Annotated in this window: 50 protein-coding genes and 1 pseudogene (2 of these 51 only partly in view); 19 read left to right on the top strand and 32 right to left on the bottom strand. The window is 59.2% G+C overall.

The genetic code is table 11. The annotated features are described in order from the left end of the window. Positions 1–358 carry the 5' end (the start) of a nucleotide sugar dehydrogenase gene (locus tag ACZIRK_RS28745; RefSeq protein ID WP_474418654.1) on the bottom strand. 926 nt of this gene lie to the left of the window's left edge, so 358 of the gene's 1,284 nt are visible here — the first part of the coding sequence; the start codon lies at positions 356–358; its stop codon lies beyond the left edge, outside the window. Between the two features lie 611 nt (positions 359–969). Between ACZIRK_RS28745 and ACZIRK_RS28740 the strand changes: the two genes are divergently transcribed. After that, complete coding sequence (locus ACZIRK_RS28740; RefSeq protein ID WP_474418653.1) at positions 970–1,785, top strand: class I SAM-dependent methyltransferase; 816 nt, start codon at positions 970–972, stop codon at positions 1,783–1,785. A 267-nt stretch (positions 1,786–2,052) separates the two neighbouring features. Continuing rightward, entirely contained in the window at positions 2,053–4,521 is a 2,469-nt protein-coding gene (locus ACZIRK_RS28735; RefSeq protein ID WP_474418652.1) for a hypothetical protein, read from the top strand. Between the two features lie 227 nt (positions 4,522–4,748). Here the strand turns inward: ACZIRK_RS28735 and ACZIRK_RS28730 are convergent, their stop codons facing one another. After that, positions 4,749–5,591, bottom strand: a complete 843-nt coding sequence (locus ACZIRK_RS28730; RefSeq protein WP_474418651.1) for an FkbM family methyltransferase — start codon at positions 5,589–5,591, stop codon at positions 4,749–4,751. 116 nt (positions 5,592–5,707) lie between these two features. On the opposite strand from ACZIRK_RS28730, the gene ACZIRK_RS28725 reads away from it, so the two are divergent. Both ACZIRK_RS28725 and asnB (ACZIRK_RS28720) read left to right on the top strand, forming a co-directional pair. Continuing rightward, positions 5,708–6,505, top strand: coding sequence for an FkbM family methyltransferase (locus ACZIRK_RS28725; RefSeq protein WP_474418650.1), 798 nt, complete (start codon positions 5,708–5,710; stop codon positions 6,503–6,505). 264 nt (positions 6,506–6,769) lie between these two features. Beyond that, positions 6,770–8,704: an asparagine synthase (glutamine-hydrolyzing) gene (gene asnB, locus ACZIRK_RS28720; RefSeq protein WP_474418649.1), complete on the top strand. Its 1,935-nt coding sequence runs from the start codon at positions 6,770–6,772 to the stop codon at positions 8,702–8,704. A gap of 12 nt (positions 8,705–8,716) precedes the next feature. Here asnB (ACZIRK_RS28720) and ACZIRK_RS28715 read toward each other — a convergent pair whose 3' ends face one another. Further along, positions 8,717–9,907 (bottom strand): glycosyltransferase, encoded by a 1,191-nt coding sequence (locus ACZIRK_RS28715; RefSeq protein WP_474418648.1) that lies wholly within the window; start codon positions 9,905–9,907, stop codon positions 8,717–8,719. A 501-nt stretch (positions 9,908–10,408) separates the two neighbouring features. On the opposite strand from ACZIRK_RS28715, the gene ACZIRK_RS28710 reads away from it, so the two are divergent. Continuing rightward, complete coding sequence (locus tag ACZIRK_RS28710) at positions 10,409–11,239, top strand: CmcI family methyltransferase (protein WP_474418647.1); 831 nt, start codon at positions 10,409–10,411, stop codon at positions 11,237–11,239. Positions 11,240–11,317: 78 nt separating this feature from the next. Here the strand turns inward: ACZIRK_RS28710 and ACZIRK_RS28705 are convergent, their stop codons facing one another. From ACZIRK_RS28705 to ACZIRK_RS28675, 7 genes are read right to left on the bottom strand one after another with little or no spacing between them, the layout of a single operon-like run. Continuing rightward, complete coding sequence (locus ACZIRK_RS28705) at positions 11,318–12,568, bottom strand: ABC transporter ATP-binding protein (RefSeq protein WP_474418646.1); 1,251 nt, start codon at positions 12,566–12,568, stop codon at positions 11,318–11,320. After that, the gene (locus ACZIRK_RS28700) at positions 12,565–13,395 is read right to left on the bottom strand and encodes an ABC transporter permease (RefSeq protein WP_474418661.1); all 831 of its coding nucleotides are present in this window, start codon (positions 13,393–13,395) and stop codon (positions 12,565–12,567) included. The genes ACZIRK_RS28705 and ACZIRK_RS28700 overlap by 4 nt, the downstream gene beginning before the upstream one ends. 2 nt (positions 13,396–13,397) lie before the next feature. Further along, positions 13,398–14,354, bottom strand: coding sequence for a class I SAM-dependent methyltransferase (locus ACZIRK_RS28695; protein WP_474418645.1), 957 nt, complete (start codon positions 14,352–14,354; stop codon positions 13,398–13,400). After that, on the bottom strand, positions 14,351–15,430 hold the full coding sequence (locus ACZIRK_RS28690) for a TylF/MycF/NovP-related O-methyltransferase (RefSeq protein ID WP_474418644.1): 1,080 nt from the start codon (positions 15,428–15,430) through the stop codon (positions 14,351–14,353). The genes ACZIRK_RS28695 and ACZIRK_RS28690 overlap by 4 nt, the downstream gene beginning before the upstream one ends. 3 nt (positions 15,431–15,433) lie before the next feature. Beyond that, positions 15,434–17,365 carry an asparagine synthase (glutamine-hydrolyzing) gene (gene asnB, locus ACZIRK_RS28685; RefSeq protein ID WP_474418643.1) on the bottom strand — a complete coding sequence of 644 codons (1,932 nt, stop codon included), beginning with the start codon at positions 17,363–17,365 and terminating at the stop codon, positions 15,434–15,436. Positions 17,366–17,377: 12 nt separating this feature from the next. Beyond that, positions 17,378–18,214: a class I SAM-dependent methyltransferase gene (locus ACZIRK_RS28680; RefSeq protein ID WP_474418642.1), complete on the bottom strand. Its 837-nt coding sequence runs from the start codon at positions 18,212–18,214 to the stop codon at positions 17,378–17,380. Further along, positions 18,211–19,623 carry a glycosyltransferase gene (locus ACZIRK_RS28675; protein ID WP_474418641.1) on the bottom strand — a complete coding sequence of 471 codons (1,413 nt, stop codon included), beginning with the start codon at positions 19,621–19,623 and terminating at the stop codon, positions 18,211–18,213. The genes ACZIRK_RS28680 and ACZIRK_RS28675 overlap by 4 nt, the downstream gene beginning before the upstream one ends. A gap of 241 nt (positions 19,624–19,864) precedes the next feature. On the opposite strand from ACZIRK_RS28675, the gene ACZIRK_RS28670 reads away from it, so the two are divergent. Next, a complete protein-coding gene (locus tag ACZIRK_RS28670; RefSeq protein ID WP_474418640.1) occupies positions 19,865–21,112 on the top strand; it encodes a glycosyltransferase in 1,248 nt (415 codons plus the stop codon). Between the two features lie 97 nt (positions 21,113–21,209). Here ACZIRK_RS28670 and ACZIRK_RS28665 read toward each other — a convergent pair whose 3' ends face one another. Then, the gene (locus ACZIRK_RS28665) at positions 21,210–22,673 is read right to left on the bottom strand and encodes a glycosyltransferase (protein WP_474418639.1); all 1,464 of its coding nucleotides are present in this window, start codon (positions 22,671–22,673) and stop codon (positions 21,210–21,212) included. Positions 22,674–23,248: 575 nt separating this feature from the next. Here ACZIRK_RS28665 and ACZIRK_RS28660 point away from each other — a divergent pair. The 7 genes from ACZIRK_RS28660 (at position 23,249) to ACZIRK_RS28630 (ending at position 30,702) form a co-directional block, all read left to right on the top strand. Further along, complete coding sequence (locus ACZIRK_RS28660; protein WP_474418638.1) at positions 23,249–24,394, top strand: glycosyltransferase family 4 protein; 1,146 nt, start codon at positions 23,249–23,251, stop codon at positions 24,392–24,394. 107 nt (positions 24,395–24,501) lie between these two features. Beyond that, positions 24,502–25,830, top strand: coding sequence for a hypothetical protein (locus ACZIRK_RS28655; protein WP_474418637.1), 1,329 nt, complete (start codon positions 24,502–24,504; stop codon positions 25,828–25,830). Between the two features lie 27 nt (positions 25,831–25,857). Next, positions 25,858–27,036 (top strand): CgeB family protein, encoded by a 1,179-nt coding sequence (locus tag ACZIRK_RS28650; protein WP_474418636.1) that lies wholly within the window; start codon positions 25,858–25,860, stop codon positions 27,034–27,036. Between the two features lie 117 nt (positions 27,037–27,153). Beyond that, complete coding sequence (locus ACZIRK_RS28645; protein WP_130223574.1) at positions 27,154–27,600, top strand: cupin domain-containing protein; 447 nt, start codon at positions 27,154–27,156, stop codon at positions 27,598–27,600. Then, positions 27,597–28,718, top strand: coding sequence for a DegT/DnrJ/EryC1/StrS family aminotransferase (locus ACZIRK_RS28640; protein WP_474418635.1), 1,122 nt, complete (start codon positions 27,597–27,599; stop codon positions 28,716–28,718). The genes ACZIRK_RS28645 and ACZIRK_RS28640 overlap by 4 nt, the downstream gene beginning before the upstream one ends. After that, entirely contained in the window at positions 28,715–29,488 is a 774-nt protein-coding gene (locus tag ACZIRK_RS28635) for a class I SAM-dependent DNA methyltransferase (protein ID WP_028164919.1), read from the top strand. Before ACZIRK_RS28640 ends, ACZIRK_RS28635 begins: the two co-directional genes overlap by 4 nt. Next, entirely contained in the window at positions 29,407–30,702 is a 1,296-nt protein-coding gene (locus ACZIRK_RS28630; RefSeq protein ID WP_474418634.1) for a glycosyltransferase, read from the top strand. The genes ACZIRK_RS28635 and ACZIRK_RS28630 overlap by 82 nt, the downstream gene beginning before the upstream one ends. 15 nt (positions 30,703–30,717) lie before the next feature. Here ACZIRK_RS28630 and ACZIRK_RS28625 read toward each other — a convergent pair whose 3' ends face one another. Further along, entirely contained in the window at positions 30,718–32,283 is a 1,566-nt protein-coding gene (locus ACZIRK_RS28625) for an MATE family efflux transporter (RefSeq protein WP_474418633.1), read from the bottom strand. A 323-nt stretch (positions 32,284–32,606) separates the two neighbouring features. On the opposite strand from ACZIRK_RS28625, the gene ACZIRK_RS28620 reads away from it, so the two are divergent. Continuing rightward, positions 32,607–33,800: a CaiB/BaiF CoA transferase family protein gene (locus tag ACZIRK_RS28620; protein WP_474418632.1), complete on the top strand. Its 1,194-nt coding sequence runs from the start codon at positions 32,607–32,609 to the stop codon at positions 33,798–33,800. Between the two features lie 4 nt (positions 33,801–33,804). Here the strand turns inward: ACZIRK_RS28620 and ACZIRK_RS28615 are convergent, their stop codons facing one another. From ACZIRK_RS28615 to ACZIRK_RS28600, 4 genes are all read right to left on the bottom strand, one after another. Next, entirely contained in the window at positions 33,805–35,316 is a 1,512-nt protein-coding gene (locus ACZIRK_RS28615; protein ID WP_474418631.1) for a tripartite tricarboxylate transporter permease, read from the bottom strand. Between the two features lie 22 nt (positions 35,317–35,338). Next, a complete protein-coding gene (locus tag ACZIRK_RS28610; protein WP_474418630.1) occupies positions 35,339–35,881 on the bottom strand; it encodes a tripartite tricarboxylate transporter TctB family protein in 543 nt (180 codons plus the stop codon). A gap of 69 nt (positions 35,882–35,950) precedes the next feature. After that, on the bottom strand, positions 35,951–37,048 hold the full coding sequence (gene mtnA, locus ACZIRK_RS28605; protein WP_474418629.1) for an S-methyl-5-thioribose-1-phosphate isomerase: 1,098 nt from the start codon (positions 37,046–37,048) through the stop codon (positions 35,951–35,953). Next, the gene (locus tag ACZIRK_RS28600) at positions 37,045–37,920 is read right to left on the bottom strand and encodes an S-methyl-5'-thioadenosine phosphorylase (RefSeq protein ID WP_474418628.1); all 876 of its coding nucleotides are present in this window, start codon (positions 37,918–37,920) and stop codon (positions 37,045–37,047) included. Before ACZIRK_RS28600 ends, mtnA begins: the two co-directional genes overlap by 4 nt. A 100-nt stretch (positions 37,921–38,020) precedes the next feature. On the opposite strand from ACZIRK_RS28600, the gene ACZIRK_RS28595 reads away from it, so the two are divergent. Next, a complete protein-coding gene (locus tag ACZIRK_RS28595; RefSeq protein WP_130223592.1) occupies positions 38,021–38,662 on the top strand; it encodes a class II aldolase/adducin family protein in 642 nt (213 codons plus the stop codon). A 30-nt stretch (positions 38,663–38,692) separates the two neighbouring features. Here ACZIRK_RS28595 and ACZIRK_RS28590 read toward each other — a convergent pair whose 3' ends face one another. The 3 genes from ACZIRK_RS28590 to ACZIRK_RS28580 all read right to left on the bottom strand — a co-directional run bounded on the left by ACZIRK_RS28590 (position 38,693) and on the right by ACZIRK_RS28580 (position 41,939). Continuing rightward, positions 38,693–39,634, bottom strand: a complete 942-nt coding sequence (locus ACZIRK_RS28590; RefSeq protein WP_051396823.1) for a Bug family tripartite tricarboxylate transporter substrate binding protein — start codon at positions 39,632–39,634, stop codon at positions 38,693–38,695. Positions 39,635–39,910: 276 nt separating this feature from the next. Further along, entirely contained in the window at positions 39,911–40,708 is a 798-nt protein-coding gene (locus tag ACZIRK_RS28585) for an enoyl-CoA hydratase/isomerase family protein (RefSeq protein ID WP_130223594.1), read from the bottom strand. 31 nt (positions 40,709–40,739) lie between these two features. Beyond that, positions 40,740–41,939 (bottom strand): pyridoxal-phosphate-dependent aminotransferase family protein, encoded by a 1,200-nt coding sequence (locus ACZIRK_RS28580; RefSeq protein ID WP_474418627.1) that lies wholly within the window; start codon positions 41,937–41,939, stop codon positions 40,740–40,742. A gap of 178 nt (positions 41,940–42,117) precedes the next feature. On the opposite strand from ACZIRK_RS28580, the gene ACZIRK_RS28575 reads away from it, so the two are divergent. Together ACZIRK_RS28575 and ACZIRK_RS28570 are read left to right on the top strand one after the other, a co-directional pair. Beyond that, positions 42,118–45,117, top strand: a complete 3,000-nt coding sequence (locus ACZIRK_RS28575; protein ID WP_474418626.1) for an FAD-binding and (Fe-S)-binding domain-containing protein — start codon at positions 42,118–42,120, stop codon at positions 45,115–45,117. Further along, positions 45,110–45,538 (top strand): GlcG/HbpS family heme-binding protein, encoded by a 429-nt coding sequence (locus ACZIRK_RS28570; RefSeq protein WP_474418625.1) that lies wholly within the window; start codon positions 45,110–45,112, stop codon positions 45,536–45,538. Before ACZIRK_RS28575 ends, ACZIRK_RS28570 begins: the two co-directional genes overlap by 8 nt. Before the next feature lie 45 nt (positions 45,539–45,583). Here ACZIRK_RS28570 and ACZIRK_RS28565 read toward each other — a convergent pair whose 3' ends face one another. The 10 genes and pseudogenes from ACZIRK_RS28565 to ACZIRK_RS28520 form a co-directional block, all read right to left on the bottom strand. Beyond that, positions 45,584–46,366, bottom strand: a complete 783-nt coding sequence (locus ACZIRK_RS28565) for an enoyl-CoA hydratase/isomerase family protein (RefSeq protein ID WP_474418624.1) — start codon at positions 46,364–46,366, stop codon at positions 45,584–45,586. Between the two features lie 68 nt (positions 46,367–46,434). Next, positions 46,435–48,531, bottom strand: a complete 2,097-nt coding sequence (locus tag ACZIRK_RS28560) for a molybdopterin oxidoreductase family protein (protein WP_474418623.1) — start codon at positions 48,529–48,531, stop codon at positions 46,435–46,437. Between the two features lie 98 nt (positions 48,532–48,629). Next, positions 48,630–48,899: a hypothetical protein gene (locus tag ACZIRK_RS28555; RefSeq protein ID WP_474418622.1), complete on the bottom strand. Its 270-nt coding sequence runs from the start codon at positions 48,897–48,899 to the stop codon at positions 48,630–48,632. 117 nt (positions 48,900–49,016) lie between these two features. Then, positions 49,017–49,751: a Crp/Fnr family transcriptional regulator gene (locus ACZIRK_RS28550; protein ID WP_027582438.1), complete on the bottom strand. Its 735-nt coding sequence runs from the start codon at positions 49,749–49,751 to the stop codon at positions 49,017–49,019. A 326-nt stretch (positions 49,752–50,077) separates the two neighbouring features. Continuing rightward, positions 50,078–50,626: a flavin reductase family protein gene (locus ACZIRK_RS28545; protein WP_474418621.1), complete on the bottom strand. Its 549-nt coding sequence runs from the start codon at positions 50,624–50,626 to the stop codon at positions 50,078–50,080. Between the two features lie 10 nt (positions 50,627–50,636). Next, positions 50,637–51,863 (bottom strand): acyl-CoA dehydrogenase family protein, encoded by a 1,227-nt coding sequence (locus ACZIRK_RS28540; protein ID WP_474418620.1) that lies wholly within the window; start codon positions 51,861–51,863, stop codon positions 50,637–50,639. Positions 51,864–52,100: 237 nt separating this feature from the next. After that, on the bottom strand, positions 52,101–52,529 hold the full coding sequence (locus ACZIRK_RS28535; protein WP_474418619.1) for a GNAT family N-acetyltransferase: 429 nt from the start codon (positions 52,527–52,529) through the stop codon (positions 52,101–52,103). Between the two features lie 430 nt (positions 52,530–52,959). Beyond that, positions 52,960–53,520, bottom strand: a pseudogene (locus ACZIRK_RS28530) (phage terminase large subunit); the annotation flags it as partial. Next, positions 53,483–53,737 carry a hypothetical protein gene (locus tag ACZIRK_RS28525; RefSeq protein WP_474418618.1) on the bottom strand — a complete coding sequence of 85 codons (255 nt, stop codon included), beginning with the start codon at positions 53,735–53,737 and terminating at the stop codon, positions 53,483–53,485. The gene ACZIRK_RS28525 and the pseudogene ACZIRK_RS28530, both read right to left, overlap by 38 nt. 650 nt (positions 53,738–54,387) lie before the next feature. Further along, complete coding sequence (locus ACZIRK_RS28520; protein WP_474418617.1) at positions 54,388–54,663, bottom strand: hypothetical protein; 276 nt, start codon at positions 54,661–54,663, stop codon at positions 54,388–54,390. Positions 54,664–54,856: 193 nt separating this feature from the next. Between ACZIRK_RS28520 and ACZIRK_RS28515 the strand changes: the two genes are divergently transcribed. Further along, entirely contained in the window at positions 54,857–55,117 is a 261-nt protein-coding gene (locus ACZIRK_RS28515) for a hypothetical protein (protein WP_130223614.1), read from the top strand. A gap of 165 nt (positions 55,118–55,282) precedes the next feature. Continuing rightward, the gene (locus ACZIRK_RS28510) at positions 55,283–55,468 is read left to right on the top strand and encodes a hypothetical protein (protein WP_028164894.1); all 186 of its coding nucleotides are present in this window, start codon (positions 55,283–55,285) and stop codon (positions 55,466–55,468) included. A gap of 8 nt (positions 55,469–55,476) precedes the next feature. Here ACZIRK_RS28510 and ACZIRK_RS28505 read toward each other — a convergent pair whose 3' ends face one another. The 3 genes from ACZIRK_RS28505 to ACZIRK_RS28495 form a co-directional block, all read right to left on the bottom strand. Further along, positions 55,477–55,701, bottom strand: a complete 225-nt coding sequence (locus ACZIRK_RS28505) for a hypothetical protein (protein WP_245474541.1) — start codon at positions 55,699–55,701, stop codon at positions 55,477–55,479. A gap of 203 nt (positions 55,702–55,904) precedes the next feature. Then, complete coding sequence (locus ACZIRK_RS28500) at positions 55,905–57,038, bottom strand: alpha-hydroxy acid oxidase (protein WP_474418616.1); 1,134 nt, start codon at positions 57,036–57,038, stop codon at positions 55,905–55,907. 146 nt (positions 57,039–57,184) lie between these two features. Next, positions 57,185–57,374, bottom strand: partial view of a GlxA family transcriptional regulator gene (locus ACZIRK_RS28495; RefSeq protein WP_474418615.1) — the 3' portion only. The gene runs 776 nt beyond the window's last position; the window shows 190 of its 966 coding nt (coding positions 777–966); the start codon falls outside the window, past its right edge; the stop codon is at positions 57,185–57,187.

Here is a 57,374-nt window from a genome sequence, read left to right as displayed (position 1 = left end):
CGGTCGATTCGTAGACCACAATGTCGCCCCTCTTCAGTGCCGCGCCCACTAGGCGCGAAGCCTCGAAAATGGCATGCAAATCGGGCCTGCGAGCGCCGTCAATCGGGGTTGGAACCGTTACGATGAAAAAATCAGCAGAGCGCAGCGGGGCGACGTCGGCCGTAATATTCAGCGACTCCAGCTTGAGTGCGGAAGCGTCGACCTCACGGGTCCAGTCCCGCCCTGCCTGCAGGTCCCTGATACGGGTCGCATCGATGTCAAAGCCGATCACCGGCCTGCCGCTTCGGGCGAATGCCGCGGCAACAGGTAGCCCGACATAACCGAGTCCAATGACAGCGATCTTTCGGCCGCATGACATAAATGATTTTCCAGGCTCTAGGATTGTTGACGCTGTTCCGCCCACTGTTTAGCCAGCGGATGATGGAGACTGCAAGGGGTTGCATATGTCCCATGAAACAGACAGGGCTTACCCCGCAAGGCCTTCTAGAGACACCTCAAATCGGCAATTTGTGCCAGGGCGCTGGCCCTGGAACAGAGCTTCTCCTCTTGAGCCTTGGCGCTCCGTCACTCCTCGCCCTCAAGACTCGAGGCGCTCTGCCTAGGAAAATGGTTGAGAGACCTTCGCGCCGAGCATCTGATTTCCGGGGCTGCTCTGCGCAACCCAAGGTTGGGGCCAACGACTCTCAACGCGCCACTGCAAAGAGCCTGTACGCGTTCTAAAATGTGAAAGTGGTGACTGCGCGGCTCCGGCTTGCTGTGCACTTAAGTTTGGAGCGAGGGATTTTTCGGTGACGAAAGCCTTGGGAGCGACGACTAGCTCTAGCGTCACGGTCCGCGTGTTCGTCGGTTCCATAGCACAACTTAACGGTCAGGAAAGTTGACTTAGGCCGTAACCAACGTACAAGGTTTCCATAATCAGCGTGTCGGGCTACCGTGCCCAGTTCCTCGGCTATTAACAGTGTGGGTGTTATGAGTTTGACTGACCGCGAATCGCATTTCGAGTTCGGGGAAAACTGGAGAAGCTATTCGAAGACGATTGACCAGAAGCGTGTCGACTCAGCTATCGAGGGCGTTAGAAAGCTTTTTCCTGGCGGGCTGGCCGGAAGGACATTTCTGGACATCGGCTGCGGCTCGGGTCTGCACTCGCTTGCTGCATTGTCGCTCGGCGCAGCATCCGTTCTAGCGATCGATATCGACGAGAATTCGGTCAGCACCACACGCGCGCTGCTTGGCAGCCGAGCGCCAAACGCGAAGTGGGACACAAAAATTGCTTCTATTTTTGATGCATCTGCCGACGAGCTTGGCCAATTTGACGTGGTCTACTCTTGGGGCGTCCTACATCACACAGGCGATATGTGGCGTGCGATTGATTGCGCCACCAAGTTTGTGAGTCCAGACGCGCAGTTCGCGCTTGCGATTTATTCTGCAACCGCTTGTGACAACATCTGGAAGACCGAAAAGAAGTTTTACGCACACGCACCTCGCTCCATTCAGTGGGCGATAAGGCAAGCGTATATAGGGGCCTTTCTGGCCGCAAGAACCCTCCGATCATGGGAGAGCCCCATCGCGTACGTGCGAAATTACCCCAAGATGCGGGGCATGAATTTTTCGCACGATGTCCATGACTGGCTCGGCGGCCACCCCTATGAAACAGCAACAGCGACCGAGATCCGCGACCGCGTCTGCCGTATGGGCTTTGCTGAGGAGCGTTCGTTCCCACTTCCCACCACCATCGGCTTGTTTGGATCGGGATGTCACGAGTTCGTTTTCAGAAGAATGCGGTGATGTCACAACGCAGAGCCGGCGAAGACGTAACGAAACACTAGCGGGATACGGCCGCGCGCCCGGAGCAAGGTCTCTCCTCGATAAATCTCGGGGCAATGGTGGCGTTGCCCTCTCAGCGACCAAATCCGCATCGTTTAACGTGCTGCGGCGGCGGGAAGGCGCAGTGGTTCGTCAGGCTCAAGCTGGCGACGAAGCCAACCATCAGCTAACATTCAATCCGGATCACTTCGTGGAGTGCCCGGTCCCTTGATATCATCAAGAAATACTATGTGGGCTCGGATCTTCGCGGCCTTTTTGATCCTTAGCCTCGCTTCATCTCTCCTGCTTATCGAAGCGGGGTTGGTGAGGCGCGAGCTCGTTGTCCCGGGGCCATTTACCGGCGCCGAGAGCCCGACGAAGATGTTCAGCATCCCTATCCCACAGGCGGCTCCCTTTCTTGTTGCCCGTGATGATTCGGTGGGTGACGGAAACCGCTCGAGGCTTCGATTATGGGCGAACGGTACCGAACTTACGAAGGCCCATGCGCTGCACGATGACATTCGCTCGGGCGCTTCGGACGCCTTCAGTCACTGGGGAGGGTCGGTCTACTTCTTGCTTCCACCAGGAACCGACAACGCGCCTGGCACGAGTGTCAAGCTCAACTACCCCATACAACTCGCTTCGCCGTGGTTGACACTAATTCTGCTTGCCCTGCTTGGTGCGATTTGGTTTGCGGTCGCGAGACCTTTGTTCACGCGCGACAGGATCGCTAGGTTCGCGACGGTCGGATGGATGACGCTGCTCGTCGCGAGTTGGGTTTTCGCAGCCGCGTCGGCGATCTACAGCGCAACAATAATATACGGCCTCCTGTCTGGTTACGCCCTACCGACGACAGCTATCTTCTTTCTCTCATCGAGCGCCTCCAGCCTGCATCGCGCCTGGCTTTTTTTACCTTGGAGCCTTCTGGGTATTGCGACAACAGGAGCGGCGATTTCTTGGGTGGCGGCGAGACTTCCGTCCGATCATTGGCAAACGGGAGAACAAAGGCTTACTAATTTTTGGAATCACGCGGCGATACCAATAATTTTCTTGACTTTCCTGTTCGATATGAGCGGCGGAGGCTGGAGCGGGCACCATCTGAGGACAGACCTCAATTATATGAGTAATGCTGGGCTAACACCCTCCTCGGACGCGGTAGCCTATTATTCTTCAGCATTCGAAATCGGCTACTGGGGGCATTGGAATTGGATCGCCTCGCAACGCCCTTTTGCGGCAGCACTACGCAGTCTGACTGTATTCCTCGGGGGTGAGACCTATCAAGGGACGTTAGTCGTTCAAACCGCCCTTGTAACACTTGGCATCGCATTTGCTCTCAGAAGCGTCGTAGCTTGGCGAGGATTCTGGGTTGGGCTGGCCTTTTTCGCGCTGGTCTACGGGCTCATCCGACCATTCCTTCCAACCATGCTGACCGAGAACCTCGGCTTCCTGTGGGCAATGATCTCGATCGGCTTTTTTGCTGAATCCCTTCGGCGTCAATCGCTTCCCATGGGGCTCCTCGGATTCGCCACTTTAACCGGTGCGCTGATGACGCGAATGGGAAGCATGTTCAGTATCCCCGCGTTAATGGCGTGGCTTCCCTTTGCGTTTGCTCGACAGTGGCGTCCTCGGCTGACGGTACTTGTCGGAGCGGTCGGAATTGCCGTCGGTGTGGTGGCAGCCAACGGGTTGCTCGGCTGGCTTTACGGGGCGCCAGGCAGTGAGTCCGGCGGCAATTTTTCGTCGGTCCTGTGCGGGCTTGCGCACGGCTCGAATTGGGGGGCCTGCTACAACCTGCTCTCGACCCAAATTGGGTCGGCGCAGTCGATAAGCGCTACGAACCACATGTTTTACGCTGAAGCGATGCGCGCCTTTCGACAAGATCCTTTCATAGCTCTTCATGGGCTTTGGAGAAATGGCTCTTCCTTCGCCTATGACCTCCCAGCGATGCTTGTCGAGCAATATTTGCGCATCGATCACCTAGACCGCAGCTACCTCAACATCGGCGTGCTGTTGTTAGTACCAGGGTGGACATACTTGCTTGCGAAACCGGGAAGATCTCGACTGGTTTGCTTCGCACTCCTACTAGGCATCAGTTCCATTTTTTCCGCGGCCGTCATTTTCGCGGACGACGGGACCCGAACGATGATTGTCGCCTATGTCTTCGCGGCGTTCCTTGTGTCGCTTGGTCTCTCAACGCCAGGCAGCTTCGTTGCGGCGAAAATGCCCCCCTTGTCTTGGCAGCGTTCTACGTGCGTGTTGGTAGCGACCCTTTTTGTGCTGTTAGTCATTCCGCCCATACAAGGAGCGGCAGTCCGATGGGCGTCTAAATTCCCTCCTCCGATCTCACCCGGCAGAACCGATACCAGCACCATTCCTGGAAGGCCCATCATGACCGGATTTATAGTAGTGCCAGATGGATCGAAGCGAAGAGATGACATTCCGTCTCTCGATCTGTCCCAATACACTGCAATGTACCGCGCGATCTATGCAACAGAGCTTGGGCCAGCAGCACTCAGTTATTTGCCTCAAGCACCTTTCGCCGTCGTATTTGCTGTACCGCAGGACTTACAACTGGGATTCTCTTACTTTGTTGGCCCGCCAGAGCTGATGACCAATAGAACACCTAGTCATTGGCGTCTGGAGTTCGATTACGCTCGGAGCCCGCCGCGTGGGCAGCCTTTTCTTTTGGTCAGTAAAGCGACGCCGGCCGAGTACTAGCCAAAGTCTCATCCAACAACACGCCGATGCGACCACAGCTTTGCAGATATTCCAGCGTCGCAAAAGTGAGGCGCTGGCAGCCGCATATAGTAGAACACCAGCTTCATCAACATACCCTGCATAGCGGGCGATTGGCACGGTGTTAGCCAGCCGTGTGTCAGCAACGAGACACAATATGGAACGACCGCATCTTGACTCTTGGATCAAGGCAGCAGAGCGCCTGAGTGTTAATCTACCCGTGCTATGGCATTAATGCCGGCACCGTCTGCAATCATCCGCTGCAACTCCCGCGCGGTCGAGGGCAACGGCTTAAAGGTTCTCTCATCGTAAAAGCGATATCCGTTCGGAATGAAGTGAGAGAGTAGCTGATCCAAGGAGGTGCCGCGCTCCTCGAGTACATAAGGCGAGAGTTCCATAACAAAAATGGGACGTACCTCCCGGAGCAAGGCTCTGGCCCCGCTCAAAACATCGCACTCAAAGCCGTCAACATCGAGCTTAACTAATTGCACTTTCCGGTCCGCGAGTTCGGCGAGCGCACTGTCCAGGCTCCGAGCTTGCGCGGCTTCCGTCCGCATTTCGCGGCCGAGATGCTTGGCATGAAGTCCAGCCTCGCGTGCAAGCGGCCAACTGGAATATACAGCTGCCGGGACCCGATCACCATCATGCGAAGCCAGAAAACAATGGCAGGGGGTGACCCGGGCGTTGAGTCCCGGGTTGAGTTCCAGATTTCGGCAAAGCTTGCGGAAAGCGAAATCGGTCGGCTCAAAGGCGAGCACGCGTCCGTTCAGGCCGACCAGCTGCGCAAGATGGAGGGTGTGCGCGCCGATGTTGGCGCCAATATCCACGACCAGAGACGAAGGGGAGACCAGACGCCGCAACGCCGTCTTCGTCTGGCGCTCATAAACATTTCCCAGATAGATCGCAAAATCGATCCCTTGGGAGAGGTCAAGCTCGTAGGTGATGCCGTCCCTCACGACAATCTCGCGATCAGTCCGCCCCAGAATAGTGCGCCCCACGCGAACGACGCGATAGATCGCACGAGCACCGGCAATCTTGTGCACGGTTTTCATCGAGAAATTCCGATTTTCAAATCAGGGTCGAGAGGCACTTTTAGCCGAGTGACGTTACGGTGTAAACTCTCCCAGCCGCGCCGTTTCGTGGTGCGCCTCCAATTGCCGGAGTCCAGATGTTTGCAAATCTCATAACACAATCCGCGGTTCGTCTTTTCGGATTGGCTACGAAGCTCGGTGCCGATCGCCTGCCAGCCTTCGACCGGCTCTTTCTGGCGCTCTACACCGGCTACAAGCGGCATTTTGAAGCCGGTCCGGTCGAACGACTTCGCGAATTCGTCCCGGAGGGATCCGTCGCTATCGATGTCGGTGCAAATATCGGCTTCTTCGCACGTCGTTTCGCACATTGGGTGGGCACTGGTGAGGTCATTGCGATCGAGCCGGAAGAGCGCAACTATCAAATCCTGTTATCGACGCTTAAGAACGAAGGCCTGCTTGCCAGAGTACGTACCCTTAAAGCCGTGGCCGCTGCGACTGCCGGGACGATGTACCTTGAAGTCAACCGTCTTCACCCTGCAGATCACAAGCTTATTTTCGACGGTACGGGCGTGGCAGTGACTGCCGTGAGGCTGGACGACCTCATCTCGGATAAGGGCGTCTTGAGACCAAGCCTGGTCAAGATCGACGTTCAAGGGGCGGAGATGTTGGTTCTGCAGGGGGCATCCGAGATCCTAAGGCAATCCGGTCCAGCCCTCTTTATCGAGCTGTCGGAGGAAGGATTGAACAAGTTCGGAAGCTCCGTGACCGCGATCCTCGATCATCTCACGCAGCATGGCTATACGGCGTATTGGTTGATGCGAAAAGGTCCGCACCAGAAGGCAACCCAGGAGGAGATCCACGCAAGGGTCGCGAGGCACAGCTACGTCGACGTCTTGTTTTTGAGGCCGTCCGACGCACCAGTGCAGGCTGGCTAAACACGTCGCCCCTCAAGAGGCGCATGTTCCTGATGCGGAATCAGCGAGAGGCTAATGGTTAGCGAAGGCGATGCCATTGACGCCACTCAAACGATTGTTTAGCCACCCTACCAGTAAGACCGCAAGGGTGGAAGTGAAGTCGGACGCTCAGCGATCGTCGAAGCTGACGGTTGACAGACGGGGGCTCATTATCTGCTATTCCGAATGCGCGCCTTTTGAACCGGGCGCGATGATCGGGCCATTTGGATTTGAGATGATCTGAGAATGTGTGGCATCGCCGGTTTCGTAGCCAGCCCTCCACGTCAACAATCCCTCGCTCAACTCGAGACAATTGCGCGGGCGATGGATTCATCTCTTGCGCATCGTGGCCCTGATGGTAACGGCATCTGGATCGATCCAGAAGCTGGCGCAGCGCTCGTGCACCGCCGGTTGGCGGTCGTGGATCTCTCTCCGGCCGGCCATCAACCGATGATGTCCGCTAATCGCCGCTTCGTCATCACTTACAATGGCGAAGTCTATAGCCATCTTGAGATTCGGGCTGAGCTCGAGGCCAGCGGCGTTCGATTTCGTGGCCACTCGGATACCGAGGTCATCCTGGAATCCATCGCTCGACATGGTGTCAAGGCAACCGCTAACCGACTGATCGGCATGTTTGCGATCGCGGTTTGGGATAGACAGCAGCGAACCCTAACTCTGGTGCGAGACCGCGTCGGCATCAAGCCAGTCTATTGGGCGAAGATCAATGGGCTCTTCATCTTCGGCTCCGAACTAAAGGCGCTACGCGAACATCCAGGCTGGTCACCGCGCATCAAGCCCGATGCCGTCGCGGCTTTCATGCGACACAACTATATCCCCGCACCTCAAACCATTTACGAGGAGGTATACAAGCTTGAACCCGGAACAATTCTGACGCTTCCTTTCGGCGGTGAGCCACTTCTTGAGAAGTTTTGGGATGCGCGAAGTGTTGCGATTGACGGCCTTCGGAATCCGTTCAGGGAAGACGATACGACGCTTATCGACCGTGTAGAGGCATTGCTGACGGATGCCGTCGGCAGGAGGATGATGGCCGATGTGCCACTCGGTGCTTTTCTTTCAGGAGGCGTCGATTCATCACTGGTCGTTGCCCTGATGAAGGCGTCAAATTCTGCTCTCGTGAAGACGTTCTCGATCGGCTTTGAGAACGCGGATTTCAACGAGGCGCCATACGCATCCGCCATTGCAAAGCATCTCGGCACCGACCATACGGAACTGACCGTGACAGCACGTGACGCATTGAACGTAGTTCCGCGTCTTGCGGAGCTGTATGATGAACCCTTCGCGGACTCCTCGCAAATCCCGACCTATCTCATCTCGGCGATGACGCGAAAACACGTTACGGTTGCATTGTCCGGCGATGGCGGAGACGAGATTTTTGCAGGCTACAATCGTTACCAAATCGCTAAACGTTTCCACCGCGCACTTTCCGCAATCCCACGACCGATGCGAGGCATAATGGCTTCGGGCATTCGTTCGCTCCGTACAGAGCATTGGGACATGCTGGCGCGTATGTTGCCAGCGCCTCTGCCGCCGCTGGTTGGAGACAAACTTCACAAGGTAGCCCAGATCCTGGAACTATCAGATGGCGACGCCATCTATCGTCGCATCGTAAGCCATTGGGAACCTTCGGAAATTATCCCTAGCGCGAGAGAACCTCGAGGGCTTTTATGGGATAACTCGGTTCGTGCTGACTTTCCGTCCTCGCTCGACAGAATGCAGTTCCTTGATCTCGTCACCTATTTGCCGGACGACATCCTGGTCAAAGTGGATCGCGCGAGCATGGCTGTTGCTCTTGAAGCGCGAGTACCGTTGCTGGATCATCGCGTGATCGAGCTTGCATGGCGGCTGCCTCAATCACTCAAGATGCGGGGCGGTGTCACGAAATGGGTATTGCGTCAGGTGCTGTATCGACATGTTCCGCCCAAACTGATCGAGCGGCCCAAGATGGGCTTCGGGGTACCGCTTGGAGAGTGGCTCAGGGGTCCGCTGCGTGAATGGGCCAGCAGCCTGATCTTCGCGAAACAACTCGATCATGGCGGCTTGCTCGATGCACAGCTTGTTCGCCAGCGTTGGCAAGAGCACTTGGCAGGACACCGCAACTGGCAATACCTGCTGTGGGACGTGCTGATGCTCGAAGCGTGGCGCGAGCGGTGGGGCTGCTAGCCGCAGCGCCTCTTAGTAACGGATTTCCTCAATCTCTCTTGGCGATTTACCGGCCAGCAGGCCAAGATAAGTCGCCTCGTAGGCCGCGATGCAGCTGTCCAGCGTAAAGTATTGCTCCACGCGACGGCGTCCTTTGTCACCATAGTCGCGACGAAGCTGTGGATCGGACGCCAATTGCAGGATCGCATTGGCGAGTGCGGACGGATCGCGTGGAGGAACGACGAGCCCGGTCTCACCATCAATCACGGCCTCTGCATTGCCGCCGACGTCAGTGACAATCATCGGAAGGCTAGCCTGCATGCCTTCGATGATCGCGTTTGAGAATCCCTCCTCGTGCGAGGACAAGAGGCCGATGTCACTAGCGCTCAGCAGGTCCGGCACGTCGTTTCGCGGCCCCAGAAATGAAATCTTATCGGCAATACCGAACGACGTGGTCAAAGCTTTGGCCGCCGGCGCGACGCCGTCATCTCTCCCCACGACCAGAAGCCGCCAGTCTGCCGGAAGCTGGTCGGCCACCCGGCCGAATGCCTCAATGAGATCGAGATGTCCTTTGTAAGGGATCAGGTTTGCAACAATGACAAAAACCAAGGTGGCGTCATTGACGCCGAGCGCATCGCGGACCCCGTCGCGGCGGGCTCGCGGACGCATTTCCCTGTCCAATCCATTGTAGATCAACCCCAGCCGCTCCGCTCTTACGCCTTCCAATTCAAGCTGCCTGGCCACGCTGTGAGAGTTCGCCAGAATGGCGGTCATGAAGGAATGCCAGCGGCGTTCAAGGAAGCCTGCCACGCGATACTTGTCTTGATACACGTTCAAGCTGCGTCGGCTCATAATGCGCAACTTGATCCCCGCCAATAGCGCGAGCGGTGCGCCGATCAAATAGGCTTCTGGCAGAAAAAAGTGAACGATCGTGAAGCGCCCTTTGATCAGTATGCTCAGCAGATCCAGCGCCATCAGCGGCAAACGAAAGATGCGCCCAATCGTGGAGATGCCGCACAAAGGTGACGTCGGTATTACCCTCACCCCACCGACGCGGAAATCCTTGGCCAAGGGACCTTCGCCGCCGGTGCTGTAGACCGCGACATTCCAGCCACGTGATCGCAGCGCTCGGGATATCGAAAGAAGATGCCTCTCCGTGCCACCGACGCTCAGTGAACTGACGACGAACAGAATATTGGCCGGGGATCGATCAGTCTGTTGCATCGAACTGTCAAAGAAATATCTCTATTCCCAACCTATCTCGGCAGGAATGACACCCCCTTTTGAGGGTACCAATCGTTCGCCAAGTTTGACATGCTTTTGCGCATGAACTGGACACAAATTCGAAGGCATTATTGGAGCCCCCTCAGCGTATCTCGCGCACGCTGCTTCATTGTACTACACGGAAGTGCCTGTTGTCGCGTGATCGCGTGCCGGCCGGTTCATACGGATTCCGCGATGGCTGGATAGATCCGAGGCGACAGTTCCAGTCTCGTCCGTCCCGTGCATCCGTCACAGCCCGCGTTAAGGCGGCTCACGGGCGTTGCTCTGACAGAAAACGCAACAACTGCCTAGCTAGACTACCTTTGCTGTTGTGGGTTATGTAAGCTGATTGCGCGTTAAGCTGGGTACGCTTCGATGAACGGAAAACTCCTACCGATTACGGACTTTGTGCATCGATCTGGATTTTGCTTTACAGCCCGTCTCCCGCAATTCGGAGACGCTATGGATGCCCCCTCGTCCTCGCAAACTCGACTTTTCGAAGACGGGTCAGAGATAGGCCCAGCACACTCACTTCATAAAGATATCGAAGAGCTAGGCTGCGGGCGCTACTCGCACTGGGGTCATGATTTCTATTTCTCGTCGAGCGACGGATCATCCCCGCAAAAGAACGGACGCCGCTATCATGCACTGCTTGAAGAGTCGGCGGAAAAACGGACGGTGCTGGACAAGACCACATTTCTCGCCATTCAGGCCGGGGTTCTCAAATACCCTTATAAAGGCATCTGGTGCTGCAAGAACCCGATCGACATGGCACTTTACCAGATGCTGATCTGGCGCGAGCGACCGCGGACCATCCTGGAACTCGGCACATTAAATGGCGGTAGTGCAATATGGTTCGCTGACATCCTCATGAACTTCGGCATCGATGGGCACGTTCATTCTCTGGATATAGCTCCCGTGCCCGACATAAAAAACCCGATGATCACCTTTTATCAAGGTGACATTCTAAATCTAATGGCGACGTGGCCCGCTGATTGGATTGCATCACTTCCGCGCCCTCTCTTGCTTATCGATGATGCCGGCCATCAGTACGAGATGTCCAAGGCCGCCCTTGAGTATGGCGCTCGCGTTCTTAGGAAAGGTGAATACTTGGTGGTCGAGGATGGTATAGCTACCCCGATGGATGCAGATAGACAGTTCAACGGTGGGCCACTTCGCGCTATCGATGAGTTTATATCATCGCGAACCGAATTCACTATCGATCGCGACATTTGCGACTTCTTTGGCAGGAACGTGACGTGGAACATCGACGGCTTCCTGCGTCGTGCGTGAGAGCGCTCATAGGCCAAACATCGGAACTCGCCGATCCGCTGCCCATTCGCGCCACGCCCGTAAGCTGCTCTGCCTAGATTATGGAACAATCGTCTCCGCGGTACGCACCAACTGCATATCCATGGCGACGAGGGAATTGGAGTAAAGCCTGCGCGCCCCAGCCACCACTTCGACCATCAAGCAGTCGAAGCGCATGTCGATTTTGGTCCCGTCGCTCTTTCCCATAGAAGCGGTTAGAAAGAACCGACCGGGCGCAAGACGATTGGTGAAGGCAACATCCAAGCAATAGCGATGGCCAGCGCGCAGAATGTTGGGAAAACCCTGCGGAGCCCAGAGACCTGTGTCCGTTCCGAAAACCTCAACCCCCTTCGGCGTCCGGATCAATAAACCTAGGACATAGTCGTCAATGTCTTCCCGTGCTTCGATTTCCCATCGGATGAGATACGTTCCGCCGACTTCCAAGTGCTGGCTTGGGCGGCCATCTTGGTCGAGAAGGCAAACGTCGGTGATCATGGCGCGATGATCGCCGTAGCGATGCTCACGCGGCATTTCTTCCTGGACAACAGCGCCTACGGAGCCCGCAACTGTTGGACGGGGCCCGGAAGCGAATAGGAGCTCGTGATAGAGCTTTCCAACGGCGTTTGGTTCACCATCGGCGAGGACCTTCCCACGGTCGAGGAGTATGGCTCGATCGCATACCGAAGTTAGTGAATTCAATTCGTGGCTGACAAGCAAGATCGTCTTTCCACGCTCGCGAAACGAGCGCATGCGATCAAAGGATTTGAGCTGAAACTTTGCATCTCCGACTGAAAGCGCCTCATCGACGATGAGAACATCGGCGTCGATCGATGTCGCCACGCTGAAGGTGAGCCGCGCTTGCATGCCGCTTGAATACGTCTTGAAAGGCCGATCGATGAACTCCTCCAGTTCGCTAAAGGCAATGATGTCTGCCTCACGCTCACGGATCTCCTCCCGCGAGAGGCCGAGACACAGCCCCCCGAGATAGACGTTCTCGCGACCCGTATATTCAGGATTAAACCCCGTACCGAGTTCCAAAATGGCGGAGACGCGGCCGTTCACCTCAAGCTGGCCGGACGTCGCCTCGAGCGTGCCGGCGACGATTTTGAGAAGCGTCGATTTGCCCGCTCCATTGCGGCCGATGAGGCCTACAACCTCTCCACTCCCGACTAAGAAACTGACGCCATCGAGCGCGACAAAATCCCGGTGTCGTTTCTTGCCCGTCAGCGCTTCGCGCACCATGTCGACGGGACTTTGGTAGACACGGAAGGACTTGGAGACATCTCTTGCAGAAATCGCAATCCTGGTCATAGCGCGTCTCCGAACATGTGGCTGAGACTGCGAAAGAGCCGATAGCCCAGCACCAGGACGAGAAGTGCGGTTGCAGGTGCCACAATCCACGACGATGGATGCGATAGATGACCAGAGACCGCATCGTGGTACATCCAAATATTGTGGCTCAGGGGGCTCAGATAGAAAACAAGTTCTAGCTTTGCCGGTACCATGCCAGGCGCATAGAGGATGGGATGCAGGAAAAGTCCTATCATGAGAAAAAGCTGAACGATATTACGCGTATCGCGCAGAAAAACGCCGGCCGCTGCCAACGCATAGGTGAGTCCAATCGCCAACGCGAGATGGCTCAATATCGGTAATGGCAAAAGAAGCCAGAAGAGTGGCCGCGCCGTGCCGTTGAGGAGCATCAGACCCAGCGGGAAGGCAAGCCCGATGGCCAGGACCACAAGGGTGGATAGCACCACCTTGAGCGGAAGGATATCGATCGGAAAGACGATCTGCTTCACAAGGCTGCGGCTTTCGAGGATCACGGTCGGCGCCCGGCTCAGCGCTTCCTGAAAAGCGAGCCATGGCACAAGGCCCGCCATCAAGAAGGCAGTATAGCCCAATCCACTATCGTGAGCATTGAGGCGGACCGCGAAGATGAAGGAAAATACGAAGACGTAGACCAGCATCATCAAGAGCGGCTGTCCGATCACCCAAAAAGCGCCGAAAGCCAATCCGGCCTGCCGCTCAAGAACGTCGCGTAGGGTCATCTCCCAAAGTAATTCGCGATATTGCCTGATGCTGCGCCATAGAAGGAGAAATGCTCGTACATTGGCAATAGGATCGAGGAAGCGGAGCACGCTCAAACAGCCCGCTTGCGTCCCAAAACATGCCAACCGCAGTTATGCGGCTCCTCCTTGTTCAAAGTGACGATCTCCGAAAACCCTTCCTTCTTGTACCACTCATGAACGACCTCTTCGGGTATCGTCCAATTGTAGAAGGTGTTCAACATGTCCAGATAGTTGATGGCATTTTGGGGATCCTGGGCGACCTTGAATGTAAAGGCGATCTTGTCCTCGACTGTTCGACACTCGCGATGAAAGCGACGTCGCATCTCGCGGACGGCGTCCGAGGCGTGATACGTGGGCGCGTAGACCATGGTGTAGAGGCTACCGCCCGGCTTGACCGTGGAGGCGACGCGCTCGAACGCTCGTTTTGGGTCGTGTGTGCACATTATCACGCCCCAGCACAGGGTGAAATCATAGACACCCATCAATTCGGGATGCTTGGCGATATCGAAGATATCAAGCCGACGCACGTCTCCGTTGAAACGTCGGGTCGATGCAAGAGCGCTTTCCGAAACATCGGCCGACGTAACCGTCGCTCCGAGCGACATCATGGTTCGCGTCCATCTCCCGGCTCCGCAGCCGATGTCGAGACAACGCTTACCCTGAAAATAATCGACCGGAAAACTGGGCTTCAGATAGAGGCGCCCACCGATCCCGCGCCGTTCGTCGAGGCCTGTGTAGCGACGCCAGGCAGCGACGAGAGGATACAGAGCGCCCCATTTGCGTCGCTCGATCACTCCCTTCACGCCGGTGAGTTCGAATATCCGATCATCAACGTAAGGATCAGTGACTTCGACGCCGGTGTGATCGCGAAAACCTTGTTTGCCTTCGAGAAAAAGGCGCCATTGATCGTCGAACTGATTGGCATAGGTGACTGGTTTGTAGCGCCCAGAAAATTCGTCGTTCCACACGACGACCCCGTCGTCAAAATCCGGGTTGCGAACGGGAACTCCCTCGAAATGAGCGTTCATCTCTCTTCCCTCATTATGAATGCGCCGCCGGAGGCCAAGTTTATGATCGGTTCGGGCTTGTCTGCCATGAATTCATCCACTGCTTGGGTCACACCGGGGCAAGAAACGAAGCCGTAATCATCGAGCAGGATCACACCTCGCGGACTCATGCGCGGATAGAAGAAGGCGATGGAATCAAGTGTCGGTCTATAGAGATCGACATCGATATGGACGAAACAGAAGCGCCGGTCGGCGACCTCGGAAAATCGCGCTGGTATCCATCCCTTATAAAGCTCGACGAAGGACGTAGGACCGAGTGGTGCCAAGGCACGCCAAACATCATCGAAATGAGATGTTAGATCGCCCTCCTTCCAGTAGGACTGGTCAATTGATTCGGGCTCAGAAAGACCCTGAAAAGAATCGAAAAGAAGCAACTTCTTGTTGAGTGCTGCCTGCTGGATGTGGCGTGCAAGAAAGTAGGCAGAGGCCCCCTTATAGGTACCACACTCGGCAACGTCCCCAGCGACCGAATAGACGAGCCGGAACAGCTCATTGAGGTTGAATTTGCGTTCGGCGGTTACATCGTTATCTGGCGAAAGACGGGCGAATTCCCGCGCAAACTCATCATCGTGGTCGATCAGTCGGCCATGATCAGGCAACAGCATGTTGCCCCAGATCCGACGAAAAGCGCGTCGCGCAGCATCGAACCTCTCCTGTAGCGGTACATCCTCAGATGAGGTCCTGACGCGGTCGATTAGCGACCACTCTGGATCGGAGCCCACATCAGTGGGGATATAGAGATGATAGCAGCGGCTGTCCGAAAGCGGTGTCGTGTTGTCGCTACTTGAAAAATAGAGATTCCCGTTCCAATGCGAAAATCGACCGTTGCCATGAGCCCGGATACTGTCGTGAGATACGTGCATCGGCCCGAGTGCCACACCGTTCTCGAACAAGATGGCAGATGAGCTGTACGGATCGTGTTCGCTGTCCCCCGAAGGTGCATCCAACGGGAGCTCGTAAACGTAGCAATAGCCATGATCGAGCTTAATCCGACTTGGATCCAGCGAGATCAAAACCGACTTGGAGCTGTTCAGCATTCCTCAAGATTCCTTCCGAGCAATACCGGTCTCGTCAATCCACGTGCGAAACCAAAGCTCTAGGATCAAGAGTGGCCACAGCCGCGTATGGTGCGCGTTCGATCCGGAACAATGTTCGTCGAGCAGAACTTGTACGGCGTTGCGGTCCATGATGCCACGGCTTTGGGCGTGCGACGACAGCAATAGGTCATAGGCCATTTCCTTGAGTTCTGCGCGCAGCCAATGATCAATGGGGCAGCCGAACCCCATTTTCGGACGATAAAGCACCTCATGCGGCAGAAAGGGTTCCATCGCCTTCTTGAAGATGGCTTTCGTTGTTCCGCCGGGTATCGTAGCGCTCTCGGGCAGTGTCAACGCCCATTCCAGCAAGACATGATCGAGCAGCGGCGAGCGGCTCTCCAGCGAATGAGCCATGGTGGCAATATCGACTTTCACCATGAGATCATCCGGGAGATAGATATGAATGTCTGCCCAGTTAGCTCCCGACACGAGGGTCTCCGCCTCGTTCAGGAAAGGCGCGAACTGATCAAGCGCAGACTCACCTAAATAAGGGCACATCGCCTCGCCATATCCGTGGGTCTTGTGCTCATCGGCGAATGCAGTGATGGTGAAAGAATAGCGATCCTGGCGTGGCCGATCGGCGGAACGCAGAAGCGTGGCCAAACTCGCCGCGCGCGAGGACATGCCGCCGCGCAGTGGCAGCCGTCCAAGGGCGGCAGCGGCCATCTGGCGGAGCGATTTGGGCAGGTTGTCGATCCGCGACAGCGCATGCATCGCAGCATAGCGGCCGTAGCCCATGAAGGCCTCGTCACCACCGTCACCATTGAGCGCGACTGTCACGTGCCGACGTGCAAGCTCCGCGAGGTAGAAACTCGGCACAGCCGACGGATCGGCGAAAGGTTCATTGTAGTGATAGACCAGCTTGGGCAGGATCGCGACGGCATCCGGGCGCACGACGAGTTCGTGATGGTCTGTGTTGTAGCGCTCCGCCACCATGCGCGCGTAGCGGGTCTCGTCATATTCCTCATTCTCGAAGCCAATCGAGAACGTCTTGATGCGGTCACCGCTCTGTTGCGCCATCATTGCCACGATGGCGGAGGAGTCGAGCCCACCTGAGAGAAAAGCACCGAGCGGGACGTCGGATATCATCCGTATCTGCACAGCTTCCTTAAGCCGATGAATCAACTCTTCCGCAGCTGCTCTGGGATCAAAACCAGCGCGGCTAGCTGGGCGCGGTGCAGGGAGCCGCCAATAGCGCTCGATTTGGGGAGAAGATAGGCGGCCGTCAGCGTCAAGGCTTACGCTCATAACACTCGCAGCAGGCAACTTGCGTATTGAGCGGAAAGCGGTCTGCGGCGCCGGAATATACTGGTAGCTGAGAAAGAGGTGCAAAGCGCCGAGGTCGGCCTGTCGTTCAATGCCTGGCCAAGCGAGAATGGCCTTGATCTCCGAGCCGAAGAACAGCCCCTGGTCGGTCAAAGCATAGTAAAGCGGCTTCTTGCCGATACGGTCACGAGCAAGCATAAGCCGGCGCGTCCGGCCGTCCCAGAGCGCGATGGCGAACATGCCGCGCAGTCGGCTCAAAACCTTCTCGCCCCATGCGAGATACCCAGCCAGGATCACCTCAGTGTCGCTATGGCTGCGGAAGATGTGCCCCTTGGCTTCCAGTTCGGCCCTTAGTTCCGGAAAATTATAGATCTCTCCGTTGAACACGAGCCAAACCTGGCCGTCGGCGCTGCCCATGGGTTGATGTCCCGCCGGCGTCAGATCGATGATAGCAAGACGCTTGAAGCCGAGACCTACTCGCCCGTCGGACCAGACGCCTTCGTCGTCAGGCCCGCGATGATGTATCGTGGCCGCCATCGACGACAGACGACGCCGGGCGATAGACTCGTCGATCTGCCCGCTCAGAAGGAAGCCGGTCAATCCGCACATAGGGTCGCCGCGTTACGCATTTCGAGAAAAGACAAGCTGGTGGCAACCATAGCCGTCGTTGGGCAAAAGTTTGTCCAACTTGAAACCGTCCTTCTCGTAGAACGCGGTCAATGCTTCGGCTGTGGCGTATTCATAAGGATATCCGCCAATCCAGTCGACCATGTCGTGCCAGCGGCTCATGCCGCGGCTCTTCTTGTATTCCGACCAGAGGCCGAAATAGCCGCGGATATTCTTGTTTTTGTAGTAGTGCCACAGATAGCGCGCCTCGACGGGCGTCCAGACCGCGACGGAATATGGAAATTTCAATGGCCTGGGCAGTTTGTTGTAGGTGATCTTCTTCTTCAACCAGTATTGGCTGATTTCGCCGCAATCGTTGTAGATGGCGATGAAAAGCTTTCCGCCAACCCGCGTGTTAAGTTTGATGTTCTCCAGGGCCTGCCACATCGCGCCGGTGTGGTGCAGCACGCCCCAAGAATATACGATGTCGAAAGTGCCTAGTGACCGGAGGAAAGCCGGATCGAGTACCGATCCTTCGAGGATGCGCCAATTCTCATCGCCGTTGAAATAGCGACGCTTCAATTCGGTCGTGCAGGCAACAGATTGAGGGTCGTAGTCGAACGAGACGACGTTGGCCCCCAGCTGCCGGGCTGCCAAGCTGAACAGGCCGCTGCCGCTTCCAGCATCGAGAAAGGTGCGCCCGGCAAGCGAGTCCGTCTGTAGGAACTCCTTCAATGATTTCTCTGCTTCGAGAATCCGCTCCGCGTTGAGTACGCGCAGAAAACGACGCCAGTTGCCGCCGAAGCGAAATCGCTTACCAGCCCGGATCTCTTGCTCGTGACCACCGCTCATTTACTGATCCTGTTCACTGCCTTGATGGATGGGCTGAACGATTCCGTTGGCAGCAATTCGTAAGCTGCGAGTGTTTCGGCGATCATACGGTCCATTCCGTATCTTGCGTTGACGAAGGCTGTCCCAGCCTTGCGAGCTTTGGCCCGCAATACGGCGTCTCTTAGAATAGTTAGGACGGCGGCCGCAATATCGGTGACGTCGTCCGAGTCAACGACCAGCCCTGTGGTACCATCGTTCACTGCCTCGCCGGCGCCACCGGCATTGACCGTGACGACAGGGACGCCAAGCCATTGCGCTTCCAAAAGCACGTTGGGGATTCCTTCACCGGACGAAGTCAGAAGGACGAGATCACAGGGTGCTAAAGCATCGAGCGAGGACAAAACGACGCCGGGCATTTGGACGCGCTCGCCGAGGCCGCATTGGCGGATTAGCGTCTCCATTTCGGAACGCATAGGACCTTCGCCAAATATGACGAAATGCACGTCCGGCAGCGCGTCGGCAATTCGCGCCGCTGCCTCGATCCACAAAAGAGGACGCTTCTCCTGCCTGAAACGGAACATGCCGCCAATCAGCGGTACGTTGGCGGGAATACGCCATCTGGCCCGGAGTTCGCCATAATGTTCCGGTTCGGGTCGCATTTGTTCCTCAAACTGGACGCCATTTCGAATGACCCGGATACGCCCAGCAGGAATGGACAGCCAGTCAGCATAGTCGGCTGCTCCGGCTTGGCTATTGTTCAGCCAAACGATCCGATCTCCGCACTCGAGCAAAGCCCGGTAAGCTGGATGATAGTAGTCCGCATTCAGTGCAAAGTGCCGCGGGCTCAAATTGCGGCCCGATAGAAGCACTCGTGGTACTCCGGCAAGCAGCGCCGCGAGGCCAGCCCGGACATTGCTCCAATCGAGCCACGCGTGGACGACCTCCGGCTGCAGAACTCGGAATTCGTGAAATAGAGCAGCGATATCGGCTACGAGGCCAGGATGTAGGAGCCGCGCCGCTTTCTCAAAGCTTGGCGGAAGCGGATCCTTCGCGGCGAAATCCTTTCGGATTTCGCGAACGGTGGCCCCAGATCTGCGCGCGTGGGGTAAGTAGAAATCATATCGCTCCTTCGCGCCAGCGTGCAGATAGTCGCAAAGAAGCGTCAGATTTTCATTGCCAAGGACCGGAGCGAGTCCTACGAGACTATTGGCAACCTGCCGCTCCGCCCCGCCCGGCTGGAGGGAGCCGCAGACTAGGACCACGCGGCCGGGAATGGCCTTCTCCGAGGCCATGTCAGCAAGCATCGCCTGAAAATGCGCTTCGGTCGGCTTTGGAAGGACGATCTCGCCGACTTTCTGACGGAAGCGGTGGGGAAGAGCTTCGCGAGCTACTTTAAGAACAAACCTGCTACTGAGAATCTTTCTCATCATGTGTCAGCTCTTAAATGTCCCGATTCGCCGGCCAAACGCCGAGCAAGGATCTCGCCGACGCACAACGAGGCTCGCTCACCCACGGAAGTCGCCGAAACACATTCCAAAGTTGCGCGGTAACGCCTTGATCTGATACGCGAAATGAGTTCGGGACGCAACGGGCGCTGGAGCGGGGACAGTTCGCGCAGAAAGGCCCACGGAAGCTGTCGGCTCGTGGCAATGCAAATTACGGCCGTTGCGAATGCTCTCGCAATTGCATTGTCGTGCGCAAAAAACTTCAAGTTGCTGTCCTGCCTCCTTTTATCTACCGTCTAGTCGCGGAAATGCAACGGTTTTTCTTATCGAAATGAGAATCCTTATTCTCACAGGGAATTTAGCGGTGGGAGGCGCCGAGCGCCAAATTTCCATAATGGCGCGCTCCATGGCAGGGCTCGGACACGAGGTCGGCATTGCCATCATGTACCCGGGCGGCGAGCTCGAGGGCGAGCTGGCCGCATCCGACGTCAAAATTTTTCCACTTCAGAAAAGAGGAAGGTGGGATGTCGCGGGTTTTTTCCTGACCCTTTCCAAGGTCATCAGCACCTTCCGTCCCGATATACTCCAAACGTTCCTCACGACGCCAAACATTATTGGCTCCTTGTTTCGGCCAAGACTCGGACGAACCCGTTTGGTCTGGGGGATAAGAAATTCGGATATAGACTTGAGCCACTATGACACATTCAACAGGCTATGCGCCAAGCTCGAAGCCTTTTTGTCTCCGTATTGCGATCTAGCGATTGCAAATTCACACGCCGGAGTTCGCGCGCACATTGGCCGCGGTCTTCGCCCCAAACGCTTTGAGGTTGTTGAGAATGGCATCGATACAGAGCGCTTCAGACGACGCCTCGATCAACGGATGCGGTTACGCGCGCTCTGGAAAATACCTGAGCCGGAGAGACTCTGCCTCTCGGTAGGAAGAATAGATCCCATGAAGGATCAAGAGACGCTGCTACGCTCCATTCGATACTGGCCGATCAATTCGCTTCTTGTGATTATCGGAGCGGGGCCTGAGCAAGCAAAGTCAGAGTTGAAATCTAAGATCAGCCAACTTGGTCTCGATAGTCGAGTGCAACTAATGGACAGAATGAGCGACATCGAGAATGCTTATTCAGCGGCCGACATGTTTATTCTGCCGTCCGCCTTCGGTGAGGGCTTTCCAAACGTTGTGGCCGAAGCGATGAGCAGCGAATTGCAGGTGGTGGCCACTGATGTTGGAGATGTGAAACGCATCGTGGGACCGTCTGGGCGCATCGTACCACCGAAAGATCCGGAAGCGATGGGGCGCGCCGTCGCCGACATTCTTTCCGCAAACCATGCGGGTTGCGCTGATCCGCGTCTGAGGATCGTGTCGAAGTACAGCATATCCAGAATGGTCGCGCGCACGCTTCAACTTTACACGGAGACAATTTCTCAAAGAAATCCCTTGCGAAAAAATCTACTTCAAAGATGACCTCGCCTAGGCCGCTGCTCGCTGCGTTCCATGACTCAAATCTGAAGCACTCGGCCGTATACGAACCAAGTCTCGTCTTATGATCGTGTCCTCTCGATCAGACGGCTTTCAGCTTTCGATAGGCGAACCAAACCATCTTCAACAACAGCCAGCCGTCGCGGAAGCGAGATATCTGGGTTTCCCCGAAGATGCGCGCTTTGTAGTGTATCGGCGTCTCGATGATCTTTAGGTTCAGCTTTGCTGCGCCAAAAATAAGGTCGAAGTCGCCGAACGGGTCGAAATCGCCGAAATAGCCGCGCTCTTTCGCCAGCACTTCATAGTCTTTGCGCAGCAACACCTTGGTGCCGCACAGCGTATCCGTCAGGCGGGTGTTGACGAGATAGCTGAATAAATAGGCGAAGCAGCGGTTGGCGATGAAGTTGAGCGGCCGCATTGCCTCCTTTTCCATCGGATAGACCAGTCGCGTGCCGTTGACAAACTCCGCTTTCCCGGTCTCGATCACCGCGTGATATTTCGGCAGCGTCTCGGGAGGCATGGTGAGATCGGCATCGAGGATCATGAGGACGTCGCCGCTGGCCGCCGCAAAGCCCTTGCGCACCGCGTCGCCCTTGCCCCTACTGTCCTGCTTCAGCACCTTGATATTCCAATGGTCCTTGTAGGCGTCGCGCACGCGCTCACATTCCTCGAACGTACCATCGGAAGAATTGCCCTCAACAAATATGATCTCCTGATCACTGCCAAACCGCGGCATGCGCAATATCGCGCTTTCGATGTTGCCGCGCTCATTGCGGCAGGGAACCACGATGCTGACGGAATATTTGCGGTCCGGAAACTGCCGCACTGGACGTCCGACCAGATAAGTGCGCAAGCACAACTTTCGAATTCCCGGCAGCGGCGCGATGAAGCGATTGATGAAGGGCCCCGATCCTAACCATCGCTGCGGCAGCAGTTGCCGATGCTCGCCGCTGATGACCTCGAAATCAGCGAGATCCATCAGATTGATGAAGTCCGCCGTAGCAATGTAGTTTATCTTCGGCTGCTTGCGTCGCAACCGCAGCACCTCGGCTGCTTTTAGGACCGGCTCCCACAAGTGCGAGTAATAGGCGATGACGATCCGCGTTGACGGCTCACACAACCGATGCACCAGTCGCAATGTTCCATCGATATCCTCGAACATGCCGATGGTGTCTGCGATGACGATATAGTCGAACGGCCCTTTGATGAAGCCGAGCGTTGCAGGCTCTTCAGCATCACCTAGAATGAAGTGGAGGTGGGGGTAGAGTTCGTTGGCCCTCGCAATTGCTCTTGAACTAAAGTCGATGCCGACCCCGTAGGATGGCTCCAGGGAGGCCAGCAGTGACCCGCTGCCGCAACCCAGTTCGAGCACTCGCTTGCCTGGCGGTATCAGAAACCGCATGAACTTCCGATCGTCCTCGCGATAGGCGCGATTGAATCGGCTGGCGCGATCTTGCGCGTCCAGATTGACTTCAACGTGCTGGAGAAGTTCCCGCTTCCGCTTGTTGGCTAACTGCGATGAGACGGTAGATGGCGTCAGGTTCATTGCAGTCGCATTTCTCTCATGTGCTGACTGGTTCGGACTAGCCAATCGACCGCTGCAGGGATAAGCCCGTTAAACTCGTTTGTAGGAATTTTCCGAAAATACTCGGGACTCCAGAAAAAATAAAGTAGGCGCGCTCAGAGTTTTTAGGCTGTGCCAACAATCGATGGAGCCACATAGTTGACAATATTGGGACGAGGCTTTAGCTCGACTTGGTTCGCTTCGGCCCAAAGCCTTTGCCATCGCTAAGATGAGGCAGGAGCCGCTCATGGCAAGCGTGCGCTGGCTCAGGCTTCTTCGGGGTCATGCCGACCAATCTCCACGGCCGCGGCGACGACTACCATCCCGAATACGGCCACGTGGGGTCTTGATCCACTGTTTCCACGAGGCGAAGGTGTCGGTCCCGAACAATGTAGTGGCTTGGGCACTGGCACACCGCGGCGCAAGTTCTCGGTGTCGGCGATCTCGCGTCGGCAGCTGCCGCTCGCGTCACGCGTGGCCTCCGTGGTATGTTCGGAACCCGGCCGTGGCCGGACAGCGCCTCTTCGGCAAACAGAGACAATACCCGTCCCTAACAAATGATAACAACAGGAGCAACCAATCCCCGGCGCCGCGTCCTCTATGTGGTCAACGAGGATTTTGCGTTCCTGCTCAATCGCCTGCCTATGGCGCGAGCGGCCCGCGACGCGGGATTTGAAGTACATGTAGCAACCAATGTGAACAGCGGCGCCGCCGCTATCGAGGCGGAAGGATTTCTTCTGCACCGGATTCCCTTCCAGCGCGGCGGGTTATCGCCGCTTGCAGCAATGCCGACGCTGAAAGCGATTCGGCAGCTCGAAAGGAAGATCCAGCCGAGCATAGTGCATCACTCCGGCCTGCAATGCTGCGTCTTCGGCTCAGTGGCCGCGCTCGGCCAAAATCTTCCCATGGTCAACGCGATCACCGGGCTCGGTTACATCTTCACCTCAGCGGGGTGGCGGTCGCGACTGTTGAAACAAGGTATGGCGCGCCTCCTACCACGGTTATTGAACCGAAAGCACAGCACCATCCTCGTCCAAAATCCTGATGACCGCGAAGCTCTCCTTGCGCTCGGCGTAAAGCCAGACCGCATGACGCTGATCCCCGGATCCGGCGTTGACACCGAGGCTTTAACCCCCCTGCGCGAACCGGAAGGCCCGATCACGATCGGATTTGCTGGACGACTTTTGGTCGACAAAGGCATCCGCGCACTGGTATCGGCCCATGGTATCTTGTGCAGCCGAGGATACGACTTCAAGCTCATCATCGCGGGCAATCCCGATCCGGCCAATCCTGCGTCGATTCCGCGCGACGAAGTCGAAGCGTGGACGCATCACTCCGGTATCACCTGGCTCGGGCACATTGACAACATTGTCTCGTTGTGGCGCACCTGTCATATCGCAGTGCTGCCGTCGCATCGCGAGGGCTTGCCGGGGGCCCTGATGGAGGCAGCCGCGTGCGGCCGCCCACTGATCGCAACCGATGCCCCGGGTTGCCGCGAAATTGTTCACAACGACCTGACAGGTCTACTCGTGCCAATTGAAGACCCAAACGCACTAGCGCAGGCAATTGTACGGCTTGCTGAATCCCCACATTTGCGAGCACGATACGGTAAAGCAGCAAGGCAAGTTGTCGTTGAGAGGTTCTCAGCTAGGATCATCGGAAGCGCGATTGTCCAGCTTTACAACGATTTGGTGGCGCCGTGACAACCATTTACACGTGGCCATTTGCAAAGTTAGCCGAAGTCTCGGATCTTCAAGCTGCACGAGCTGCGTCCGTCTACTGGATCTTGAACCTGCGGTAGGATTGCTTAATGCGTGCGAATACCAACGTGCCAGCGGACAAGATTTCAACGCGCGTGAGCCTAGGTTTGCTGATCGGTTTGCATGTCATCGCTTGCTGCATTTCGCTCGCCTACCTCAGCCGTAACTATGGCTTCTATCATATCTATTATGATCCGGCACTGCTTAACGGGGCGATCGTGACGATTGCCGCATTTGCCACCCTCTCGTTCCTTTTCCTGAAAGCTCCGTTCAGCTTCGGCTATCTTCTCGGCTTCAATTTCTACACCATGGTGCTGGGATATCTCTGGCTGAACTGCTTTTCCCGCTTTGAGTACAATCACTGGCTCAGCGGAGCCTCTGCCGTTCTGTCAATGGTCGCGTTCCTGATCCCAGCGTTGTTTGTCACATCCCCAATCCAACAAAGGTTCACGATTTCGGAAGCCACCTTTGATCGCGTGCAAACTCTGATCCTCATACTTGGCGTGGGCACGATCGTCATCTGCGCAAGCTATGGCTTCAAGATAGTCTCGCTGAAGCACATGTATGATTTCCGCGGCAAAGCTAATATGCCGACTGGACTCATCTATTGGGTTGGAATTATTTCGAACTCGCTGCTGCCTTTCGCCTTTGCTTGCTTCGCAGTCCGAGAAAACTACTGGCGAGCCGGCGCTACGCTTGCCCTCCTGCTGCTATTTTACCCGATTGCTCTGAACAAGATCGCTTTCTTCGCACCGGCGTGGCTTTTAGTCATGGCTGTGCTAACGCGCCTGTTCGACTGCCGGATTGCGGTCGTAATCTCGCTCTTCCTGCCGCTGCTTGCCGGGATCGTTTTGTACGCCGTTTTCGATGTGCAGGACATGCGCTATCTCGAAATCGTCAATTTGCGGATGATCGCAACGCCCTCAAATGCGATGGATGTGTACAACGATTTTTTCTTCAGCCATCCTTTCACTTATTTTTGCCAAATCAGTTTTGCGAAGGCCTTCGTCTCATGTCCGTATCAGGAACAGTTGGGCGAAGTAATGCAAAAGGCTTACGGTCTCGGCAACTTCAATGCCTCACTGTTCTCGACTGAAGGGATCGCCTCGGTCGGCCCCCTGTTGGCACCAATTCCGGTATTGGCCTGCGGACTTGTGATCGCCTTTGCCAATCGCCTTTCTGCGGGCCTTCCTCCCCGCTTCGTCCTGATCTCGGGCTCGATCTTCCCTCAGATTCTCTTGAATGTTCCACTGACGACAACCATGCTTTCGCACGGCGCCGCTTTTCTTTTCCTGCTTTGGTATCTAACACCGCGCTCGATATTCACAGAACAGACGCCGCTCGTTGGGTCAGTGTCTGGCGTGCCGGTTCGTACGTGACAGACAACCCTGTGGCTTAGCCGAGATATGCGTATTCTTATCCTCAACGCCGACTACCCGCGCTTCCTAGCCTGGCTCTATCGCGGCCAGTCGGGGCTCGAGAATGCGCCCTACGCCACCCAAATGGCGGCGCGAAACAACAGCCTGTTCGGCGTGGCCGACTTCTACTCGAGGAATTTCGCCGCGCAGGGCCATTCTGCGGCGGAGATCCACGTCAACAACTCCTGGCTGCAGACAGTTTGGGCGCGGGAGCATGGCATGTTCGTGGCCGCGACCGAGCCAGCGATGGGCGCCAGCAACAGACTTCCCGCATGGCTGCTGCAGGCGGCCGCGCCGTTCAAGCCGATGTTGAGGCCATTCGCCCGGAAAATCGGGCTTAGCTCAAAGCTCGATGCGCAGGGGGAGAAAATTCTGCTCGCTCAAATCGAGGATTTTGGGCCGGACCTAGTGCTAAACCAGGACACGTTTCACATCGATACCACGCTGATGCGCCGCATCAAGGGGATCGGCAAGCCTATACTGATTGGCCAGATCGGGATTTCGCCGACCCGCGGCGAGGACTGGCGCGTCTATGACCTGCTGATCTCCCAGCTGGCAGCCACAGTCGAGTTTTTTCGGGGCCGCGGCGTCCGCGCAGAGGTCAGCCATCTCGCCTTCGAGCCCACCACCCTCGATGCCCTGCCGCCGGCGCCGGCGCCGGACATCGACATCTCCTTCGTCGGCACCGTCTCGGCCGATCATCAGCAACGGATCGCGCTATTGGAGGCAGTTGCCGCGCGTTACGATCTCAAGCTGTTCGGCAACATCGCGCCGGGCCTCCCCGCCTCCTCTCCCCTGCATCGTTGTTTTCAAGGCGAAGCCTGGGGCACTGAGATGTATCAGGCCCTACGGCGGTCGCGCATCACGCTGAACTCCCACATCGACATGGCCGGCCAGGAGGCCGGAAATGTGCGGCTGTTCGAAGCGACCGGCGTCGGCACGTTCCTGCTTACGGATTTCAAGGACAATCTGCACACGCTGTTCGACCTTGACCGCGAAGTCGTGGCATGGCGCTCCATCGACGAGTGCATTGAAAAGATCGACCGATATCTCGCGGACGATGCAGCACGAAAGGAAATTGCTGCTGCCGGTCAGCGCCGCACGCTGAAGGCGCATAATTACCGCGAACGTACCCGCGCAATCCTAGCCGCCGTCGAAAATTCGTGACTATCCGGCGCGACGGGATGGACGGAATATTTCCTTGACGCCGGGGGGCAAAGCAGCCACATTGCCCTCAAAATAGCCGCTTTGCGGTTGATTTTACTCACCTTTTTCGGCCAGCCGATGGATAGCGTCGAACACTGTCGCTTTAACGATCAGCTCTACGCGATCATCGTTCGCGCCTCCTTTCGGGAACCGGGGATCACGTTTTTCTCCACACCCGAATTGTCGCAGCAGCTTGCCTATATGAGCCACCCCAAGGGCAAGAGCATTGCGCCGCATCGGCACAACAAGGTGACGCGCGAGGTTCACTACACCCAGGAAGTGCTGGTGATCCAGAAAGGCAAGCTGCAGGTCGACTTCTACACCGAGAGCGAAGAATATCTGGAGAGCCGCGTGCTCTCGGCCGGGGACATCATTCTTCTGTGCAGCGGTGCGCACGGATTCGAGGTGCTGGAACCGCTCGAGATGATTGAAATCAAGCAGGGCCCCTACGCGGGCGAAGGCGACAAGACGCGCTTCCCCGAGGCGCCAGCGGCTGTGAGGCGGATCAAGGGTCCGGTTGCGTGACCCAGGATTTCGTTCCAGTCAACACGCCGCTCCTGAACGGAAACGAAGCTGAATATCTGGCCGAGTGCGTTCGCACCGGATGGATATCTTCGGAAGGCCCATTCATTCCGCGGTTTGAGGCGGCGATGGCGCAGATCGCGGGACGGCGCCACGGCATTGCCGTCACCAACGGATCCGTTGCGCTCGATATTGCCGTTCACGCGCTTTCGCTCGAGCCTGGCCGCGAAGTCATCATCCCGACGTTTACGATCATCAGTTGCGCATCCGCGGTGATCCGCGCCGGACTTGTTCCCGTCGTGGTCGACTGCGATCCGAACACCTGGAATATGACCGCGGACGCAGTAGAAGCAGCGATCACCCCGAAAACCCGCGCAATCATGGTGGTGCACATCTACGGCCTGCCGGTCGACCTCGACCCGATCCTTGAACTTGCGCGCAAGCATGACCTTCGCGTGATCGAGGACGCTGCCGAGATGCACGGCCAGACTTATCGCGGCCAGCCCTGCGGCAGCTTTGGAGACGCGAGCACGTTCAGCTTCTATCCGAACAAGCACGTCACGACGGGCGAAGGCGGCATGATCCTGACCGATGACGCGCAACTCGCCGACCGGCTGCGCAGCCTCCGCAACCTCTGCTTCAAGCCCGAGCAGCGTTTCGTCCATGAAGAGCTTGGATGGAACGCGCGCATGACCAATCTGCAGGCCGCGCTCGGCGTCGCCCAGACCGAACGGCTGGGCGAGATGATCGATATCAAGCGCCGGACCGGCCGACGCTATGACGAGCTCCTGGAAGCGGTCGATCTGATCCAGCGCCCTGTCCCGCGCACCAATTACGCTGACAACGTCTATTGGGTGTACGGCGTCGTCCTGAAAGACGCGGTCGAGTTCGACGCCAAGGAAGCGATGCGCCGGCTTGCCGGCAAGGGCATCGGCACCCGTCCCTTCTTTTGGTGCATGCATGAACAGCCCGTCCTGCGCAGAGCCGGCCTGTTCGCGAGCGACTCGCATCCTCACGCGGAGCGGATCGCGCGCCGCGGCTTCTATCTCCCGAGCGGCCTTGGATTGACGGACGACCAGATCGTGCGATCCGCACAGGCGCTGAAGGAGATCCTTGCTTGAGCGCCTTCGAACGCTACGCGCCGTGGTATGACCTCCTCTATCAGGACAAAGATTATGCCGCGGAAGCATCCTTTGTGGACGTGCAACTCCGTCGTCATGGCGCTACGCCCGGTACGTTGCTCGATCTCGGTTGCGGCACCGGCGTACACGCCCATGAATTCGCGCGCATGGGATGGACAGTCACCGGGGTCGACATCAGCGCAGACATGATCCGCCGGGCCGAGGCGCGCACGGGAGGCGGTTCGGAACACGTTCGATTCCGGCAGGGGGACGTCTGTGAATCCGGCCCGGAGCGGGATTTCGACGCCGCGGTCGCCCTGTTCCATGTGGCAAGCTACCAGACCAGCCGGGGAAGACTTCAGAACATGCTGGCGAGTGCGGCCATCGCACTCAAGCCGGGCGGTATTCTCCTGTTCGACTATTGGTATGGCGGCGCCGTACTCGCGCAAGGCGTTGAAACCCGTGTCAAGGTCGTTGAACGCGCGCCACTGCGCGTCACCCGGATCGCCCAATCCAACCATAATGAGGCCAGCGCGACCGTTCAGGTCAACTACACGCTGTTCTGCGAGGACATTGCGCAATCGACGATCCATCGGATCGACGAAGCACACCACCTCCGCTACTGGTTTCCGTTCGAGGTCGAGGCGCTTCTCGGCGCGACCGGTTTCGAACCAATCGGTCACTATGCGTGGCTGTCGACGACCAGCCCGCCGAACTCGCGAGACTGGGCAGCTTATTCTATCGCCAGAAAAAAGACGGTTCAACCGTGAGGCAGTTTCACGTTGGCGTCGTGCTGGAGTTGCCGCTCGAGGTTGGCGGCGGCTTCCAGCAAGGGCTTAGCGATATCACATGGCTGCGCGGCTGGGCGAAGACGGCCGACATTGGTGTGACCGTCTTCACTACTCAGCCGAACAATATCGCCATACTGGCTGAGCTCGGCATCGAGGCCAAGTTGTTGCGGATTGGCTGGTTCGACCGGCTATTCCTCTTCCTGAAATACTGCGGATGGTTCGATCTTCTGCAGTACGCGTTGCATCTGTGTCCGCCCTTTGAGAAGCGGCTGATCCGGGAGCATGTCGACATCGTCTATTTCCTGACGACGTCGAACTGGCAACTCGTGCTCTACAAGCTGCCCTTCATCATCACGATATTCGACGGTTGCCACCGCGATTCGCCGGAATTCGACGAGGCGCGCGAATTCGCCGAGTTCGAACGCCGCGAAATCGTCTTTCGCAGCGCCAGCACCAAGGCAGCTTTGGTCGTCGCCAATGCCAAAGAGGTGATTGATGCGCTATGCCGTCGCTATGCGATGGAACAGGATCGTGCGGTTTGTATCCCGTTTTCGCCATCGCCTTATGTGACACGGTCGAGTGAGGCTGGCGAGCAAACGGATGCGGACGGCGCGATCCTGCGCAAGTACGGGCTTGAGCCCGGCTATCTCTTCTACCCCGCCCAGTTCTGGTCTCATAAAAATCACGCAACCATCCTGCTGGCGATGAGTTTGCTGCAGAAGCACGGGGTACAGACAACGCTGGTGCTATGTGGATCGGATCGCGGTTCGCGTAGCGCAATCGAAGCCTTAGCCGCGCAACTCGGCCTTGGCGACCGCGTGCGTATCCTCGGCTTTGTTCCCTCTATCGAACTCGGCCCGCTCTATCGCAACGCAGCGGCGCTAGTGATGGCAAGCTACTTCGGTCCGACCAATCTGCCGCCGCTCGAAGCCTGGTCGGTCGGTACGCCCGTGATCTATCCCGAAGCCTTCAAGGCGCAAGCCGGCGATGCCGCCATCCTGTTCGACTACGACAATCCCGCTTCGCTGGCGGAAGCCATCGTCAAGGCCAGCCTACCCGAGGAACGCGCCCGGCTCACCACAGCGGGCAAAGAGAGGCTCGAATATTTTGCGCGCCAGATTGACGACGGACATCGCGAGTTCGCGCAGCACCTTCTGAGACTGCGGTACCGCCGCTACCCTCGGATCTATTGAGGACCGCGGACGATCCTATCGGGGGATCGTCGCGATTATCTTTTCGCGGATATTTCCGATCAGCAACGGGATCGCCGCCACTCCTGCAACCACCAGCCAGATCGCACATTCCGCGAAGAAGCCCTGCATGCCGGTCCAGGATATCATGGAGCGGATCATAATTCCCAACCCCCAGCCTGCGATTATCGTCGCACCCATTACCCCCGCCAGAAACGCCAGGTGACGGAACGGATGCATGAGCGTTTGACGCATGATGACAAGCGTCAACAGACCGAACTGAACCAGCAGATCGCTCGCCACGATCGCGGCCGCCGCGCCGAGCGGGCCCAGTTGAGGGATCAGCAGCAGCGATAGCACGAGAAAGACAATGATCTGCAGCCCCTTGCTGCGTACGAGAAGATCGGCCCGGTTGCTGTAATTGGCATAGCTTAACGCCAAGATCGCGGGCGCGGCCACGCTGGTGCCGATCAGCATCGTCTTTGCCAGCAACGGATCGTAGGGAATGGCGCCGCGGGTCCAGAGCACGAAGAAATCAGGCCAAAACGGCAACAGTCCCGACACGACCGCACTGGCGAGCACCGCCACAAATACCGAACCGCGGGCATAGAGCGCGCGCAACCGTTCGGTCGCACCAACAGCATAGTCGTGGCCGAGTTCAGCAGCCAGCGGAAGAGTTACCTGCAGGCAGAGCGCCCGCAATAGCCCAGCCGCAACGCGGATCAATCCCCATTGTGCGACAGCGACGCGATCGGCTACCAGCGCGCTGACTAGGAGCACCGGGAGGTTCATCAGCGCCAGCTCGGTCGCGCCAGCGATTCCGAACGGCGCCGCCTTGCGTAGCTGACCGACTATCCAGCGCATGGGACGTCTGCCCCGCGCCTTGCGCAGGAATGGATGCAAGCGCGGCGCATCGATGGTGATCAGATAGACCGCAATCAATATCTGCATCGCGACATAGGCGAACGTGACGGCAAACAAGCTCGCTGTCACGACAATAGCAACCAACTGCGCGACCTGTCCGATCAGCGTTCCGAAGCTCTGCAACCAGACAGCGCGGCCGTACAGGCCCCGCGCCCGATAGAGTGCCGACACCAGACCCGCCGGAAGCGTGAGCAGCATGCCCGCCGTCATCGCCACAAAGGCAGCATCGAAATTCTCGATCGCCTCGAACCGGAACACCGTGGACGGCGAAACAGCCAGCGCCGCTGCCAGCACCAGACCGACGAGCACGACGCTAAGCCAGAGGTAGAGCCGCATTATCGCAGCATAGAATGTCGTGGTGCGGCCGTCGCAATCAACGCTGGACTTGAATGAGAAGAAGCGATTGATGGCACGAAGCTGCAGGCCGGCATCAGCAACCAGCACAAGATTGCCGATCGCATAGATGACAAACCAGGCGGCCAGCTCCTCGCCGTTCCAGAAATGCAGAAAGACAGGAACCAGCGCGACCTGTTGGATGATCCCGAGCACCATCTGGAAAATGCTGGCGGACCAACCCGCAAGCAGCCGTCGTGCCCGGGTCGGGGGCGAAATGCCCGCGGGGACGTTCTCTCTGCCGCGCGCGTTTGGCTCTTCGATCAAGTCCGGGGACCCCTTTGGCGTACAGAGGGGGGCTAGCAGCAACCCGATGGGATGTCGATACTTGGCCCTCGTGCCAAAACATGCGGCTAGCGGCCTCTCATGGACCACAGAGGCCACTGGCGCGGAGCAGCCACCCGAATATGAAAAGCGCACCCGGCCTTGCGGGGTGTCCCTAAAGCAAATCCCGGCCGCCTTCCCTTACGATCCCCGCCAAGCCACTCAAAACATCAAGTCCGCCATGCCGTTGCTGGCGGGAGGCAGACCTTGCCGGGAGGTTGTCCGGCGCTATTGTAGCGCCGCCGTTCTATCCGGAGCTCCTCGTAATGCCCGTCCCGCATGCATCGCAAGCCCTGTCCCGATTCACAGTTCTCGACCTCACCCGCGTCCGCTCCGGCCCCACCTGTGTGCGGCAGCTCGCGGACTGGGGTGCCAATGTCATCAAGATCGATGCATTGACGGAGGACGCCGGCGGCGAGCAACCGGGCGGCCCACGGCATGGCTCGGACTTCCAGAACCTGCACCGCAACAAGCGCGCGATGACGCTCAATCTCAAGGATCCGAAAGGCCTCGAAGTATTCAAGCGGCTAGCCGAACAGGCTGACGTTGTGGTTGAGAATTTCCGGCCTGATGTCAAAGCCAAACTCGGCATCGACTACGAGAGTCTCCGCCAGATCAATCCGCGCATTGTCTATGGCAGCATCTCCGGCTTCGGCCAGGACGGGCCCTACCATAAACGCCCGGGGTTCGATCAGATCGCGCAGGGCATGGGCGGATTGATGTCAGTGACCGGCGCGCCCGGCGGCGGCCCAATGCGGGTCGGTATCCCCGTTGCCGACCTTGCCGCCGGCCTGTTCTGTGCGATCGGCATCCTCACGGCGCTCCTGGAACGCGACGTATCGGGTGAGGGTCAATGGGTACAAACCTCGCTGTTGCAGGCGCAGATCTTCATGCTGGATTTCCAGGCCGCGCGCTGGCTGATGGAAAAGGAAGTGGCGCAGCAGGCCGGGAACAACCACCCGACGTCGATCCCCACCGGCGTGTTCAAGACGTCGGATGGTTACATCAACATCGCCACGACAGGCGGACGCATCTGGGAACGCTGCGCACAGGCGATCGGGGCGCCCGAACTCATCAGCGATCCCGACTATGCCACGGCGCCGGCACGCTCCAAGAACCGCGACGCGCTCAATGCGAGGATCAACGAGTTGACGCAGAAGAAATCCACCGAGACCTGGGTCAACGAGCTGAACTCGGCCGGCGTGCCTTGCGGCCCTATCTATTCCATCGACCAGATGTTCGAGGATGCGCAAGTGAAATATCTCGGCATCGCCCAGGACGTGGCGAACGCAGAGAACCGCCACATCCGACTGGTGGGCCAACCGGTGACACTGTCACGGACGCCAAGCACCATGGCGGCGCGCCCGCCGGAATTCGGCGAGCAGACCGACGAAGTGCTGGCGGAGTTCGGCTTCAGCAAGGATGAGATCGCCGAGCTCAGGCAGCGCAAAGTCGTGTGAGGCTTTACGCCTTCGCCGGCCGCAGCCGGCGAGTGGCGCCGCTAAGCGCCATGTCGATCAAGGGCCAGAACAACAGGACGATTGCGAGCGTCGTGATCGAACCGACAAGCCCGTTCGACCAGAACACCTTCATATCGCCGCCGGAGCCGATCATCGATAGCCGGAACGCATCCTCCGCACGGTTGCCCAGCACAAGCGCGAGCGTGAACGGCGCCAAGGGAATGCCGATCTTCTTGAAGACGTAACCGACCACGCCAAAGCCCAGCATCAGCCAGATATCGAACATCGCATTCTGGATCGCGTAAGCGCCGATCGCACAGGACACCACGATCATCGGTGCAACCGCCGCAAACGGGACGCGCAGGATCGAGGCGAAGATCGGCACTGTCGTCAGCACCAGGACCAGGCCAACGACGTTGCCGAGATACATCGAGGCAATCAGGCCCCAAACGAAATCCTTGTGCTCGACGAACAAGAGCGGCCCAGGATTAAGTCCCCATACCATCAAGCCGCCGAGCAGGATGGCGGCGGTTCCAGATCCGGGAATTCCGAGCGCAAGCATCGGAAGCAGCGCTGAGGTGCCGGACGCATGCGCCGCCGTCTCCGGCGCAAATACGCCCTCGATACGGCCTTTGCCAAAACTGTCCTGGTCCTTGGCAAAGCGTTTGGCGAGATTGTAGCCCATGAACGAGGCGGCGATCGCGCCGCCCGGCGTGATTCCAAGCCAACAGCCGATGAAGGATGAACGCACCAGCGTCACCCAGTATTTCGGTAGATCTTTCCAGACCGACAGCACCACGCGCAGGCTGATGCCGGCAGCATGGCCGCGCAGCGCCAGACGCTCTTCCATTGTCAGCAGGATTTCGCTGATGCCGAACAGGCCGATGACCGCGACCAGGAAGTTGATGCCGCGGAGCAGCTCGGTAGAGCCAAAGGTCATGCGGAGCTGGCCGGACACGGTGTCCATGCCGACGCCGGCAAGCAGAAGACCAAGTGACATCGAGATGACGGTCTTGTGCCTGGCCTCGCGGCCAAGACCGACGAAGGAGCAGAAGGTCAGTAGATAGACCGCGAAGAATTCCGGCGGCCCGAACTTCAGCGCGAATGACGAGATCATCGGCGCCAGAAACGTGATCAGGAGCACCGCGACCAGCGAGCCTATGAAGGACGAGGTGAAAGCAGCCGTCAGCGCTTCCGCCGCCCTGCCCTGCTGCGCCATCGGATAGCCGTCAAACGTGGTCGCAACAGACCAAGCTTCGCCGGGAATATTGAACAGAATAGAGGTAATGGCGCCGCCGAACAGTGCCCCCCAGTAGATGCAGGATAGCATCACGATGGCCGAGGTCGGGTCCATCGTGAACGTCAACGGCAACAGGATCGCCACGCCATTCGGCCCACCAAGCCCCGGCAGTACGCCGACGAAAATGCCGAGCACGAGCCCGACCATCATCAGTAACAGCGTTTTCCAGGTGAGGAGAACGGCGAAGCCGTGAAGGAGCAGGCCAAAAGCTTCCATGACTGAAGGTCCCGCCGATCGATTAGTAGCCAAGGGCCGCTTCGAGCGGTCCCTTCGGCATGATGACGTCGAAGGCGATGTCAAACGTCACGAACATCGCGGCGGTGAAGATGAAAGCGGTGAGCAGAGACTTCCACGCCGCGATCTTGCCGACAAAGCGCATGAAGCCAGCGATCAAGAGGAAGCTCGCAACATAGAGCCCAAGGAATTGCGTGGCGAGACAGAAAAAGACCGTCGGCACGAACACCGCCATGACCCGGCGAAGCTGTGCCTGTGTCACAAAGATCTCGGAAGCTTCCTTGCGCGAGAAGATCGCTGCAAACAGCCCGTAGAGGCTGGCGCCGCCAAGAACGATCGAAAGGTAGAACGGGAAGTAGCCCGGCTCGGGGCCGGTCGCATCCCAGGCCGCGCCCGTGCGCCAATTATCCCATCCGAGCGTGACGGCAAGCGCGAGCAACACGAGCGACACGACAGCGTCCACGACGCGATTGCTGGTCACCGCGGGTGAATTGGCTTCCGGCGCAGTCGGATCGTCGACGACGATTTCGATATCGGTGTTGGACATGGAGGCAGACGGTTCGGACAGGCGCTCCAGCGTGGATACGTGCTGCCGCAACCGGCGTCAATCTAACGCTCAACGCCTGCCGGTCCGCTCCGGGAACGCGCTCGCAAGTGCAGCATGATCGGGCCGGACCACGCCGCGTTCGGTGATCAAACCAGTCACCAGGCGCGCCGGCGTGACGTCAAAGCCGTAATTAGCGATCGGCGAGCCCTCGGGGACCACACGCACCATCTCAATTCGTCCATCCGCCGTACGCCCACTCATATGCGTCACTTCGCTTGCTGCACGCTGTTCGATCGGAATTTCCCGGCCATCATTGATACTAAAGTCGATAGTCGGCGACGGCAGTGCAACATAGAATGGCACGCTGTTGTCGCGCGCGGCGAGCGCCTTCAGGTAGGTACCGATCTTGTTGCAGACATCGCCATTGGCTGCGACCCGGTCGGTTCCAACGATCGCCAGATCGACCATGCCGTGCTGCATCAGATGACCCCCCGTGTTGTCGGGGATGATGGTGTGTGGGACGCCATGGTGGCCAAGTTCCCAGGCGGTGAGTGAGGCCCCCTGATTGCGCGGACGCGTTTCGTCGACCCAGACATGAACGCTGAATCCCATGTCATGAGCCCGGTAGATCGGTGCCGTCGCCGTCCCCCAATCGACGGTAGCCAGCCAGCCCGCGTTGCAGTGCGTCAAAATGTTGATGGCGCCGCCGGCTTTCTTGGCAGCGATCGCTTCGATGACTTCGAGGCCGTGGCTGCCGATCGCCTGGTTGATTCCGACGTCCTCATCGGCGATCTCGCCGGCACGCTTATATGCTGCCTCCCTGCGCACGGAGGGCGCCAGCGGACGAAGCACAGCCGCCATCTCGTCGAGCGCCCATTTCAGGTTGATGGCCGTCGGCCGGGTCGCGATCAGCAGCTTGTATGCGCGATCGAGCGCCACGTCGGAGGGATCAGCGTGCATGGCCAACGCCATGCCGTAAGCGGCGGTAGCACCGATAAGCGGCGCACCGCGGACTAGCATGGTTTGGATTGCGTCCGCAGCCTCCTCCGCACTCGTCAGGCTCGCGATGACAAACTCATGCGGCAGCCGCCGCTGATCGATAGCCCCGACGGACCAGCCGTCGGGCTCGAGCCAAATGCTGCGGAATGCCCGGCCATCGACTTTCATGAACGCAGGATCCGCGCTGCTACCGCGTCGAGCTTCCTGAGCAGTTCCGGATCGCGCGCCTCGGGCGCCGTGATCAGCGCGGTCTCGAGCGCGCGGTCGGAGCCGATCGGGCACGGCTCATGCTCGCGCGGAAAATCCTTTGCCAAGCGCGCCACCAGCGCCTTGGCTTTCTCGGCATTTGAACTAAGCACGCGAATGATGTCTTGCACGGTCACCGCATCGTGATCCGGATGCCAGCAATCGAAGTCGGTCACCATCGCGACGCTCGCGTAGCAAATCTCGGCTTCGCGAGCGAGCTTCGCCTCAGGCATATTGGTCATGCCTATCACCGCGTAGCCGAGTTCCTTGTACGTCAGACTTTCGGCAAGGCTCGAAAACTGCGGACCTTCCATGCACAGATAGGTGCCGCTGCGCGCGAAGGGAATGCCTTCGGCTTCTGCGGCGGCCGCCAGATGAATGCGCAAGCGCGGCGATACCGGATGCGCCATCGAGACATGAGCGACGCAGCCTTTGCCGAAGAACGAGCTTTCGCGCTTGTAGGTGCGGTCGACGAACTGATCGACGATCACGAAAGTGCCAGGCGGCAATTCTTCCTTGAACGATCCGCAGGCCGACAGCGACACCAAATCGGTAACCCCCGCCCGCTTCAGCACATCGATATTGGCCCGGTAGTTGATGTCGGACGGGGACAGGCGGTGCCCCTTGTCGTGCCGCGGCAGGAACACGATCGGCAGGCCGGCAATGGTGCCAAAGCGGAGCGGCGCGGAGGGCTCGCCCCAGGGGCTCCTGATCGCCTCCTCGCGGACGTTTTCAAGACCCGGCAAGTCATAGATGCCGGATCCGCCGATAATGCCTAGCACGGCGCTGGTCATGGCCTCTCCCGATCAGACTTTCGAAGTAACGTTCGACTATACTGCGACGCAATAATCAAGCATTGTCGAGGGGCCGTAAACGGCGTTTGATAGGTTAACCATGAACGACAAGGAAAAACGCCAATCCATCATCGATGCCTGCCTGCGCATGAATGCGCTCGGCATCAACCAGGGCACTTCGGGCAACATCAGCCTGCGGCATGAGGCCGGCCTGCTGATCACTCCGACCAGCGTCTCCTATGAGACGATGCGGCCCGAGCAGATCGTCTATATGGGTCTCGACGGCTCATTTGATCCGGCGCAGCGGCCATCGAGCGAATGGCGCTTCCACCTGGACATCCTGCGCGCTCGCCCGGACATAAACGCCGTGGTTCACGCCCACCCGACCTATTGCACGATCCTCGCCATCATGGGTCTGGAGATCCCGCCGATCCACTACATGGTCGCGTGCGCCGGCGGCGACACGATCCGCTGTGCGCCCTACGCCACATTCGGAACGCAGGAACTTTCGGCGCATGCGGTCAAGGCGCTCGATGGAAGGCTGGCCTGCCTCCTCGAACATCACGGCATGATCGCCGTCGGGCCATCGCTGGCAAAGGCCATGTGGCTGGCGGTCGAGGTCGAAACGCTGGCGCGGCAGTACCACGGCTGTCTGCAGATCGGGAAGCCGCGTCTGCTGCCGACCGAAGAGATCGAAAATGTGCGTGTCCGCATGGCCGGCTACGGCCACGCGGATAAATGAGAGCGGGAAGCCGACTGCTGCCGTGACGCGTTACTTGGCGATGAAGCCCGCTTCGTTCATTAGCGAAGCGTTGAGCTTGTCGTCTTCCTCCAGGAACTGCACCATGTCCTTGCCGGTGAGGAAGATCGGCTTCAGCGCCTGCTTTTCCATATAATCCTTATATTCCGGCGTTTGCGTTACTTTCTGAAACAGGTCGACATAGAATGCCTGCTGCTCGGCCGTAACCTTGCCCGGCAGGAACATCGCCCGCAGCATCAGGTATTGGACGTCGAGCCCCTCTTCCTTGCAGGTCGGGATGTCGTTCCAGGATTGCGTTTCGGTGACCTTGGTCTTGTAGGAGATGCGCTCCTTGTCGAACACGCAAAGCGCGCGCACCTGGCCGGCGCGCCAGACTTCCAGATTCTCAGATGGATTGTTGACGTTGGCTTCGGTGTGATTCCCGACCAATTGCGTCGCCGCCTCTCCGCCAGACTTGTAGGGCAGATAGGAGAATTTCGCGCCGGTCTTCTGCTCCATGAACACGGTGAGCACGTGATCCTCGCGCTTGGAGCCGGTGCCGCCCATCTTGAAGGGCGAGGATGCAGCCTTCGCTGCCGCAATGAACTCCTTCACTGTCTTGGGACCCGATGCGTTGTCCCACAAAACGAACTGATCCATTGCGACCACCGATACCGGAGTGAGGTCACGCCAGTTGAACGGAATTTTCGCCGACAGCGGCAGCATGTAAATCAGGGAATAGGCGATCAGCACCTTGTTTGGATCACCCTCGCTCGATTTCATATACATTAGCGCTTCGGCACCCGATGCGCCGCCCTTGAGCGAAACCACCATCGGCTGCTTCATCAGATTGTTCTTCTGGATCGCTGCCTGCATCATGCGCGCCATCTGGTCGGAGGCGCCGCCGGCTCCGGCAGCGACGACGATCTCGACGGGTTTGGTCGGCTCCCAAGCGGCAAGTGCCGGCGCGGTCATAAGAACGGCCGCCAGAGCGGTCGCGGCTCCTGCAAAATGTCTCACGTCTCTTCCCTATGTCTTTATTTAGATTGGCACATCAGGGGCGTGCCAGCATCGCCATTCTGCGGACTGGGAACGCGAAGTTCAAGCCGCGAACGACCACATTGCTACTGACTTTGGGATGAGATTGTAAGAGCGACGCAAAGAATTCGGCCCTCTCCGCGCGCCTGTCCACGCGACGTCGGCTCGCGGCAGCGTCCGCCCAGCGTCGATCTCACGGAAAGACGATGATACCTACTTGCCCTTCCAGTTCGGCGTGCGCTTGTTGAGGAAGGCGTCCATGCCCTCTCGAAAATCCTCACTCATATAGGCGCGCAGGATCAGATCCTCGCCCTCATCACGCGACAGCGTGCGGCGGATGCGACGCACCGCCTCCTTCGTCACTTCGAGCGTGATCGGCGCGTGGCTCGCAATGAGCTTTGCGGTCTCGTCGGCGCGGCGCTGCAAGGTCGCGACGTCGGGCACGACTTCATTGAGCAAGCCGAGCGCCAGCGCTTCCGGCGCCTCGACCAGGCGAGCCTTGAAAATCATATCCTTGGTGCGCGCCGGACCGACCAGCGCGACGATGCGCGAAATATTCGACATCGAGAGGCAATTACCGAGCGTACGTGCGATTGGAAATCCGATCCGCGTCGCTTCGGTACCGATCCGGATGTCGCAGCAGGCTGCGATCCCGGCGCCGCCGCCCGTGCAGGCTCCGGCAATCGCCGCAATGACAGGCACCCGGCACTGCTCGAGAGCGCCGAGCACACGGTCGATCCGCGCTTCATAGTCAAGTGCATCCTGCGCGGTCTTGAAGGCGCGGAATTGCGAGATGTCGGTACCGGAGGCAAAAGCCTTGTCACCGGCACCGGTCAGGATCAGCGCCTTGATCGAGCGGTCCTCGTTGATGCTCTCGCAGATCGAGGCCATCTGCTCGTACATCGCGAAGGTCAGCGCGTTACGCGCCTGCGGCCGGTTGAAAATGATCTTGGCGATCCCCTCCTCGACGGAATAGATCAGGTCTTCGCTGGGAGTGACTGGGGCGTTCATGGCGACCTCTTTCTCTCGTTGTCGGACCGGCTCAGGCGACCGCGGCCTTCGGCATCGGCAAGACGTCGCGCCCCTTGAGCACCTCCATCGCCGCCAACACTCCACCGCTCCGGTGCGGCACCTTGGCCAGGTCCAGCCCCATCTCGACGCCCGACAGCGTGCCCATCAGCATCAGGTCATTGAAGTGCCCGATATGGCCGATCCGGAAAACCTTGCCTTTGATCTTGTTCAGGCCGGTCCCGAGCGACATGTCGAAGTTTTCCAGCACCACCTTGCGGAAATTGTCGGCGTCATGGCCTTCCGGCATCACCACACCGGTCAGGGCCGGCGAATGCGCTTGGGGATCCTGGCACTGGGTCTCCAGCCCCCACACCTTCATCGCCGCGCGTGTTGCCGCACTGTGGCGCTTGTGGCGGCCGAAGACATTTTCGAGGCCCTCTTCTTCCAGCATCTTCACGGCCTCTCTCAGGCCCATTAGCAAATTAGTCGCCGGCGTATAGGGCCAAGTGCCCACCTTGTTGATGGCGATCACCTCCTGCCAGTCCCAGTAGGACCGCATCGCAGGGTTGGCCTTGGCCACCGCCAGCGCCTTCTCCGAAACGGCGTTGAAGCCAAGGCCCGGCGGCAGCATCAATCCCTTCTGAGAACCCGCGACCGAGACGTCAACGCCCCAGGCGTCATGTTCATATTCAAGCGAACCGAGGCCGGAGATGGTGTCGACCATCAAGAGCGCCGGATGGTTGATCCGATCCATAATCTTGCGAACCTCGAGGGGGTACGTCACGCACCCGGTGGAGGTCTCGTTGTGGACGATCATGACGGCCTTGATCTTGTGCTGGCGGTCGGCGGATAGCCGCGCGTCGATCTGCTCAAGATCGGCCCCGTGGCGCCAGTCACCGGGAACGAAGTCGATGTCGAGCTTGAACTTGTCGGCAATGCCGCGCCACAGCACGGCGAACTGGCCAGTCTCGCACATCAACACCTTGTCACCGGGGGCGAGCGTGTTGACGATCGCGGCCTCCCAGGCGCCCGTCCCCGAGGACGGATAGATGATCACCGGCTGCTTGGTCCGGAATACCCGTTGCATGGCCGCCAGCACCGCATGGCCGAGCTCCGCAAATTCGGGACCGCGGTGGTCCAGGGTCGGCATGTCCATGGCGCGCAGAACCCGATCCGGCACGTTAGTCGGTCCCGGAATCTGCAGAAAATGCCGTCCAGTATGCAGGGTCATGAGGCGTCCTTCCCGGTCTAGCTTGGCGTCGCGAGCCGCTCGAATATCACCATTTTGCGGGCTTGTCCCTCGCCCAACGGTGCCCATCAATGCATAAGAAGCAGGGCTTTGCCTTGCCAAGCCGGTCCTTGGAAGGCAAGAGAATGGTGCAAGGCACGAGAACCGACCGGCGGCGGCAATGAGAGCCGAACAGACCCAAAAAACGGCCGACAGCAGCGCGCTCGCTAAGAGCTTGGCCCGCGAGATCACAGGCGATGTGCTTTTCGACGCCTTCAGCCGCGGACGTTACGCGACCGATGCCTCGTTCTACCAGATCGTGCCCGAGGGCGTGGTGGTTCCCCGAACTATGGACGAGGCGCTGCGGGCGCTGACGATCGCGCGCGACGCCGGCCGGATCGTGACTCCCCGTGGAGGCGGCACCTCGCAATGCGGCCAAACCGTTAACCACGGCGTTGTGATCGATTTCTCGCGGCACCTGAATAAAATCCTATCGTTGGACGTGGAGAACCGGACCTGCGTGGTCGAGCCGGGCATCGTGCTCGACGATCTCAACCGCCAGCTCAGAAAGCATGGGCTGTGGTTTCCGGTCGACGTCTCCACCGCCTCACGCGCCACCATTGGTGGCATGGCCGGCAACAATTCCTGCGGCGGGCGCTCGCTGCGCTACGGCACCATGCGCGACAATACGCTGTCGATGGATGCCGCGCTTGCCGACGGCACGCTCCTGCATTTCAGCGAAGTGCCGCGCGATCTCGCGCAGGTGAATTCACCGGACAGCGGGCTGACACTCTTCCGGGACGTGCTCGATCTCGGCGAGCGTGAGGCAGCCGAAATCGCAGACAAATTCCCGAAAGTGCAGCGCCGGGTCGGCGGTTATAATCTCGATGCGCTAGTGCCGCGCAATGCGCCGAACAACTTGGCGCATTTGCTGGTGGGATCCGAGGGTACCCTCGCCTTCACCACCAAAGTCGAGCTCAAGCTGTGGCCGACGATCCGCAACAAGGTGCTAGGCGTCTGTCATTTCGGCAGCTTCTACGAGGCGATGGACGCAGCCCAGCATCTGGTCAAGCTGCGGCCGATCGCAGTCGAACTGGTCGACCGCACCATGATCGCGCTCGGCCGGGATATCGCGATGTTCAAACCGGTCATCGCCTCCGCCGTGCGCGGCGATCCCGATGCGATCCTGGTGGTGGAATTCGCTGAGGAGGATCAGGCTGAAAATCTCACGCGGCTGAAGCAACTGGGCGAGTTGATGGGAGATCTCGGCTTCGGCTGGGACAAGCCGCCGCGCAAATGGGGTGGCGTGGTCGAGATCGTCGAACCCGCCCTGCAAAGCGCTATCGCCGACTTCCGTGCCGCCGGGCTCAACGTCATGATGTCGATGAAGCAGGAAGGCAAGCCGGTCTCCTTCGTCGAGGATTGCGCGGTGCCGTTGCCGCATCTCGCTGAATACACCGACCGGCTCAACGACGTGTTCGCCAGGCACGGCACCAGCGGCACGATGTACGCTCACGCCTCCGAAGGCTGTCTGCATGTCCGCCCCGTGCTTAACCTCAAGCTCGAAAAGGACGTCAAGGCGATGCGCGCCATCGCCGAAGAGGCGTTTGCCCTGGTGCGCGAATACAAGGGCTCGCATTCCGGCGAGCATGGCGACGGCCTGGTGCGGTCGGAATTTCACGAGACGATGTTCGGCTCGCGCATTGTCGCCGACTTCAGGGAGATCAAACATCGGTTCGATCCGAACGGTGTGCTGAACCCCGGCAAGATCGTCGATCCACCAAGGATGGATGACCGTTCGTTGTTTCGCTACTCGCCGCAATACAAGGTCAACGAACTGAAGACCGTACTCGACTGGTCGGCATATCCCGGCGCCGGCGGCGGTTTCCAAGGTGCCGTCGAAATGTGCAACAATAACGGCGCTTGCCGGAAGCTTGAGGGCGGCGTGATGTGCCCGTCCTATCGCGCGACACGCAACGAGAAGGACGTTACGCGCGGACGCGCCAACACGTTGCGGCTGGCCATATCTGGGCAGTTGGGACCCGACGCGCTTTCGTCGGACGAGATGATGGAGACGCTAAAGCTCTGCGTCTCATGCAAGGCCTGTCGCCATGAGTGTCCGACTGGGGTCGACATGGCCAAGATGAAGATCGAGGTATTGGCTGCGCGAGCGGCGAAGCGCGGGCTCTCGCTCCGCGACCGGCTGGTTGGCTATTTGCCCCGTTATGCGGGTCTTGCGTCGCGCTTTGCGCCATTAGCCAATTGGCGCAACAGCAGTAGCTCGTTACGAGCGCTGTTCGAAAGGTTCGCGGGCATCAGTTCGAAGCGATCGCTGCCGGCATTCCGGCGCGATGTCTTCAAGACGGACGCGGAAGTCTTTGGTCCGGAACAGGGCCATGAGGTGGTTCTGTTCGCCGATACCTTCAACCGCACCTATGAGCGCGAGAACCTCGATGCCGCGCTGCGTGTACTCGTGGAGGGCGGCTACCGCGTTCATCTCCCGCAGCCCATCGATCGCGCCCGGCCGCTTTGCTGCGGACGCACATTCCTCTCGGCTGGCATGGTGGATCAGGCTCACACCGAATTGGACCGGTTGGTCGCCACCTACGCGCCTTTCGCAGCGCGCGGCGTGCCGATCGTCGGCCTAGAACCGAGCTGCCTTTTGACCCTGCGCGACGAACTGCTCTCATTGCGTTCCGACGAAATCGCAAGAAACATCAGCGCCCATGCGCTGCTCTTTGAGGAGTTCTTGGTGCGCGAAGCGGAGGCTGGCCGCTTGCGGCTGCCGCTTGGCGCCATCGCCAACAAGGCCCTGGTCCACGGCCATTGTCACCAGAAATCATTCGGCGCGTTCAAGCCTGTCGAAAAAGTGCTGCGCCTTGTCCCGGACCTGACTGTCGAAAGCATCGAGTCGAGCTGTTGTGGCATGGCCGGCGCGTTCGGCTACGGCGCTGACACCTACCAAGCCTCGATCGATATGGCTGAACTCTCTCTCCTTCCCGCAGTGCGCCGCGCCGACAACACGACGCTGATTGTTGCTGACGGCACCTCGTGCCGACACCAGATCAAGGATGGCACTGCACGTTCTCCGCTCCATGTCGCACGTGTGCTGGCCATGAGCCTGGATCGCGCGAAATCCGAAGGTCACTCCACTCCCGTAAAGGAACCCCTCCATGACTGAGCTTACGCTTGATGTTGCCCGAAAGATCCTTGACGCCGCGCTTGCTACGGCCGTCGAGAAAAAGCTCAAGCCCCTTGTCATCACCATCCTCGACGCGCGCGGCGCGGTCAAACTCACCGCCGCGCAGGATGGGACCAGCCTGATGCGCGCCGAGATCGCGCATGGGAAAGCCTATGGCGCGCTGGCGCTCGGCATGGGATCACGGGCATTGTTTCAGCGCGCGCAGGAGCAGGCCTATTTCATCGGCGCGGTGAATGCGCTGGCGCAGGGCCGCCTGGTACCGGTGCCCGGCGGCGTACTCGTTCTGGATGGCACCACGCTGCTTGGTGCCGTTGGCGTCAGCGGCGATACTTCGGATAACGATGAGATCTGCGCGATCGCGGGCATCGAAGCAGCCGGACTCAAGGCGAATCCGGGTTAGTCGCAGTAGGAGCGACGAGGCAGATTTCCTTATCCTGGACCGGCCCTATCGCCCGGGCCAGGATGGTTTGCGCTTCTCGCTGAACGCTTTGAGGCCTTCCTTGGCGTCCTCGGTCATCGCCAACAACGCGATCTGGCTCTCGGTATAGGCGATGCTCTCGTCGAACGACATCGAGGCTATCGCGCGCATGGCATATTTGCCGCGCCGGATTGCGGTCGGCGACTTGTCGACGATGCGGTTGATCAACCACTCGACCTTCGCGTCCAGCTCGGCCGCCGGCACCACATAATTCAGCAGCCCTGCGGCCTGCGCGGCCTTGGCGTCAAAGGGCTCGCCGGTCAGCGCCCATTCGTTGACCAGGCGAGGCGGCGCCATCGACTGCAAAAGGCTCATCACCTGCATCGGGAAGACGCCGACCTTGACCTCCGGAAGGCCGAAGATCACGTGATCGGCGGCCACGGCCATATCGGTCATACATAGCAGGCCCATGCCGCCGGCCATGCACACCCCGCCTACGCGCGCGATCGCGGGTTTGGTCGAGTTTTGCGAGAGTCGTAACAGATCAGCGTAATCGACATTCGGCTTGGAATAGTCCATCGCGAAGGCAGCGCCGCTGTTCTGCAGGTCGGCTCCGGCGCAAAAGGCCTTGTCGCCCGCCCCTGTCAGCACGATGACGCGGACCTCGCTGTCATCATGAGCGTCGCGATAACCTCTTGCGATGCCCGCGATCACGTCACCGTTGAGCGCATTGCGCTTGTCCGGCCGGTTGATCGTGATCCAGAACGCCTGGCCTCGCTTCTCCAGGATCACGCTGCTGCTCTCGGTCATCTTGCCCGCCTGTTCTTGCCGTTTCCGGCAACCATTTGCGGCAGGTGGCGGCCGACTGCAAGAGCGATTTAGGCTGAGACCCGAGCCTTACGGACCCAAACCTTGTTGTCGTGGAACGCGGCGCCGCCGACAGGGGCGACCGTCTCGGCGCCCGTCAGCGTATTGATGCCGCGGCCACCGATATGGGCCTTATTTGGGTGGATGGATTCGGCGATCAGCACGCCGCGACGCACGCCGTCGAACAGCTTTGCCGTTAGCGTCGTTTCGCCGCGCATGTTGCCGAGCGTCACCGCATCGCCGTCGGCAATCGAAAGGGCCGCGGCGTCGTCCGGATGGATCATCACCGTCGGCTTACCCTCGCGTGCCTGGGATCCCGGCGTCTCATTGAAGCTGGTGTTGAGATAGCTCCGTGACGGCGAGGTCGCCAGCCGGAACGGGTGCTGCTCGTCGGCCTCCTCAATGATGGTCCAATGGTCGGGTAGCGACGGCATCTGATCCCACGGCCCCAGACCGGCGATCCCGAAAGGCGGATGAGCCCAATCGGCCTTGAAGTGGAACTTCTTGTCCGCATGTGCAAAGCCGTCGAGGTAGTGCGAGCTACGGAAATCTGGCTGGATGTCACGCCACAAATCCGCCTCAAGCCTCTCGATATCGCCATGACCGCTCTTCTTCAGCGTCACGTCGATCAATTCACGCGGTGACATCTCAAAGCCGGGATGGACTGCATTGAGGCGGCGCCCGAGCGCCTGAATCACTTGATGGTTGCTGCGGCATTCGGCCGGAGGCTCGATCAGCTTGGGCCCAACTGAAATGTGCTGGTGACCGCCGCCGTAATAGAGATCGTCGTGCTCCATGAACATCGTCGCGGGCAGGACGATATCGGCCATGGCTGCGGTCTCGGTCATGAACTGCTCATGGACCGCCACGAACAGGTCCTCCCGAGCAAACCCTTCGCGCACCAAGGTCTGCTCTGGCGCCACCGTCACCGGATTGGTGTTCTGGATCAGCATCGCCTTGACCGGCGGTCCGCCCTTCAAGGCCTCGACGTCGCCGGTCAGGATACGTCCAATCCTCGATTGATCGAGCCAACGCGTGGTGCGGTCGATCGCATCATGTCCCTCGATGACGGATTCGTTGAATTTCCAGATCGCAGCATTGTTGAAAAATGCGCCGCCGCCTTCATATTGCCAGGCGCCAGTCACCGCCGGAATGCAGAGCGCCGCGTGCATTTGCGCCGCACCATTTCGGCTTCGTGTGAAGCCGTAGCCCAGGCGGAAGAACGAGCGTTTGGTTTGGCCGACCAGGCGGGCGAAAGCCTCGATCTCCTCCACCGGCACGCCTGATATCGAGGAAGCCCATTCGGGCGTCCTGGTGGCGAGATGTGCTTCCAGTTCATCCGGGCAATCCGTATAGCGATCCATGTAGGCGCGATCTGCGTAGCCTTCGCGAAACAGCACATGCATGACGCCGCAGGCGAAGGCAGCGTCGGTGCCGGGCCGCAGGATGATCTTCACGTCAGCCTGTTTCACCGTGTCATTGTTGTAGATATCGATCGCGGCAATCTTGGCGCCTCGCTCCTTCCGAGCGCGCATCGCGTGCGTCATGACGTTGACCTGGGTGTTCACCGGGTTGGTTCCCCAGATCACGACGAGGTCGGAGACGCCCATTTCACGCGGATCAACGCCGGCGATCTTGCCGGTGCCAACCGAAAATCCGACGCGCGCGATATTCGCGCAAATCGTGGAATAGAAGCGGGAGTATTTCTTGACATGCGCCAGGCGATTGATGCCGTCGCGCATCACGAGCCCCATGGTGCCGGCGTAGTAGTAGGGCCAGATCGACTCGGCCCCGAATTCGCGTTCGGCCGCATCGAAGCGCGCGACGATCTCGTCTAACGCCTCGTCCCAGGAAATCCGGTCAAACTGGCCGGAGCCCTTCGGCCCGGTTCGCCGCATCGGGTGGAGGAGCCGCTCGGGATGATGGATACGCTCGGCATAACGCGCAACCTTGGCGCAGACGACACCTGCTGTATAGGTCTGCAACTTTGAGCCGCGGACCCGTCCAATCGAGCGGCCCTCGATCACCTCGATGTCGAGCGCACAGGCCGACGGACAATCGTGCGGACAGGTTGAATGGCGAATGTCGATCTTGGCGCGCTCGTTCATGCCAAATAGGTAACATCAAATTCCAGCGCCGCCGAGGGGGATTGTCGGGAATTTGCGTGCGAAACAGGGCATAAGCCGGGTTCCGCCAAGCAGCGACATCAATCGCCGGGGAGCGTGCGGATTCGACTCGCCGGGAGAGCAAGTCGTGTCGGTCGGGGAGCGTCCGGTATGATGTCTGGGCCGACGAAGTCTGGGCCGACAGGCTCGGCCTGCGCCGTGTCCGAAAGCCAATTCATAGCCGACGGATGACTAACCACCATGCCGATCAGGGCGATGACGAAGAGCAACGGAAAAGCAATGAGCTTGATGCTCCAGCTTTGATAGATGTTCTGGTCGTCGTCAGGGGGCTGGTCGAATGAGTCGTGCATGGATCTCTCCACATTGCGGTCCCTGTCGTGGGGTTACCGCAACGCGCGCCACCACCCTGTGAGCAGCTTCACAGGCCCGACGAACTCACCGCGTTGTGAAAGATGTCACGGAGCGTGCTATTCGCTGCCGTTTTCCGATCCAGAATCGACCAGGGTCTGTAGTTCTTCCGGCTTCAGCACCACGATCGCACCATGCTCGAGCCTCACCCAGCCACGCGTGGCCCAAACCCGGAGCTGCTTATTGATGCTTTCACGGGTCATGCCGACCATCTCGCTGATCTCTTGCTGGGTGATGGCAATGACACGACCTTGCGGCTCAGGCTTGTGCTTTTCGGTAAGGCGAAGCAAAGCACTGGCGACCCGACCCGGAAGGTCTTGCAGGATGACCTGTTCGACTTGATCGCTGGTCCAGCGCAGCCGTATGCACAGGAGCTCGATGAACTTCATCGCAAGCGCCGGCTGGCTTCGGACGAAGGGAATGAATTCGCGCTTATCGATGATGAAAAGTTCGCAATTGCTGTTCGCGGTAGCGTCGGCTGTCCGCAACCCTGAATCAAGCACCGCGATCTCGCCGAAGATCTCTCCGGCCTCGATCAGGTTCAGGATCGCGTTGCGACCGTCGGGCGATGAGATGCTGATCTTGACGGTGCCCGATATGACAGCAAACAGGCTTGTGCCCGGATCTCCCTTCGAGAAGATCGCAGCTCCGCGCTTCAGCGTCGTGTGCTTGGCGTAACGGCAAAGCTGCTCGAACGCCTCGGGTTCGAGATCGACAAAGTATGGATGCTTGCGGAGAACCGACAATTTGCTGGTCGAAAATCCGCGAGTCTCGCCCGTTTTATCCTGGGGCACGCTCGTTACAACTCCGAAAGCAAAGACTGCCTGGGATGTAGTTCTTCCGTAGTCAACCAAAACCGGCTTTTCAACTGGAAAGCGGCCTCATACGTTGATGTGAGTGTAACGCTCCGATCCTGACGTGGGAAGCCAGCCGTCCGGAGCCCTCTCCTGTCTCGCCCAAGTAGCTCTCGCCTGCATCTGCCACCTGGACGGCACGTGCGACACATCCGACAACTCTACGACAAACTTAAGTAATTTCAGCTTCACGTTCCAAAGTGACTGCGCCAATTTGCTGGAGCGCTGCCGCGCCCCCCGGCCTCGTCACCCGCGACAATCCGGGTCTATTTGCCGCCCTCGTCCGCGAGAAGGCGACCGAACGACCCGCGCGCAAACAGCAGGGGCTCCTGCCGGTTGTAGGAATAGGCCTCAACCGCACCCAAGAATATGACGTGATCGCCGCCATAGTAGCGATTGACGGCACGACATTGAAAGTTGGCGACGCAGTCGGCGATGACGGGCGCGCTCCCCAGTCCAGGCGTCCAGCTCACCCCGGCGAATTTATCGTTTGAGGATTTTGCAAATTGCGACGCTAATGCCTGCTGGGACGCGCCGAGCACATTGACCGTGAAGTGGCTCGCATTCTGGAAGATGGGCAGGCCCTGCGAGAACAGGCCAAGGCTCCACAACACCAACGGCGGATTCAGCGATACCGACGCAAAGGAGTTGCAGGTGACGCCATATGGCCTGCCGTCCGCGGCCATCGCCGTCACGATCGTGACACCGGTCGCGAATGTGCCCAGCGCATTCCGAAAATCCCGTGGATCGATCGGCGAGTTTCCGCTGGCAAATTCGTTGGCCGGGTCGGCCGGATGCTTGGGTACATCAGACATCCGGTGAACCTCAGAGCGTCAGATTTTCGGACGGCAAGCCCAGCGCCACGCGTCCATAGTTGGTCCCCGCCGCATCGAAATTGAAGGCAAGGTGTGAATTGACCGCATGGGCGTCGCGGAACTGCCGCTGCAACGTACCTGACGTGAAAAGGCTGCGCGCCCCGCTTGCGGCGAACAACAGCGATACCGCCTCGCTGCAGAGATTGACTGAGAAAGCGCCGTCGCGCCGCAGCCTGGTCTTGGCGGCGATATCGGGGATATGGCCGCTCCGTGAGTTCGCCATCGCGCCGATGCAGTTCGCTCGCATGATCAGGCGCGCCGCATCGATCTTGGCGGAAGCTTCCGCGATCTTGATCTGTGTGCTCTGCATGTCGCCAAGCTTGGCGCGATTGGAGGTCGAAACGCGATGGCGGGCGATCCCGACATAGTCGTCGAGACATGCCTGTGCATTGCCGAGGGCAACGCCTGACAAGACATATGGAAACAGCGCAAAGACCGGCAGCGCGTAGAGCGGGTTCGGATTGACCGAACTGCCAGGCGTCGGCCCACCCGCGAGATCGCTCACCGCGATCGACATCGAATTTGCGACAAAGGCTCCCTCGACCTCGACCTCATTCGAGCCGGTCCCGCGCAGGCCGGTCGCGTTCCAGATATCCTTGATCCTGTAGTCCCGCCGATTGAGCAGGAATATCCGATATTCGACTCCATCGGCCTCGTCATCGGAGGAGACCACGCTGCCAAGCATATTCCATTCGCAGGATTCGACGCCCGACGAGAATGGCCAGCATCCGGTCAACACGTAGCCGCCATCGACCTTCCGCGCCCGGCCGGCAGGGAATATGAAGGAGGACGCAATCAGAGTATTCGGTTCCTTGCTCCAGACCACATCCTGAGCCTGTGGATCGAACATCCCAAGCATCCAGTGGTGGCTCGCAAGATTGGCGAAATTCCACGCAACGGAAGCATCGCCCTGCCCCAGCGCATCGGCACAATCGATCAGCGCGACATAGTCGAGCTCCGCGCCGCCGACGCGCCTCGGCTGCAGAATCCGGAACAGGCCGGCGTTATGCAGATCGTAATCGGTCTCCGCCGGCAGGCGCCGTAATTCCTCGGTCCGTGCCGCCCGCTCGCGAAGTGCCGGAATGAGTGCCCTGGCACGCGCGACCATGGCCACATAATCTTCTGCTTGCCGCTCGATAGGCGAGCTTCCACCGGGGCTGTGGCCGTCCGTTGCCATTGGCGTTTTCCCGCTCGGCCTTTCTGATCCCAAAGTGGCCAAGACCGCTCGCAGTTTATCGCTTGAACACCACGGATCAAGACTCCTCGCAGCATCCCGACGTGAACGAGTTGCCGCCTGGAAGCAAAAATAAGCCCGGCGGCCAGGACGGCCACCGGGCTTGTTCGGAACTTCTCACGGACCTGCGTGCCTCGTCTAACCTCCTGCGGGCTCCCATTCGCGAGCTCGCTTCGAGCCTCACTCCACGGTTTTCCGCCAGTACAGCGTGTGCGGCCACGCCCAGGGAGCCTGCGGCTGATACAGCCGATACCCCGCACGGATGAAGTTGTTGGCAGAGGGGATATTGTCTGTGGTATCCGAAACGATCGAATGCCATCCGTTGCGGCGTGCACGAGCCTCGAGGGCGCGCATGAGGCGCAGTTGAAGAGACCGGCCCAAATGCTCTCTTAGTACGCCAACCCGGCAAAAGTAGCCGGCGTTGTCGACATGCGTCGAAGCAACAAGTCCGGCAAACGCCACCGGCTCAGCTCCGTCGAACGCAAACCACCAATGTCCATGATCGAACTGAGGAACGCGCGCCCGGTCGAAGAACGTCTGCTGATGCAGTTCGGCAAGTGTGTCCGCGACGTCTTCATCCTGGCCGTCGACCTCGCGAATTCGATACATCGGTGAGTTCCCTCCAGTCCCTCGGCATTCACTTGGCGAGAGTCGCCTTAATGCCCAGCCAGATTGCCCCAAGCAACCCGGTGGCGATGACCGTGATTACTGCCTTGAAAGTGTAACTCTGAGCTTGCTCTACGCTCCGCCGCCAACGTCGCAAGTGCTGGAAATCGGCCCGCAATTCAGCTCCGACCCACTGCGTCACCCAGATCGTGAAGGCATCGGCGGTCGCACCGGAGCCGCCGATATCGATGAAGGCGCGCAAGGGCAGCAGCGGATCGGCGGAAACCTTTCCGATGCGTCCCTCTTTCCGCGCCTGCGTCAGCATCTCGGCGAAATAGGCGCCTTCGAACGCTCGCACGTAGTCCCCCTCCCAGATGTGATCATAGCGATCGGGATAGAGCGACAGGTCGGTCCGCCGCTCTTCCTCGAGCACGGCCGGAAACCAGGGATTGTCGCGCCAGTTCGCGTGCACGACGATCGCACCCGGCGGTTTTCGCGCGCGCAGGAAATCATCGATCGCGTCCGACTTGCGCCGCGGATTCCAGCTCGCCCACAATTCGGAGCCTTCGGCGCGAATGGTCGGACGCAACAGCGCGAGGCTGCGCGCGGTCAGTGACTGCGCCTCGTCGACCCAGGCGATGCGAAAACCTTCCAGTGACTTGATCGAGTCCGCCGTATGGTCCTGAAGGCCTCGGAAGATTATGATACCGTCACCCGGCGTCTCAATCTTGTCGGCAAACAGCTTGAAGCCGCTGCCGATGCCGAGCGAAGCGATCTTGCTTTCGATCAGCCGTTTTGAGGACTGTGCCAATGTCCGTTGCGCCTCGCGGATGCAGACCGCGAGCGTGCCACGCTCGGCCTGGCAGGTTTCGACCAGAAGCTCTCCAAAGAAATGCGATTTTCCCGAGCCGCGCCCGCCGAATGCTCCCTTGTATCGGCCGGGTTGCAGCAGCGGTTCAAATGCTTTCGCGGTCGGAATTTTCAGGATGGACAATGACGCGCTCTATTCGGTGGACGAGTTCTAGCTGGCCATCGCCGTTCTCGATCGCCTGCGGGGCCTTGCCCCAGCCACGGTCGAGAACGGCATTGGCGGCGGACACGCGCGCAGCCGGCGTTGCATCTTTGCTGCGCATGATCCCCACCAGGACGTTCAACGCTGTTCTGGTGTGACTGCGGGCGAGCGAACGAATTTCGGTAAGAGTTTTTGCCACTTAAGTCTCATGCAGATCAGGAAGGTCGTATGGCTTCGCTTGCGCGCGACGGCGTATTGAATTTGCGGCAGATCGCTCCGGAGACAGCGATCATTTCGGCGCGAACCTTATCCCCTGGATCGTCGGGGGCCGCTTGCGGCCATGGCACATCTGCGCCAGGCCGCGAGGCCGGCGCGTTCGCGCGCGCCGGCTGATTGACGGTGAAAGTGGTTCGGACGACGGCGCGCTTGCGACGCGCGGCGTCGGGGCATGGAGATGTGGCGTCGTGACGCGCCGCCGTCGTCCGATTCGAAAAACGGAAAAGAAAAAGCCCGCCGCGGATTTCTCCGCGCGGGCTTCACAATGTTTGCGATGATGTCCTTATGCCCCTGATTTGCCCGACGTGTCAACGTCCGAGTTGACTTGGCGCAGAGCCAGCGATCCGGCGGCGCATCATCGGTGGTCGCACGCTGGGACAGCAAAATGCCCGCAGCGGTGACTTCCGCTGCGGGCATTGACGAATTCCGCGACGATGTCCTTATGCTCCTGATTTGCCCGACGCGTCAAACGCTTTCTCAGAAACGACTTCGACGTTCGGGACCAGTTCGTCAGCGTGCGCTGAACCGCACAGATCCCGTGTGAGCGAAGCAAACGAAAACCAGCCTCGAGTGTCATTCCGGCGCCGTGGAGTTAGCCGGATGCGCGGGCTTCGGTCCGGGCGGAGCAGGTTCGATCGGCGATTTCGGCTCCGTCGGCATGACCGCGGCGCCTGCCGCTCGCGCGGCTTCCCCGGTCGTGGAGTAATTGGCCGTCGCGGCCGGCTGTACCTTCGGCTTGCTCCATGGACCATGATCGACGACCAATATGCCGAGCACGCCGGCCGCTGCCACCGCCAGTGCGACCAACAGTGGCGCCCCGCCGTGCCGGTTCGAACGTCTTTCGTTCAAAGGACTCTTCTCCATCGAATGCGTGTGGCCTGACGAACAAATCCTCGGGAGCTCGGAGGTTCCGCGCCCGCCAGACCGAACGGACTGTCCGCACGCGGAACAAATTGGCCGTTGACGCATTTGATAGGTTGCCGCTGAGGATGACCTTCAGCGCGGCGTGCGCTGCCAGACCAGATTTCATGAGGTTCTAGCCGTGAACTTCGAAACACCCGAATCCCCGCTGCAGCCCAGCCTTGGCGAACGCGCGATCGACACCGCAACCGATGTATCGCGTACGATCACGGACGTTTCCGATGGTCTTCGGGCTGCGATCGACCGGCTCAGCGACGCGATCAAGACCTCGCGTCAACCCGGCGGCACGCTTTCCACGATCAGCGCGATCACCCGCGAAGCGCCGCTAACGAGCCTGTTCGTCGCATTCCTGTTCGGCGTCGCGGTAGCGCGGCGGCGTTGAGCGCAGCAGCCAGGCACGGCTGTCGACACCTCCCTCGATAAACATTTTCTGGCGGCATCGAACCTGCCCGGATTCCAATGGTGGCGAGAGTGTGGCACAGTGATTCGGTGGGTTGTTCGCCCACAAGTCAGTGGCGTTGCGTCTCTTTGGGGGAGAGGGGATCCAATGCTGCGCACATTCCGGCCGACGCCGACCTGCACGCGATTCAAGACCGGCATCGAAATGCCATGCATGAAGTGCGGCGCACAGATGCGCCTCGCCTCGATCGAGCCGCGAGATCAGGTTTACGACGTGCTGACCTATCGCTGCACGCCGTGCGACTCCGGCGAGAGCTTCCTGCAGGCCCGCTAAAGCTTGCATCAGCCGCTCAGCACCGCCATGCCGGCCTGAGTCAGAACGGGACTCTCGTCCTGCAACTCGACCAGACCGAGCTCGCTCAGGACGCGGAGGTCCTCGTCGCTGACAGGGGATATCTTCAGGCGGCGAGCCTGGATGTCCCGCAACGCCCAGCGGAGCGCAATGGCTCGTTCGAGAGAAAAATCTGCGAACGGGTTATCCGCCATTCGCGTCGACCATTCCGGCATTCTCGTTTCCCGCTTCTCGGATGCGGCGGCGATGGTTGCGATAACGCGACAGGCGCCTTCGCGTTCCTCGCCCGCTTCCGGAAGTAGGAAATCGCTGCCGCTGGAGCGTTTTCGAGCGAAGTGGACACCGGTTCGCGCGAAGAAAACGCGTCAAAACAAGAATCTAGAGCTTCGGTTCTGATTCCATCAGAACCGAAAATGCTCTAATAGCGATACGGCTCGATGTCTAACAGCGGAAACGCGCTGAACACGCCCGGCGGGTTGGTCGCCGTCGCCGGATGCAGGTAGGACTTGTCGAGTTCGGCGAAGCTGGTCACGCCGAGCAGACCGAGGCAGCGGATCACCTCGTCTTCCAGCAATTCCAGCATGCGGGCGACGCCCCTCTCGCCATCGGCGGCCAGCGCCCAGCATTGCAGGCGACCGATGCCGACGAGATCGGCGCCCGAGGCGATCGCCTTCACGATGTCGGTGCCGCGGCAGAACGAGCCGTCCACCATGATCTTGGCGCGGCCCCTCACCGCCTCGACGATTTCCGGCAGGACGTGCATCGCACCGCGGCCGTGATCGAGCTGACGGCCTCCATGGTTGGACACGTAGATCCAGTCGACGCCGTGATCGAGCGCGATGACCGCGTCCTCCGCGGTCGCGATCCCCTTGATGACCAGCGGTATCTTGAACTTGTCCTTGATCAACTTCACCGTCCGCCATTCCAGCCCTTTCTGGAAGTCGCCACCGGTGGCGCGAATACGGCTTTCCCGCACGTACCGCTTGGCAATGTCGCGCTCGCGACGACTGTAATGGGCGGTGTCGACGGTCAGGCAGAATGCGGAATAGCCGTTGGCAACACTGCGGCTGACGACGTCCTCGACAAAGGCATCATCCCCGCGGACATAGAGCTGGAAAATGCGCAGCGCATCGGGTGCGGCCTTCGCGGTATTCTCAAGCCCCGGCTCGGACACCGAGCTCAGCATGTGCGCCGCGCCGAATGCGCCCGCGCCGCGGGCGACCGCCGCTCCCGCCGCAGGATCGAAGATCTCCAGCGCGCCGACCGGTGCAAGCATGACCGGCAGTCGCAACTTGCGCCCGAACACCTCCGTCGAAGCATCGACGTGAACGACGTTGCGCAGCACACGCGGCCGGAACGCGATCTCATCCAGCGCCACCCGGTTGCGCCGCAGCGTGGTCTCGGTCTCGGAAGCGCCGACGATGTAATCCCAGGCGTTCTGGTTCAGCCTGGCGCGAGCCTTACGGACAAATTCGTGCAGGTTCTGGTATTCTTCGCCGCTGGCCCCGAGTTCGACATTGCGTGTCGGCCGGATGGAGGTCCCGTCATTCATGGTGGTTTCTCTCCCGTTTTGACCGGCACATTAGCCGCAGATAAGCGGCAAAAGCTACCGCCTTGAAGGGCTAAATCCCGGATGCAAATGAAGGGCAGCTATTCGCTTGCGATCACCCGTCTGCCGACAGCGGAGAACTCCAGCGCTCAACCGCCCGAAAAGCGGTTTCTGTATTCGGTCGGCGATACGCCGAGGTGCCTGAGGAAGGCGCGCCGCATCCGCTCGTCGTCACCAAAGCCGGCACGTTTGGCGACCTCGACGACGCCGCGTATTTGCCGGCTCTCCAGCAGCAGCCGAGCGGTTTCGACGCGGAGGGCCTCGACGCCGTTTGCCGGC

Source organism: Bradyrhizobium sp. Leo114 (genome assembly GCF_055229415.2).
The sequence above is the reverse complement of the archived record's forward strand: the minus strand, read 5'-3'. Positions and strand labels throughout refer to the sequence as shown.

Excerpts from the sequence above, each read along its gene's own strand:
- ACZIRK_RS28545 (WP_474418621.1), bottom strand. The coding sequence starts at position 50,626 with ATGTCTGATGTACCCAAGCATCCGGCCGACCCGGCCAACGAATTTGCC.
- ACZIRK_RS28560 (WP_474418623.1), bottom strand. The coding sequence starts at position 48,531 with ATGAACGAGCGCGCCAAGATCGACATTCGCCATTCAACCTGTCCGCAC.
- ACZIRK_RS28555 (WP_474418622.1), bottom strand. The coding sequence starts at position 48,899 with ATGCACGACTCATTCGACCAGCCCCCTGACGACGACCAGAACATCTAT.
- ACZIRK_RS28585 (WP_130223594.1), bottom strand. The coding sequence starts at position 40,708 with ATGAACGCCCCAGTCACTCCCAGCGAAGACCTGATCTATTCCGTCGAG.
- ACZIRK_RS28715 (WP_474418648.1), bottom strand. The coding sequence starts at position 9,907 with ATGCAACAGACTGATCGATCCCCGGCCAATATTCTGTTCGTCGTCAGT.
- ACZIRK_RS28680 (WP_474418642.1), bottom strand. The coding sequence starts at position 18,214 with ATGAGCGGTGGTCACGAGCAAGAGATCCGGGCTGGTAAGCGATTTCGC.
- ACZIRK_RS28615 (WP_474418631.1), bottom strand. The coding sequence starts at position 35,316 with ATGGAAGCTTTTGGCCTGCTCCTTCACGGCTTCGCCGTTCTCCTCACC.
- ACZIRK_RS28670 (WP_474418640.1), top strand. The coding sequence starts at position 19,865 with ATGCTCTCGCAATTGCATTGTCGTGCGCAAAAAACTTCAAGTTGCTGT.
- ACZIRK_RS28500 (WP_474418616.1), bottom strand. The coding sequence starts at position 57,038 with ATGAATGACGGGACCTCCATCCGGCCGACACGCAATGTCGAACTCGGG.
- ACZIRK_RS28575 (WP_474418626.1), top strand. The coding sequence starts at position 42,118 with ATGAGAGCCGAACAGACCCAAAAAACGGCCGACAGCAGCGCGCTCGCT.
- ACZIRK_RS28650 (WP_474418636.1), top strand. The coding sequence starts at position 25,858 with ATGCGTATTCTTATCCTCAACGCCGACTACCCGCGCTTCCTAGCCTGG.
- ACZIRK_RS28505 (WP_245474541.1), bottom strand. The coding sequence starts at position 55,701 with ATGCCGGAATGGTCGACGCGAATGGCGGATAACCCGTTCGCAGATTTT.
- ACZIRK_RS28665 (WP_474418639.1), bottom strand. The coding sequence starts at position 22,673 with ATGAACCTGACGCCATCTACCGTCTCATCGCAGTTAGCCAACAAGCGG.
- ACZIRK_RS28595 (WP_130223592.1), top strand. The coding sequence starts at position 38,021 with ATGAACGACAAGGAAAAACGCCAATCCATCATCGATGCCTGCCTGCGC.
- ACZIRK_RS28725 (WP_474418650.1), top strand. The coding sequence starts at position 5,708 with ATGTTTGCAAATCTCATAACACAATCCGCGGTTCGTCTTTTCGGATTG.
- asnB (WP_474418649.1), top strand. The coding sequence starts at position 6,770 with ATGTGTGGCATCGCCGGTTTCGTAGCCAGCCCTCCACGTCAACAATCC.
- ACZIRK_RS28735 (WP_474418652.1), top strand. The coding sequence starts at position 2,053 with ATGTGGGCTCGGATCTTCGCGGCCTTTTTGATCCTTAGCCTCGCTTCA.
- ACZIRK_RS28565 (WP_474418624.1), bottom strand. The coding sequence starts at position 46,366 with ATGACCGAGAGCAGCAGCGTGATCCTGGAGAAGCGAGGCCAGGCGTTC.
- ACZIRK_RS28600 (WP_474418628.1), bottom strand. The coding sequence starts at position 37,920 with ATGACCAGCGCCGTGCTAGGCATTATCGGCGGATCCGGCATCTATGAC.
- ACZIRK_RS28580 (WP_474418627.1), bottom strand. The coding sequence starts at position 41,939 with ATGACCCTGCATACTGGACGGCATTTTCTGCAGATTCCGGGACCGACT.
- ACZIRK_RS28690 (WP_474418644.1), bottom strand. The coding sequence starts at position 15,430 with ATGCTGAACAGCTCCAAGTCGGTTTTGATCTCGCTGGATCCAAGTCGG.
- ACZIRK_RS28675 (WP_474418641.1), bottom strand. The coding sequence starts at position 19,623 with ATGATGAGAAAGATTCTCAGTAGCAGGTTTGTTCTTAAAGTAGCTCGC.
- ACZIRK_RS28610 (WP_474418630.1), bottom strand. The coding sequence starts at position 35,881 with ATGTCCAACACCGATATCGAAATCGTCGTCGACGATCCGACTGCGCCG.
- asnB (WP_474418643.1), bottom strand. The coding sequence starts at position 17,365 with ATGTGCGGATTGACCGGCTTCCTTCTGAGCGGGCAGATCGACGAGTCT.
- ACZIRK_RS28645 (WP_130223574.1), top strand. The coding sequence starts at position 27,154 with ATGGATAGCGTCGAACACTGTCGCTTTAACGATCAGCTCTACGCGATC.
- ACZIRK_RS28730 (WP_474418651.1), bottom strand. The coding sequence starts at position 5,591 with ATGAAAACCGTGCACAAGATTGCCGGTGCTCGTGCGATCTATCGCGTC.
- ACZIRK_RS28535 (WP_474418619.1), bottom strand. The coding sequence starts at position 52,529 with ATGTATCGAATTCGCGAGGTCGACGGCCAGGATGAAGACGTCGCGGAC.
- ACZIRK_RS28590 (WP_051396823.1), bottom strand. The coding sequence starts at position 39,634 with ATGACCGCGCCGGCACTTGCCGCTTGGGAGCCGACCAAACCCGTCGAG.
- ACZIRK_RS28740 (WP_474418653.1), top strand. The coding sequence starts at position 970 with ATGAGTTTGACTGACCGCGAATCGCATTTCGAGTTCGGGGAAAACTGG.
- mtnA (WP_474418629.1), bottom strand. The coding sequence starts at position 37,048 with ATGAAAGTCGATGGCCGGGCATTCCGCAGCATTTGGCTCGAGCCCGAC.
- ACZIRK_RS28710 (WP_474418647.1), top strand. The coding sequence starts at position 10,409 with ATGGATGCCCCCTCGTCCTCGCAAACTCGACTTTTCGAAGACGGGTCA.
- ACZIRK_RS28540 (WP_474418620.1), bottom strand. The coding sequence starts at position 51,863 with ATGGCAACGGACGGCCACAGCCCCGGTGGAAGCTCGCCTATCGAGCGG.
- ACZIRK_RS28660 (WP_474418638.1), top strand. The coding sequence starts at position 23,249 with ATGATAACAACAGGAGCAACCAATCCCCGGCGCCGCGTCCTCTATGTG.
- ACZIRK_RS28695 (WP_474418645.1), bottom strand. The coding sequence starts at position 14,354 with ATGAACGCTCATTTCGAGGGAGTTCCCGTTCGCAACCCGGATTTTGAC.
- ACZIRK_RS28570 (WP_474418625.1), top strand. The coding sequence starts at position 45,110 with ATGACTGAGCTTACGCTTGATGTTGCCCGAAAGATCCTTGACGCCGCG.
- ACZIRK_RS28655 (WP_474418637.1), top strand. The coding sequence starts at position 24,502 with ATGCGTGCGAATACCAACGTGCCAGCGGACAAGATTTCAACGCGCGTG.
- ACZIRK_RS28620 (WP_474418632.1), top strand. The coding sequence starts at position 32,607 with ATGCCCGTCCCGCATGCATCGCAAGCCCTGTCCCGATTCACAGTTCTC.
- ACZIRK_RS28510 (WP_028164894.1), top strand. The coding sequence starts at position 55,283 with ATGCTGCGCACATTCCGGCCGACGCCGACCTGCACGCGATTCAAGACC.
- ACZIRK_RS28705 (WP_474418646.1), bottom strand. The coding sequence starts at position 12,568 with ATGACCAGGATTGCGATTTCTGCAAGAGATGTCTCCAAGTCCTTCCGT.